The 57671-nt window shown below is 51.6% G+C and carries 48 protein-coding genes, 1 pseudogene, 1 riboswitch and 1 other annotated feature (2 of these 51 cut by a window edge); of the genes and pseudogenes, 9 read left to right on the top strand and 40 right to left on the bottom strand.

Features of this window, described 5'->3' with window-relative positions:
- The 6 genes and pseudogenes from A3849_RS34090 to A3849_RS00475 form a co-directional block, all read right to left on the bottom strand.
- Positions 1–1088: the 5' portion of a sirohydrochlorin chelatase gene (locus tag A3849_RS34090; protein WP_483874368.1), read on the bottom strand. 499 nt of this gene lie to the left of the window's left edge; 1088 of the gene's 1587 nt are visible here — the first part of the coding sequence; the start codon lies at positions 1086–1088; its stop codon lies beyond the left edge, outside the window.
- Positions 1089–1280: 192 nt separating this feature from the next.
- Positions 1281–2108, bottom strand: a pseudogene (gene cobJ, locus A3849_RS34085) (precorrin-3B C(17)-methyltransferase); the annotation flags it as partial.
- Between the two features lie 105 nt (positions 2109–2213).
- A complete protein-coding gene (locus A3849_RS00490) occupies positions 2214–3071 on the bottom strand; it encodes an energy-coupling factor ABC transporter ATP-binding protein (RefSeq protein WP_074109667.1) in 858 nt (285 codons plus the stop codon).
- 51 nt (positions 3072–3122) lie between these two features.
- The gene (gene cbiQ / locus A3849_RS00485) at positions 3123–3911 is read right to left on the bottom strand and encodes a cobalt ECF transporter T component CbiQ (RefSeq protein WP_074109666.1); all 789 of its coding nucleotides are present in this window, start codon (positions 3909–3911) and stop codon (positions 3123–3125) included.
- Positions 3904–4209 carry an energy-coupling factor ABC transporter substrate-binding protein gene (locus A3849_RS00480; protein WP_074109665.1) on the bottom strand — a complete coding sequence of 102 codons (306 nt, stop codon included), beginning with the start codon at positions 4207–4209 and terminating at the stop codon, positions 3904–3906. The genes cbiQ and A3849_RS00480 overlap by 8 nt, the downstream gene beginning before the upstream one ends.
- Complete coding sequence (locus tag A3849_RS00475) at positions 4206–4973, bottom strand: energy-coupling factor ABC transporter permease (protein ID WP_074109664.1); 768 nt, start codon at positions 4971–4973, stop codon at positions 4206–4208. The genes A3849_RS00480 and A3849_RS00475 overlap by 4 nt, the downstream gene beginning before the upstream one ends.
- Before the next feature lie 198 nt (positions 4974–5171).
- A riboswitch (cobalamin riboswitch) is annotated at positions 5172–5363 on the bottom strand.
- Between the two features lie 125 nt (positions 5364–5488).
- On the opposite strand from A3849_RS00475, the gene A3849_RS00470 reads away from it, so the two are divergent.
- Positions 5489–6427 (top strand): ArsR/SmtB family transcription factor, encoded by a 939-nt coding sequence (locus A3849_RS00470; RefSeq protein ID WP_074109663.1) that lies wholly within the window; start codon positions 5489–5491, stop codon positions 6425–6427.
- A 163-nt stretch (positions 6428–6590) separates the two neighbouring features.
- On the opposite strand, the gene A3849_RS00465 is transcribed toward A3849_RS00470, so the two are convergent.
- The 13 genes from A3849_RS00465 to A3849_RS00405 form a co-directional block, all read right to left on the bottom strand.
- Complete coding sequence (locus A3849_RS00465; RefSeq protein ID WP_074109662.1) at positions 6591–6866, bottom strand: DUF6171 family protein; 276 nt, start codon at positions 6864–6866, stop codon at positions 6591–6593.
- 13 nt (positions 6867–6879) lie between these two features.
- Entirely contained in the window at positions 6880–8376 is a 1497-nt protein-coding gene (locus A3849_RS00460; protein ID WP_074109661.1) for an alpha-N-arabinofuranosidase, read from the bottom strand.
- Positions 8377–8567: 191 nt separating this feature from the next.
- Entirely contained in the window at positions 8568–9494 is a 927-nt protein-coding gene (locus A3849_RS00455) for a 5'-3' exonuclease (protein WP_074109660.1), read from the bottom strand.
- A 45-nt stretch (positions 9495–9539) separates the two neighbouring features.
- Positions 9540–9905 (bottom strand): arsenate reductase family protein, encoded by a 366-nt coding sequence (locus tag A3849_RS00450; protein ID WP_074109659.1) that lies wholly within the window; start codon positions 9903–9905, stop codon positions 9540–9542.
- Between the two features lie 262 nt (positions 9906–10167).
- Entirely contained in the window at positions 10168–11235 is a 1068-nt protein-coding gene (locus A3849_RS00445; RefSeq protein ID WP_074109658.1) for an RluA family pseudouridine synthase, read from the bottom strand.
- Position 11236: 1 nt separating this feature from the next.
- On the bottom strand, positions 11237–11800 hold the full coding sequence (locus A3849_RS00440) for a cob(I)yrinic acid a,c-diamide adenosyltransferase (protein WP_074109657.1): 564 nt from the start codon (positions 11798–11800) through the stop codon (positions 11237–11239).
- 286 nt (positions 11801–12086) lie between these two features.
- A complete protein-coding gene (locus A3849_RS00435) occupies positions 12087–13031 on the bottom strand; it encodes a phosphotransferase enzyme family protein (protein WP_074109656.1) in 945 nt (314 codons plus the stop codon).
- The gene (locus A3849_RS00430; RefSeq protein WP_074109655.1) at positions 13031–13246 is read right to left on the bottom strand and encodes an alpha/beta fold hydrolase; all 216 of its coding nucleotides are present in this window, start codon (positions 13244–13246) and stop codon (positions 13031–13033) included. Before A3849_RS00430 ends, A3849_RS00435 begins: the two co-directional genes overlap by 1 nt.
- Positions 13247–13392: 146 nt before the next feature.
- Complete coding sequence (locus A3849_RS00425; protein WP_083613301.1) at positions 13393–13650, bottom strand: aspartyl-phosphate phosphatase Spo0E family protein; 258 nt, start codon at positions 13648–13650, stop codon at positions 13393–13395.
- Between the two features lie 134 nt (positions 13651–13784).
- Positions 13785–15002: an aminotransferase class I/II-fold pyridoxal phosphate-dependent enzyme gene (locus A3849_RS00420; RefSeq protein WP_074109654.1), complete on the bottom strand. Its 1218-nt coding sequence runs from the start codon at positions 15000–15002 to the stop codon at positions 13785–13787.
- A 15-nt stretch (positions 15003–15017) separates the two neighbouring features.
- Positions 15018–15518, bottom strand: a complete 501-nt coding sequence (locus A3849_RS00415) for an Lrp/AsnC family transcriptional regulator (protein WP_074084663.1) — start codon at positions 15516–15518, stop codon at positions 15018–15020.
- A gap of 171 nt (positions 15519–15689) precedes the next feature.
- The gene (locus A3849_RS00410; RefSeq protein WP_074109653.1) at positions 15690–16076 is read right to left on the bottom strand and encodes a spore coat protein; all 387 of its coding nucleotides are present in this window, start codon (positions 16074–16076) and stop codon (positions 15690–15692) included.
- A 46-nt stretch (positions 16077–16122) separates the two neighbouring features.
- Complete coding sequence (locus A3849_RS00405; protein ID WP_054939665.1) at positions 16123–16359, bottom strand: hypothetical protein; 237 nt, start codon at positions 16357–16359, stop codon at positions 16123–16125.
- 176 nt (positions 16360–16535) lie between these two features.
- Between A3849_RS00405 and A3849_RS00400 the strand changes: the two genes are divergently transcribed.
- Positions 16536–17762, top strand: coding sequence for an NAD(P)/FAD-dependent oxidoreductase (locus A3849_RS00400; RefSeq protein WP_074109652.1), 1227 nt, complete (start codon positions 16536–16538; stop codon positions 17760–17762).
- 126 nt (positions 17763–17888) lie between these two features.
- Here the strand turns inward: A3849_RS00400 and A3849_RS00395 are convergent, their stop codons facing one another.
- The 7 genes from A3849_RS00395 to A3849_RS00365 form a co-directional block, all read right to left on the bottom strand.
- Positions 17889–19421 carry a flavocytochrome c gene (locus tag A3849_RS00395; RefSeq protein ID WP_074109651.1) on the bottom strand — a complete coding sequence of 511 codons (1533 nt, stop codon included), beginning with the start codon at positions 19419–19421 and terminating at the stop codon, positions 17889–17891.
- A 323-nt stretch (positions 19422–19744) separates the two neighbouring features.
- A complete protein-coding gene (locus A3849_RS00390; RefSeq protein ID WP_074109650.1) occupies positions 19745–20461 on the bottom strand; it encodes a response regulator in 717 nt (238 codons plus the stop codon).
- Positions 20458–22062, bottom strand: coding sequence for a DcuS/MalK family sensor histidine kinase (gene dcuS, locus A3849_RS00385; RefSeq protein ID WP_074109649.1), 1605 nt, complete (start codon positions 22060–22062; stop codon positions 20458–20460). The genes A3849_RS00390 and dcuS overlap by 4 nt, the downstream gene beginning before the upstream one ends.
- A 33-nt stretch (positions 22063–22095) precedes the next feature.
- Positions 22096–23307: an MFS transporter gene (locus A3849_RS00380; RefSeq protein WP_074109648.1), complete on the bottom strand. Its 1212-nt coding sequence runs from the start codon at positions 23305–23307 to the stop codon at positions 22096–22098.
- Between the two features lie 69 nt (positions 23308–23376).
- Positions 23377–23922, bottom strand: a complete 546-nt coding sequence (locus A3849_RS00375) for a hypothetical protein (protein ID WP_074109647.1) — start codon at positions 23920–23922, stop codon at positions 23377–23379.
- A gap of 129 nt (positions 23923–24051) precedes the next feature.
- Positions 24052–24471, bottom strand: coding sequence for a DUF350 domain-containing protein (locus A3849_RS00370; RefSeq protein WP_074084671.1), 420 nt, complete (start codon positions 24469–24471; stop codon positions 24052–24054).
- Positions 24472–24502: 31 nt separating this feature from the next.
- Positions 24503–26869: an endonuclease MutS2 gene (locus tag A3849_RS00365; protein WP_074109646.1), complete on the bottom strand. Its 2367-nt coding sequence runs from the start codon at positions 26867–26869 to the stop codon at positions 24503–24505.
- Between the two features lie 152 nt (positions 26870–27021).
- Here A3849_RS00365 and A3849_RS00360 point away from each other — a divergent pair, with 152 nt between their 5' ends.
- A complete protein-coding gene (locus A3849_RS00360; protein WP_074084673.1) occupies positions 27022–27369 on the top strand; it encodes a phage holin family protein in 348 nt (115 codons plus the stop codon).
- Between the two features lie 84 nt (positions 27370–27453).
- Here the strand turns inward: A3849_RS00360 and A3849_RS00355 are convergent, their stop codons facing one another.
- Positions 27454–28500 carry a GGDEF domain-containing protein gene (locus A3849_RS00355; RefSeq protein WP_143191697.1) on the bottom strand — a complete coding sequence of 349 codons (1047 nt, stop codon included), beginning with the start codon at positions 28498–28500 and terminating at the stop codon, positions 27454–27456.
- A 290-nt stretch (positions 28501–28790) separates the two neighbouring features.
- Between A3849_RS00355 and A3849_RS00350 the strand changes: the two genes are divergently transcribed.
- Positions 28791–29183 carry a cupredoxin domain-containing protein gene (locus A3849_RS00350; protein ID WP_074109644.1) on the top strand — a complete coding sequence of 131 codons (393 nt, stop codon included), beginning with the start codon at positions 28791–28793 and terminating at the stop codon, positions 29181–29183.
- Between the two features lie 93 nt (positions 29184–29276).
- Here A3849_RS00350 and A3849_RS00345 read toward each other — a convergent pair whose 3' ends face one another.
- From A3849_RS00345 to pheS, 3 genes are all read right to left on the bottom strand, one after another.
- Positions 29277–31448 (bottom strand): cell division protein ZapA, encoded by a 2172-nt coding sequence (locus A3849_RS00345; protein WP_074109643.1) that lies wholly within the window; start codon positions 31446–31448, stop codon positions 29277–29279.
- A 198-nt stretch (positions 31449–31646) separates the two neighbouring features.
- Positions 31647–34091, bottom strand: a complete 2445-nt coding sequence (pheT, locus tag A3849_RS00340; RefSeq protein ID WP_074109642.1) for a phenylalanine--tRNA ligase subunit beta — start codon at positions 34089–34091, stop codon at positions 31647–31649.
- 349 nt (positions 34092–34440) lie between these two features.
- Positions 34441–35475 (bottom strand): phenylalanine--tRNA ligase subunit alpha, encoded by a 1035-nt coding sequence (gene pheS, locus A3849_RS00330; RefSeq protein ID WP_074109640.1) that lies wholly within the window; start codon positions 35473–35475, stop codon positions 34441–34443.
- A 65-nt stretch (positions 35476–35540) separates the two neighbouring features.
- Positions 35541–35827, bottom strand: a binding site (T-box leader).
- 292 nt (positions 35828–36119) lie between these two features.
- On the opposite strand from pheS, the gene A3849_RS00325 reads away from it, so the two are divergent.
- The 5 genes from A3849_RS00325 (at position 36120) to A3849_RS00300 (ending at position 44379) form a co-directional block, all read left to right on the top strand.
- Complete coding sequence (locus tag A3849_RS00325) at positions 36120–38753, top strand: hypothetical protein (RefSeq protein WP_074109639.1); 2634 nt, start codon at positions 36120–36122, stop codon at positions 38751–38753.
- Positions 38754–38815: 62 nt separating this feature from the next.
- Positions 38816–40321, top strand: a complete 1506-nt coding sequence (locus A3849_RS31975; protein ID WP_083613300.1) for an efflux RND transporter periplasmic adaptor subunit — start codon at positions 38816–38818, stop codon at positions 40319–40321.
- Positions 40318–41013 carry an ABC transporter ATP-binding protein gene (locus A3849_RS00310; RefSeq protein ID WP_074109638.1) on the top strand — a complete coding sequence of 232 codons (696 nt, stop codon included), beginning with the start codon at positions 40318–40320 and terminating at the stop codon, positions 41011–41013. The genes A3849_RS31975 and A3849_RS00310 overlap by 4 nt, the downstream gene beginning before the upstream one ends.
- Positions 41014–42186, top strand: coding sequence for an ABC transporter permease (locus A3849_RS00305; RefSeq protein ID WP_074109637.1), 1173 nt, complete (start codon positions 41014–41016; stop codon positions 42184–42186).
- Between the two features lie 588 nt (positions 42187–42774).
- Complete coding sequence (locus A3849_RS00300) at positions 42775–44379, top strand: diguanylate cyclase domain-containing protein (protein ID WP_074109636.1); 1605 nt, start codon at positions 42775–42777, stop codon at positions 44377–44379.
- A gap of 78 nt (positions 44380–44457) precedes the next feature.
- Here the strand turns inward: A3849_RS00300 and pulA are convergent, their stop codons facing one another.
- The 10 genes from pulA to A3849_RS00250 all read right to left on the bottom strand — a co-directional run.
- On the bottom strand, positions 44458–46854 hold the full coding sequence (gene pulA, locus A3849_RS00295) for a type I pullulanase (protein WP_074109635.1): 2397 nt from the start codon (positions 46852–46854) through the stop codon (positions 44458–44460).
- Positions 46855–47411: 557 nt separating this feature from the next.
- A complete protein-coding gene (gene ptsP, locus A3849_RS00290; RefSeq protein ID WP_074109634.1) occupies positions 47412–49124 on the bottom strand; it encodes a phosphoenolpyruvate--protein phosphotransferase in 1713 nt (570 codons plus the stop codon).
- Positions 49117–49392 carry an HPr family phosphocarrier protein gene (locus tag A3849_RS00285; RefSeq protein ID WP_074109815.1) on the bottom strand — a complete coding sequence of 92 codons (276 nt, stop codon included), beginning with the start codon at positions 49390–49392 and terminating at the stop codon, positions 49117–49119. The genes ptsP and A3849_RS00285 overlap by 8 nt, the downstream gene beginning before the upstream one ends.
- A 101-nt stretch (positions 49393–49493) precedes the next feature.
- Entirely contained in the window at positions 49494–51557 is a 2064-nt protein-coding gene (gene ptsG / locus A3849_RS00280) for a glucose-specific PTS transporter subunit IIBC (RefSeq protein ID WP_074109633.1), read from the bottom strand.
- A 268-nt stretch (positions 51558–51825) separates the two neighbouring features.
- Entirely contained in the window at positions 51826–52695 is an 870-nt protein-coding gene (glcT, locus tag A3849_RS00275; protein WP_074109632.1) for a glucose PTS transporter transcription antiterminator GlcT, read from the bottom strand.
- Positions 52696–52845: 150 nt separating this feature from the next.
- Entirely contained in the window at positions 52846–54462 is a 1617-nt protein-coding gene (locus A3849_RS00270; RefSeq protein WP_074109631.1) for a hypothetical protein, read from the bottom strand.
- Positions 54455–55165 (bottom strand): ABC transporter ATP-binding protein, encoded by a 711-nt coding sequence (locus tag A3849_RS00265; RefSeq protein ID WP_074109630.1) that lies wholly within the window; start codon positions 55163–55165, stop codon positions 54455–54457. Before A3849_RS00265 ends, A3849_RS00270 begins: the two co-directional genes overlap by 8 nt.
- 92 nt (positions 55166–55257) lie before the next feature.
- A complete protein-coding gene (locus A3849_RS00260; RefSeq protein ID WP_143191695.1) occupies positions 55258–56808 on the bottom strand; it encodes a flotillin lipid rafts scaffold protein FloT in 1551 nt (516 codons plus the stop codon).
- Positions 56808–57344 carry an NfeD family membrane protein gene (locus tag A3849_RS00255; RefSeq protein WP_074109629.1) on the bottom strand — a complete coding sequence of 179 codons (537 nt, stop codon included), beginning with the start codon at positions 57342–57344 and terminating at the stop codon, positions 56808–56810. The genes A3849_RS00260 and A3849_RS00255 overlap by 1 nt, the downstream gene beginning before the upstream one ends.
- Before the next feature lie 184 nt (positions 57345–57528).
- Positions 57529–57671: the 3' portion of an iron-containing alcohol dehydrogenase gene (locus A3849_RS00250; RefSeq protein ID WP_074109628.1), read on the bottom strand. Its footprint extends 1021 nt past the window's final position; only the last 143 of its 1164 coding nucleotides appear in the window; its start codon lies off the right edge, out of view — the gene reads right to left on this strand; it ends in the stop codon at positions 57529–57531.

The raw sequence follows: 57671 nt of genomic DNA, 5'->3' as shown, positions 1-57671 counted from the left end.
GGCAGCACGATGATTTTACGCGCTCCAAGTGCCAGGCACCGCTCCAATCCTGCGTTTAGCGAAGGCTTGGCCATGGCAATAAAGCAGGCCTCAACGCTTTTATAGGAGGTTCTTTCCCAGAGCATCCGTGTAAGTTTGCAGAGGTCACTGTTCGCATCCGGGTCGCTGCCTCCCCGGCCCATGACCAGCACAATAGTATCTTCATCCGGTACCTTGACCTCTTCCTCTGACAGCCCAGCCGCCGTTACCAGCAGAGACGATGCCGATATCGGCCGCAACAGCGGCATAGCCCCGGCGATCCGGTCCATCAGAATGTCTACCGCTCTCTCCTGCACGCCAAGAGGACGGCCATATATAAATTCCACACCCGGATATTTCAGCTTCGCTTGATCCAGAGCCATCGGAATATCCAGCTTGGAATGTCCTGCCCCGAACAAAATAATCGGCACCACATAGACCTTACCGGCTCCTCCACGCACACATTGATCTATCCCTCCGGAAATGGACGGGGCCGACAGCTCGATAAAGCAGGTTTCAATCGTAAGCTCAGGCCTGCGGGCAGCCAGCAAGCTGGTGAAATTCCGCAGCTCCTCATTCCCCTCTTCCACACGGCTTCCATGTCCTACCAGCAGCACAGCCGTTCTCCCCAGGGGACTTTCCGGGCTCTGCAGATGCATGTGTTCTGCATGCAGTATGCTCATCGAACTTGTGAAGTTCACAGCAATTCCCCGGCCCATCCGTTCAAAAAAAGTATAGAACCGCTCATTCGGATAGCCTTGCGCACAGTATTGTTCCACAACCGCTGTTACGGCGGCTATCGCTTCCTCTTCGTTCATTCCCTCACGGACCCGTGTGCCCGCATGAGCGGCACGTCCGGTTTTTTTGCCGCCAAGGTATAGCTCAAAGCTTCCTTTGGAATAAATAAGGCCGATATCCTCCAGGACTGCCGAGTTGCAGGCCATCCCGCAGCCAGTTACGCTGATCTGCAGCTCTCTAGGCGTAGACCTGCCGTGCAGCTGTTGAAATAACCGTTCTGCCGCTGCCCTGGCACCTTCTTTTCTCAAGTTACAAAAGCCACAGGTTGTCACCTTCACGTAGTTGCCCGGAGGCGAGTCGTTCAGCCCTGTCGTTCCGATCCCCTTCACTTGTGGTGGATACCCGCCGATCTGCACCGCTCCCGCGTTCACTGCATCCGTTTCACGTTCTGCTTGCACTCTCAGTACCGGACCAGCCAAGGTCTGCCCAGTAGTGTAAGCTTCACCGCCTGCCAGTGCCGCCGCCAGCGACCAAGGCTCCGCTGAGGTCCGCAGCCGTTCATGCGGCTTCAATGCCTGAGTATCTGCGCCAAGGCTGTACTTGCGCCCGTAGCCGCGCGGTGTAACCAGGAGGCCTTCATAGACCATTGTGGCGGAATTCCCGACGATCACCGTCGAGAGCATGCCGATTTCATGATTCAGCATATCCTGAAGTGTAGTGACGATGGTCTGCTGCCGGTCACGGTAGGCGCTTTTTACGATCCCGACCGGAGTGGCAGGATCCCGGTAACGGAGCAGAATCTGGCGGGCCTCTTCAATCTGGCGTGTACGCTTCCCGCTGCGCGGATTGTAAAAGGCAATTACGAAGTCCGCGGCTCCCGCCGCTTCTACACGTGCCGCAATGCTCTCCCAAGGCGTAAGATGGTCACTCAGGCTGATTGTACAGGAATCGTGCATAATCGGTGCCCCCAGCAGTGAGGAGCAGGATTGAATGGCCGATATACCCGGGATCACTTCGACCTCTACACCTGTGTCTGGAGTCCAGCCCCGTTCGATCAGCACTTCATAGACCAGCCCCGCCATTCCATATACACCCGCGTCTCCGCTGGAGATAACCGCAATCGTCTGCCCGGCTTCGGCCCGGCGAACCGCTTCCTGGGCCCGGCTGACCTCCTCGGTCATGCCTGTACCTACAACTTCCTGATGCCGCAGCAGCGGCCGGATCAAGTCCACATAAGTGCTGTAGCCGATCACGGCCTCACTTTCTTCCAGCGCTGTTAAAGCGCGGCCCGTAATATGCTCCATAGCACCAGGCCCAAAGCCGATAATCAGCAGCTTTCCTAGCTTGTTCATTCTTGTTCCCCCGTTCGTGTGTAATGCTGTTCAACTGCTTCCTCATTGGCCCGTATCAGCGCAACACCCCGGACCGCAGTTCCTCATCAACTGGCCAGCCCGGCACTACCCGCCCATCCTTTCACCTAGCAGACTGCCAAGCAGCGCCTTGAAATCCCCGGCGTTCCGGGGAGCCGTGACTCCTTGCGTTACGTGCAGTGGCAGGCTGTGCCACAGCTCTGCCAGCAGCGGAAGCTCCAGGCCAATCGCCTGCAGCGTCTCCGGCCCCGCAAAAATATCATCCGGCGTTCCGGCGGCCCGGCAGGAGCCATGATCCAGCACGATGATCCAGTCCGCCCAGCGGTAAGCCAGATTCATATCATGCGTGGCCATAACCACAGTTGTGCCCTTACGGTGGATACTGTCCAGGCCATCTAGAAGCTGCGCCTCGGACAGCGGGTCCAGGTAAGACGTTGGCTCGTCGAGCAAGATCAGCTCCGGCTCCATCGCTATCACGCCTGCAAGCGCTGTGCGCTTTTTCTGACCCAGGCTGAGCTGATGGATGGGTTTATCCTTTAGAGCAGTAAGGTTCAATTGCTCCAGAACGGCAGCACAACGTAATTCAATTTCGGTCTCATCCATACCGGTGCCCCGCAGCCCGAAGGAGATATCCTCAAGTGGTGTACTTAAGATCAGCTGCTGCTCAGGGTCCTGAAAGACCAGACCGACTCTGCGGCGCAGGGCGGCCAGTTCTTTTTTGGCGTAAGATACAGGCTGTCCCGCCTGCAGCAGCGTACCTTTTTGCGGCCGCAGCAGGCCTACCGCATGAAGAAATAACGTTGATTTGCCGGAACCGTTATGTCCAAGCAAGGCTGTTTTACAGCCCTTGGGGACGGCCACGGTCAACCCGCGGAGTGCAGGCTCCATCGTGTCCGGATAATGAAATACAACATCTTCAAAGGCCAAACTGTAATCTATGTTCATGTGGCTCCTCTTCTCCAGGCGGCTTCACTTCATGGATCATCATCTTTTGCATCAAGTCCATAGCAGCCACAGTTGTACAGCCACCAGGAGCGCGATTCCGGCATAGGCTTCAAAGGCAAACCTTCGCGGCACTGTGCGCTTCACATAGGGCGGTAAAAGAATCTCCCCGGTAAATCCCCGGGTTGCCAGCCCCTGCGACAGCCCATAGTACCGGTGCATGGTGTTAGCGAACAGTGAAGCTGCCATACTTGCAACCTCCCGCAGCTTCGCCCTGAAGCCCCTTTGACCGCCGCGCAGGCGCCTGGCCAGAAGCAGTCCATGGGCTGTGTCATCCAGCAGGAACAGGAAGCGGTACATAATCAGCATCAGTTCCAGCACAAGCTGCGGCATCCGCAGCCGGCGGAGTACCTGCAGCAGCTCGCCGAACGGTGTCGTCAGTATAATGAACAGGCAGCAGGCCAGGCAGGCTGACACCCGGGCCAGCAGCAGCACAGCCCGCATTCCCCCTGCCGGGGTCATGTACAGAACCCGGGACATGCCTGGAATCTGCAGATACCAAGAAGCCTCTCCGGCAGCCGGATGACCGAACTCCACCAGCAATGCCGGCAGGCTGAGGCCGAAGAACAACAATGCTGTGCCGACAAGAAGGCCATAAGCGCGCGGAGGGATTTTGGCGTAGAGAAGACACCACCGCATCATCCAGAGTGCAATAAGTATCTGAAGCGCCGGATGCAGCACATAAGCGAGTATGAACATAACGGCCGCAAAAAGGCTCTTCCACATCGGGGACAGCTGCCCCAGGGCATTGCTGCAGGATAACGCATCCACTCTTCTAATCATTCAGCTTCTGCCGGTTCTGCTGGTTCTGCCGGTCCTGTCTTCCTCTCAAGAGACCCAGTGTATAGCCGATCACTCCTGCACCAAGGGCCGCCTGCAGCGCGAACAGCATGCTCTCCGTCTCACCCGGCAGCTCGGCCAGCGGCTTGAACCAGGGCTTGTATGTGGGATCAATCTCCGTGATTGCACTCTCGGCCGCGTCATCGGCTCCGCCGAAATCCCCGTTCACGAACAGAAGCGGCAGGACCACCAGCAGAATCACTGCGAGCAGCATCAACAGGTTTCTCCATTTGTTCTTCACCGTTCGCCGCCTCCCCCGGCTGCACGTTTGAACAGTGACAGCTCCTGCGGACTGTAAGCCTTCAGCCAGTTCCAGAGCAGTACGGTTAAGAGTCCTTCACTGACTGCCAGCGGAATCTGGGTCACGGCAAATATACCGCCAAATTTAGCAAAGGAAGCCAGCACGCCGCCATTTGCCGACGGAAAAGCCACCGCAAGCTGAAAGGAAGTGACGACATAGGTCATCAAATCCGCTACCGCAGCCGCACAGAACACCGCCAGCTTTTCCCGTCCATTCAGTTTCATAATCAGCCTATAGGCCGCATAACCGGCAAAAGGTCCGGCCACCGCCATGGAGAAGGCGTTCGCTCCAAGTGTAGTAATCCCTCCGTGCGCCAGCAGCAGTGCCTGGAACAACAGTACAACCGATCCGATCACACTCATCGGTAGCGGCCCCAGCATCACAGCGCCAAGTCCCGTCCCTGTAGGATGGGAGCTGCTTCCGGTTACCGACGGCATTTTGAGGGCGGACAGTACGAATGTGAAGGCACCCGATAGACCCATCAGCAGCTTCAGCTCGGGATTGTCCCGGGTGATTCGGGTAAGCTTACGGATTCCCAGCAAAAAGAATGGCAGAAAGGCTGCCCACCAGAACAACGCCCAGCCTACCGGTAAAAAACCTTCCATAATGTGCATCGCTTCAGCTGTGCCCGGTTCATTCAGCAACAAATAAACGGCAAATACACAGACCAAAGCTGCAAAACGCCAAAAACTGCGTTTGTGCATTCAAAAACCTCCATCCTTAATTTTCATAGGCATGAAACATATACACTCTTACCTTTCAAACCAAAAACTCCCGCCCGGAGTGGGTGGGAGTTATATGTACGTGTTCAGATCACAAAGAGAAGGCTGCTCCGCCGCCAAAACAAGCAGCGCACCCCCTTCTGATCATCCGTTCGTACACCGCTCCTATCCGCGTAGAGTCGTGTGTGCGCAAACAAGGTAGGTCTCCTGGCTCGGGATCACAGCATGGCTTTCGTCTTCCCCGGAGCTATCACCGAGTGACCTTTTGAAAGCCGGCTCTTCCTTACAGTGGCGGGACCGCTCGGGAGTTGCACCCGATTCCCTGTTATCCCTTGATATACAATCAAAGGCACCTTGTTTCGTCGCTGATTCATCCTGTACATCATAGCGGACATCCCTCACAGATGTCTGTGATAAAAGTGCTGCCGTGGAAAGCTTGTAAGAATGTCACTTGAGTAATATAATTATTAACTATAATCCTGAATCGGAGGCTGTTCATGAAACTTGATCTTACTGAAGAATCCCTGCCGGTGTACGAAGCATTATCCAGCTCTGTGCGCCTGCATATGCTCCGTCTGCTCGCCGTTCAGCCCATGAATGTCAAGGAATTAGCCGGATCGGTCAAACTCAGCAGTGCGATCATGACCATGCATGTGCGTAAGCTGGAAGCCGCCGGGCTGATCCGCACCCATATGGCTCCCGGACGGAGCGGCCTGCAGAAAATCTGTACGATTGACGTGGACCATGCTGAGATTCTTTTCCCGGGCCAAGACAAAATAGAGCGTAAATGCCACCGGAAAGAGATTCCAGTCGGGCATTATTCCAATTTCCAGATCGAACCAACCTGCGGACTGGCTACCACTGAGCAAATCATCGGCAACTTTGACGATCCGCGTTATTTCTGGGATCTGGAGCGGATGAATGCCGGTATTCTCTGGTTTGGCAAGGGGTATGTTGAATATAAAATCCCCAACTTTCTACTGTCCAGCCAGCAGCCGGAGGAACTGGTTATTACGATGGAGATTGCCTCAGAAGCGCCGTCCATCAATAACAATTGGCCTTCGGACATCACCTTTACCCTGAACGGTCACAAACTGGGCTATTGGACCAGTCCCGGCGATTACGGAGACAGACAGGGCAAATATACCCCCTCCTGGTGGCCCGCACTCACCAATCAATACGGATTGCTCAAGCAGCTGAGGGTTACGCCCAAGGGTACTTTTATGGATGGTCATAAACTGTCCGAAGTTACGCTTGACCAGGTGGGCATTCGCAGCAAACAATGGACGTTCATGCTTTCGGTGGAAGAGGACGCCGAGCATATCGGGGGTCTTACCCTGTTCGGCAAAGGATTTGGCAATTATAACGAAGATATGCTGGTTGATCTATACTATACAGATATGCCGGATAGCAGTGAGGCGGCCGGATCTGCTTAAGCCCGCTTATACGTGAGTGAACAAAAACAAGAACAAGAACAAAAACAAGAACCCCCGAATTCCACAGTTTACCAAACTGATGGAATTCGGGGGTTTTGGGTTCAGTCATATTCATGCGATGCTGTATTCTAGACAGCCTGGCCTGACAACCTCTGTACCGTGTCTATTCATTAACAGGCTGCCATAGACCGCCGCCGGGAAGCGGACAGCCGCGTGCTTTCAGCCGGGCCACAACCGGTATGATGCAGCCGCAGGCCGTGCAGGTTACACCATCCTGCAGTTTGGGGCAGGTCCTGCATATGGCGACCCGCTCTGTATATACCTGATCTGAAGCGGTGTTGCCTTCATTGAACATCGATGACGCCAGTATACGGGCGATCTGGGCTTCTGTTACTTTATAATCATCCCGGCAGCCTTTGCAGGCAGTAGTTGTAGCCATAACAGTACTCCTTTTATGCGTTCGGTGTAATTTCCAGTACCGTTACCGACATCGCCGGCAGTTCCACAGTAAGCGTATCCCCTTCCAGCTTGAAGGCAGTGAACGGCTGCGGAGCAACCGCTTCCGGCTCACTGAATGAGTTATGGGCATCGATGGTAGCCCCGGCAAGCGTTGTACCGTTAATCTGTACCGCTTTACCGGCAAGTCCGCGCAACTCCAGCGGAAGTACAGCTGCGGCCGCATGATTCAGGTTGCACAGGCTGACATGAATGACACCTGCAGCTGTTACTGATGCCGAAGCGGATACTTCCGGAATCTCCTTACCGTCATAGCTGTAAGAACCACTGTCCAGCGTCAGATCAAGCAGTTCGGCGTCCTGATGCACCTTGTACATATTAAATACATGATAAGTCGGAGTCAGCAGCATTTTCTCGCCTTCGGTAAGAATGACGGCCTGCAGTACGTTAATCGTCTGGGCAATATTCGCCATCCGCACACGGTCGCTGTGCTTGTGGAAAATATTCAGTGTCAATCCGGCAACCAGCGCATCGCGGATCGAGTTCTGCTGATACAGGAAGCCCGGGTTCGTGCCCGGTTCCACATCATACCAGGTACCCCATTCATCGACGATCAGGTCGACTCTTTTCTCAGGATCGTATTTGTCCATAATCACGCTGTGGCGGGACACCAGTTCTTCCATGTGCAGCGCCTTTTCCAGTGTTGTGAAATATTCCGAAGTTTCAAAGCCGGTAGCCGCACCCTTATGCTCCCAAGTTGCACCGGGAACGGTATAGTAATGCAGTGTGATGGAGTCCATAAACTTGGCAGCTTCGCGCATCAACACTTCCATCCAGTGATAATCGTCCGAGTTCGGCCCGCAAGCGATCCGGTGAATCTTGTTGTCCCCGTAGTTGCGGACGTAGGTCTGGAACTGCCGGTACAGATCAGCATAAAACTCAGGACGCATATTGCCTCCGCAGCCCCAGTTTTCATTGCCTACACCAAAATACTTGACGGCCCAAGCTTCCTCGCGGCCATTCTTCGTACGCAGCTCAGCCATCGGAGATACGCCGTTAAAGGTCAGGTATTCTACCCATTCGGACATTTCCTGTACCGTTCCACTGCCTACATTACCGTTGATATAGGGCTCGCACTCCAGCATAGCGCACAGCTCCATGAACTCATGCGTTCCAAAGTGGTTGTTCTCTACGGTGCCGCCCCAATGAGTGTTGATCATCCGCTTGCGGCCTTCACGTTCCCCAATGCCATCCTTCCAGTGATATTCATCGGCAAAACACCCGCCCGGCCAGCGCAGCACCGGCACCTGGATCTCCTTAAGCGCTTTCACTACATCATTGCGGATACCCTTGGTATTCGGAATCGGTGAATCCTCTCCTACCCAGATCCCCTCATAAATACACCGTCCCAAATGCTCGGAAAAATGTCCATAAATGTTCCGGTTAATCGTTCCCTTGCGGATATCCGTGTTAAGCACTGCACGCTGAGCCATTCCAATGCCGCCTCTCTAAGATTAATATATTAGTTAATCACTTAATAAGTATATTAATATTATAGTAGCTTTGCTTCACATTCGTCAATAACAAAAAGCGCCTCCCTGCCGCTGGCGGCACAAGAAGCGCTATGTTACAAATTAACTATTTGGGCATTGGGTTCGTCCTGCTGAATAGATGGAATAGGAGCTTAACCCAGATCCCCCAGCTCGATCTGCACAATGCCCCGTTCATCCTGTACCGTGCCAACTAAATGCATCAGGCTGCCGAACTCCAGCTCCTGAAATTTGCGGGCCGCATTCTCTCGCTGCAGCTCCCACAGACATTCTGCAAGTGTACAGACAACCGGAACATCGCAGCGGATTTCAGCCAACTCGCGCGAGAGATGGAGCATATCAAGATCAGCTTCGATTTTGGCGCGCACTCCTTTGGGCAGCAGGTGGAGATTCTCGATCACACCTTCTACGGTACCGTATTCCGTCAACAGCTTCAGCGCGGTCTTCTCCCCGATGCCGCGTACGCCGGGATAATTGTCACTGGTATCGCCCATGAAGCCCTTCAGGTCAATCACCTGGGCAGGCGTTAGCCCTCTTTCTTCCAGCAGCTCCGCAGGATCGTACACTTTGTAGTTGGAGCGGCCTTTTTTCATAATCACAACCTTAACACTGTCACTGACCAGCTGCAGCATATCATGATCTCCGGTCAGAATATAGACCTCAGACTCTCCGCTGTAGCAGGACGCAAGCGTGCCGATGCAGTCATCTGCTTCATAGCCCACCAGGCCGATATTCGGCACACCCAGCTCAGCTACTACCTCTTTGACCAGATCGAACTGCGGAATCAGCTCCAGCGGCGCATCAATCCGGTTCGATTTGTAGCCGTCATACTTCTCGGTGCGGAAGGTTCCTTTGCCCATATCCCAGCAGCAGACGACATGGGTAGGCTCAAACGTGCTGACCGCATCGAAAAAATACTGCAAAAATCCGTACACCGCATTCGTCGGCATTCCAGCCTTAGTCTTGCGGATATATCCTCCATAAGCGGTCGCATAAAAAGCCCGGAACAGCAGAGCCATTCCGTCCACGATCATTACCCGGCCCTTTGTTTCTGAACTCATGCGTAACCTCTCCTTGTATCTTCTTATTTTCGGTTGTAAAAGGAATCAGGCCTTGTTCCATGCAGCAGCGTACTGCTCTTCCTTGTAGCCCACAGTAACCTTAGTGCCGTCAGTGACAATCGGACGTTTGATGAGCATGCCATTGCTGGACAGCAGTGCAAGCTGCTCCGCTTCACTGAGACTGGGCAGCTTGTCCTTCAGTCCAAGGTTCTTATACACTTCTCCGCTTGTATTAAAAAACTTCTTCAGTTCCAGCCCGCTGCCCGCCACCAGCACGCGCAGTTCAGCCACTGTAGGCGGCTGCTCGGCTATGTGCTGCAGTTCCAGCTCATGGCCGGCTTCCTTAAGCCATTTTACGGCACTGCGGCAGGTGCTGCATTTTGGATATTGATAGACTTTTAAGTGACTCATCAGTTGCTCCTTCGGTGTACATTGAAAATTTCAAACCTTGTTCCCGTATAGCTCACTTGAGGTGAAATCAAAGGCACTTTTACCTCTGATCTACCCAAATAGCTCACTTGAGGCGAAATCAAAGGCACTTTTACCTCTGATCTACCCAAATAGCTCACTTGAGGTGAAATCAAAGGCACTTTTACCTCTGATCTACCCAAATAGCCTACTCGAGGCGAAATCAGGGGCACTTTTGCCTCTCATTTCCCCTCAGAGCCGTTGGCTACTTCCCGGCTGCGTCCAGCTGCAGTCTCTCCTGCAGCATCGCCAGATCGGGGGGCAGCGGCGCTTCAAAAACCAGGTCTGTGCGCAGCACAGGATGCTGGAAGGACAGCCGAACCGCGTGCAGCGCTTGGCGCGGAATGGACGCATCCAGCTCCATTATACGCTTCAATTGCGCGCGCTCTGCACCATCCAGCTCCTCTGTACGCTCCAGTTGCGCTTGCTCCTCTGTGTCCAGCTCCTCCGCAATCTGCGCCTGAGGCACCCCGGCGGGCACTCCCGCTTTGGCGTATAACGGGTGACGGTACATTCCGTCACCGATCAGCGGGCAGCCGATGGAGCCCATATGCACCCGGATCTGGTGGGTGCGGCCGCTCTCCAGCTTCAGCTCGACCTTGGCTGCGGCGGGGTACACCTCCTTGACCTCGTAACGGGTCAAGGAAGGATAACCATCCGGCGTTACGATCCGCCGGTGCGGCTCTGCCGGGTCGCGGTCGATCGGGCCGTCGATATCGCCGCTCGGCACAGCAGGAACACCATGCACCCAGGCGTTGTAACGCTTGTCCACAGTTCCGGCAATCATCTGCTCGGAAATATGCTGGTGGCTGTATGGATTCTTCGCAATCACTAGCACACCCGATGTCTCCTGATCCAGCCTATGAACGGGGCGGAAGCGGAATTGCTCGCTCTTTTGTGCCCAGTAATAGACAACTCCATTCGCCAGTGTATCGGTATAGTGCCCATGGGTCGGATGCACAATGATCCCAGCTGCTTTGTTAACGACCAGCAGATGCTCATCCTCATACAGGATCTCAAAAGGAATCGGCTGCGGCAAAATATCCTCCGAAGTCTCCTGCTCCATGCGGATCTCCACAGTATCGCCAGCGACTACCCTCACGCTGATATAGACCCGTTCTCCGTTCAGCATAATGCCCTGGTCTGTCATTTTGAGCCGGGACAGCAGCTTGCGGGAGACATCCATCCGCTTTTGCAGAATGGTCTTAAGCAACCAGCCGTCCTCAGACGGCGGCACTTGATATGAAATGGGTGAATAATAACTTGTCGTCATGTTAATTACGGAACACCTTTTTGCTTCGCACATATTCTACGTCAGCAATCCCGAGCCGTGTATTGGCGGTACGGGCCAGCGCAAAAAAGTAATCTGACAGCCGGTTCAGATAGATCACTGCCTCCGGGTTAATATCCGCACTCCGTCCCAGTGTAACTGCGCGGCGCTCCGCGCGGCGGCACACCGTGCGGCAGACATGCAATACGGACGACAACTGGCTTCCTCCCGGCAGGATGAATCGCTCCAGCACCGGATTTTCTGCCTGCAGCTCATCAATCCAGCCTTCGAGGCGCTCAGCCATCTCGCTTTTTACCTTATATTTATTCTCACTAAGCTTCACAAAAGCCAGATCCGAGCCGCAGTCGAACAGCTCATGCTGAATCTCCAGCAGCTGCTCCCGCACATCTGTGAACTTCTCGTCCTCCATCAGACTGCGTGCCTGGCCGACAAAGCTGTTCAGCTCGTCAATCGTGCCATAGGCCTCAACGCGTACATCGTCCTTGCCTACGCGGCCGCCGATGACTGATGTTTCCCCTTTGTCCCCCGTACGTGTATAGATCGCCATTCTTTGTCCCTCCTGCCTCTAAAGTCACATATTCTTAGTTTAAACGCTCCTATGCAGATAAGGCAAACAAAGTTCGGCATTTCTGACATGTAAATAACTCCCTGAACCAGGGTTATCCATTGAATGTTCTGCTTCACTTACGGTTTTCTAAACGTAATGCAGTACATCATGCCTTTGCAGACTTCCCTGTATTCTATCCCCAGCATATTCTCCGGAATCAGGCCCAGAATCCCCGGCATCAGACTGACGCCTGTTCCTGCCCTACGTCCATGGACGTAGTAGAATACTATACCAGAGCAAAACCTAAACAACATGAACCATTCAAGATTGCCGATCTCATCTGGCCCAGAAACTCCATTTGCCCCTGTTTGAGTTGGCTCAAATCTGCATAGGCCGTGTGATAGGTATAGGAGAACAGATGCCGATAATCTATAAAAGCATCAATTTGCGAAATAAAGCCGATATGGCTGTTCTCTTGGGCGTATCCGTTCATAAAGGAATTGAAAAACACTTGTAGGAAAGCATCCCTTTGCGGTCCCGCTGGGACAGCATAGGCCGTGTGATACACCGATATGGCAATATCATATGCATACCAGTGATACTCGCTGTCCCCAAAATCAAGCAGTGTCAGATTTCCCTGATGAAGCAGAACGTTGGAATGGTGCAGATCGCCATGTATTAGGCCATACTCGTCCCGCGTGACAGAAAGCTGCTTAAAAGCTGCTCTATACTGCCGCCACTTTTCTGCTATGAGCGGATCTTTATGCAGGAATTCGTCCTGTAGCAGATTGTGCTGAAACCACTGCGGGCGTATATGGACCGGATCATAGCTTTTGGCCAACGCATGCATCTTTCCCATGACCTTTCCCCATTGTTCAAAAACGTTAGGATTCCAGCTCATGATGTCATTGGGATTCAGTGGGATACCTGGAGCTTTTTCGTAGGCAACACAACAGTACTCCTCCGAAACGGGATGAATGAACTTTCCGGCTTCCAAACGAAGCGGCTTGACTGCACTCAGACCCTTACTGCGCAGATACTCCAGCCATTCCAACTCTGACAAAAGCGCCTCAACATTTATGACAGCATTCTCCAATATTTTAACAACAATTTCTTCACCGCCACGGTTAATCCCGAACACATTGCCGTTGTATCCTCCAAGGAGCTCAGCCTGATCGGGATCACATCCGAGTGCTGCAAAAGCTTGCTTTTTCACCTTTTCCGTAATCATCACTGCACCTCCACCCCGAGCAAAAAGCTCACTATCTCCCGGTTGACAGCCTCCGGCTGTTCATGGTTTATTCCATGCCCGGCATCCGGTATTACTTTATAGTGAAATCCTCCGTCCGTTAGCAACTTGATGAAATCCCGTTTGCGGTTCGGCTTAGAGTGCGGCGAACTGAGCTTCTGCACAACCTTCAGCAGATTATTACTTCCATTGTGCAAGAAGTTCCCCCATCTTCAAAAAATGCAAAATCTGTCATCGATATTAGGAAGTGCGGGCATACCTAACCATTATAAGGATCTATGTGTAAATATAATACAAACAAAAAAGGGACCCGAAGGTCCCCAGTCAAAGAACATTCGCAGCTTCAGCGTCTGCGGAAATGTCCTCTCATGTATTCATTAATTTTCAGGTCCAGCAGGCTGCTGATTTCGATCACATTAGCCGAAGTAAACGAATTCTCCTGTGCAAAAAGCTGTTCCATTCTGTTGCGGAGAATACGGATTTCATCTTCCAAAGAGAGTCTGTGTGCGTTAACATCACCCTTGGGGGGCCTTTTCCCGCTTCCGGTCAAACATTCCCCGCCATAGGAAGGCAAGTAATAATCGGCGCTGAGCACAATCATCCCTCCTAAATGTATGATTCAGAAAAGAAAATCCATGTAAGTACTAACATAGGTGTTTCTTGTCCTCAGAGTAAAATAATACCATACAATAAAGAGATCCGCTATAGTCCGATTATCTTCATCTGGTTGCCCTATTACAGATGTTCACGTTCCAGTTGTGAGACAAATGCCCCTATCCGTTCTACAGCCTCGTTCAGCTGGGAGACAGAAGTGGCGTAGGAGCAGCGGAGATACCCTTCGCCCCCAAGTCCAAAGACGCTCCCGGGAACCGCGGCAACCTTGTACTCCAGCAGCAGGCGCTGGGCAAATTCGTCGGAAGTGAGTCCGGTGCGGCGGATGCTCGGAAATGCGTAAAATGCGCCTTGCGGCTCATGGCATTCCAGTCCGGCATCCCGCAAGCCCTTGACAATTAAGCGGCGGCGCTGATTATAGGAGTCGGTCATCCGGTCTTTCTCTTCCATACCGTTCGTTAATGCCTCCAGCGCAGCCACCTGACCCATGGAAGGCGCACACATGACGGTGTATTGATGGATCTTCAGCATCGCGGAGATTAAGTCTGGATGTCCGCAAGCATAGCCCATCCGCCAGCCGGTCATAGCAAATGCCTTGGAGAAGCCGCTAACCAGAATTGTCCGGTCAATCATGCCCGGCATCGAAGCGAAGCTGACATGATTGCTGCCGTAAGTGAGTTCCGCATAGATTTCATCGGAGATCACGATGAGATCATGCTTTTCCACAACTTTGGCAATGGGCTCCCAGTCCTCACGGCTCATAATCGCCCCCGTCGGGTTGCTGGGATAACAGAGAATCAGAATTTTGGAGCGCGGGGTAATCTTGGCTTCCAGCCCCTCCGCGGTAAGCTTGAAGTTGTTCTCCCCGAACGTTTCAATGCCGACAGGAATCCCGCCGCCGATCGCGGTAATCGGAGAATAGGAAATATAACAAGGCTCAGGAATAAGAATCTCATCTCCGGGCGAGATCAAGGCGCGCAGGGCCAGATCAATGGCTTCACTGCCGCCCACTGTGGCGATAATCTGATTAGCCGGATTATAATCAACGGCGAAACGGTTATGCAGATACTCGGCGATACCTTCCCGAAGCTCAGGCATACCTGCGTTCGAGGTATAGCCCGTAAAACCTCTCTCCAGCGAATATACACAGGCTTCTCTAACATGCCACGGCGTCTTAAAGTCCGGCTCCCCGACCCCAAGTGAAATAATATCTTTGCTGCCTGCCGCCAGATCAAAAAACTTGCGGATGCCCGAAGGCTGAATCTGCTGGACCAGCGGCGCCAAATAGGAATTCATCGATTTGCCTGTATCTCCGGCATGCTGACTGTTATTCGTGATCATAGATGATTACTTCCTTTACGGAGATATCATGAGACGGTTGTCTTCCTCATGCTCTTCAAAGATGATACCGTCCTGTTTGTATTTTTTGAGCGTGAAATTCGTTTTGGTCGAGAGCACCGCATCAATGGGAGACAGCTTCTCAGATACGAAATTAGCGACCTCCCGCAGATTCCGGCCTTCCACTTCTACTAAGAGATCATAAGCTCCCGACATGAGGTAGACTGATTTCACCTGGGGATACAGATATATCCGTTCTGCAATTCCCTCGAAGCCCCGGCCCCGTTCCGGGGTGATCTGTACTTCAATCAGCGCTGTGACCCGCTCATCGTCCACCTTATCCCAATTCACAACAGTGGCGTATTTAACAATGACATGGTCTTTCTCCATTTGCTCAATCACTTGTTTGACGTCGTCTTCTTCCGCTCCAAGCAGCGTTGCCATCAGTGCTGTAGAGCTCCGCGCGTCCTCCTTGAGCAGTTCCAGCACTTTCCTCTTCAGTTCATTCATTTCCTTCATGCCTTCCCTCCTGCGAAAAGAGTTTAATACTAATATGACATGAAAATGGCACTTCTGCAAACAAAATAACCCCGCAGGAGCGGGGTTAACAGATTGCATGATCTGGAGAAGCTTCTCTCCCCGGATGCAGGAAAGAGATCGCTCTGCTGCGTCGGGTAGGAGGTAGCCGGGTTACATATAGTAGGAACTTTGCACGTTAGGCTGATGCTGCGATACATTAGGTGCCTGTCTGTAATCGCTAGTCCCATTTATTTTTTGCTGTACAAATTGCTGGCTTTTTTGCTGGATCTGCTGTGCACTTTGGATCTGCTTGTCCACGGCTTGGCGAAGGGCTTTGTCCGGTGCCTGATAGAATCCCATCTGAGACATCTGGTTATACAGATCCCCTTGAATACGCAGTGTATCCATAGTCAGTTCATTGAAGACCCGGCGCACGGTCTGACAATTCGATTCTGTAGCCGCTGTCGTATATTCGCGTACAGTCCGTTTCAGGTCATCCAGAATCATAGTTAACAGATCTTCATCCGCCATAAATTGAGCTCCGTTTTGTGCGTACACTTAATAACCTCCTTGAAATAATTTTAGATTTCATGCTAAAAAGCACTTATTGCTGCGGTTGTGAGGGCGCATATTGCTGGTGCTGCTGCAGAAGCTGAATGAGCATTCCCATGTGATGGGTATGGCTCTGGATTTGCTGGTTGCAAATCTGGTTCACCGTCGAGTTCTGAGTACTGCCGGCGGTTGCGGCCAGCTGCTTAATCAGCAGATCCTCATTGGAGATGGAGTCCGCAATATATTCCAGTTCTTTTCCGCTAAGTGCCTGCATTTGCGTAGATTGCATATTCTTGTATCCCTCCTTCTATATGGTTCAAGCCGTATTAGTATGCTGCGGATAGAAACTAAATATGTGCCAAAAAGCACAGCTCCCAACATGTAAAGATGACCTCAACGATGTATGAGAGCCTGTACAGCGACCAATAATACCTTATCGGAATCTCATAAAGGGGAGATCAACAGATGAAATTACTCAGCGGGAAGACACCCTGGGAGAGAACCTTGCCCCATTATCCTGTATATCCTGTGCTGGATGGGGATATCACCTGCGATTGTCTGATCGTAGGCGGGGGAATGGGAGGGGCCATGGCTTCATACCGTTTGTCCAGAAGCGGAGCGAGTACCGTATTGATTGATAAAAGAGCAGTGGGTCACGGCAGCACGCACGCCAACACCGGCTTGCTGCAGGTAGCAAATGACAAATCGCTTACCTCCTGCATGAATACTTTTGGAGCAGAGGAAGGCTTATTATTCTATAAGTTATGCCGTGAAGCTGTCGGGAAGATCCTGGAGCTTCCAGGCAAGCTGGATATTGATCCGCACATTATTCCCAGAAGCAGCCTGCTATATGCCAGCTTCCCGGAGGATGTTGCTCCATTAAGGCTGGAGTATGAAAATCTCGCTGCACATGGTTTCGACGCGGAATTCTGGGAGGAAGACAAAATTAAGGCACATTACCCTTTCTCCAAGCCTGCAGCACTCTACTCCAGAGGGGATGCGGACACCAATCCATTCCGTATGGTTCATAGCCTGATTCATAAAGCCCACGCAAGTGGTGTCCGGGTATACGAACATACAAAGGCCCGCCATTGGGAGTTCGGCGCAGACGGGGTCACCTGCTTCACAGAGCATGGCCGGATTTCCGCCAAAAAAGTTATTTTCGCGATGGGTTATGAAACTCAGGAGATGAAAAAGGACCGGGGAGCCGAGCTGATTAACACGTATGCGATCATGACCCCGCCCTTGAAGAAATTCCCCAAATGGCATGAACAGAGCATGATCTGGGAAACGGCCCGGCCTTATTTGTATTTCCGCACGACTATTGATGGACGTATCATTGCAGGAGGCAAGGACGAACAGTTAACAGGTCCCTTGGAGAGGGAAACCAGAGTGCTGTCCCAGAGCCAGAGGCTGCTTGAAGAGCTTGAAGCCCTCTTTCCGGAGATCAAAGGAGTAGAAGCGGAGTTCTCATGGGGCGGTGTATTCGGAACCTCCCGTGACGGGCTGCCTTTTATTGGTCCTCATCCAGAGTATCCCCATTGTTACTTCATCGAAGGATACGGGGGGAATGGAACGGTCTATAGCATGATCGCTGCAGAACTGCTGTCCGACACCCTGGCAGGAACAGCCCGGCCGGAGCTTGAACTATTTTCTCTCACCCGGACAACCAAACCCTCTCCAGTGTCCTAAAGGTCTGGGCTGTATTGTTTCTTACCGTGCGCCAGGCGGTCAACCCTAATCCAGCTCATCAAAAAGGCCGTCCCAGGCAGCCATTTTGCGGCTTCCGGGACGACCCTCAGGTAAAAAGCTGATCTGCTATTGTGCTTGTACGAATTCAGCCGACTTGATTCCCGCTTGACGGCCAAAAATAATAATTTCGGCTACAGAGTTGCCGCCGATCCGGTTTTGACCGTGCAGACCGCCAGTCACTTCACCAGCCGCGAACAGACCTGCGATAGGTTGGCCTTCTTTATTAAGCACTTCTGTGTTCGTATTAATCTTCACACCGCCCATGGTGTAGTGAATCCCAGGGCCGATTTTGATCGCGTAGAAAGGCGCGCCGGACAGGTCGTGATCCATACCGGTAGTTCTGCCGAATTCGGCATCCTTCTTATTCTTTACCGCAGTGTTCCATGTATCGACGGTTGTCTTCAGTTGATCTGCAGGGACACCCATTTCTTTGGCCAGGGCTTCGATAGAATCCCCTTTTAGAACAAATCCCATTTTTTCATACTGTTCAATCGCTTTGACACGGGATTTCACGCCGGAATCAAAGACAAGGATCGCAGCTTTTTCAGGAAGCTTATTAATGGCTGCGGTGACATGATCCCGGGTATCCATTTCGTTAACAAACCGTTTGCCTTCACTGGAAACGAGCAGAGCGCCTTCTCCGCGAACGGCTTCCCCGATCAGATAGGATTTCTCCTGCTGCACTGTCGGGTGAACCTGGATTTGATCCATATCGACGGTTGTACCGCCGAGTTTTTCAATCATCTTAATCCCGTCACCAGTGCTGCCGATCTGGTTGGTCGTTACCAGCCCTTCCAAATCGGGTCTAACCTCTGCAATCATTTCCTTATTGGCTCCAAAACCGCCGGTTGTCACAATTACAGCAGAACCTGTTATTGTTTTTTCATCTGCCTGGTTAAAGAGGACCTTGACCCCATTAACCTTGCCGTCTTTTTCGGTAATTTCCTTGACATCAGCATTCACGAACAGCGGAATACCTTTTTCTTGTACGTTTTTCACCAAACCTTTGACCAGGTATTGTCCTACTGCCGAACCGTCTTCAGGACGGTGTGTACGCTTTTCCTTCATACCGCCGGTAATCGTGATGTTGTTCAGACGGATCCCAATGGAATCCAACCAGTCGATCGCACTTGCGGAATTGTCAACGAAGAAACGAAGCATCTCTTTGTCATTGGTATCATGACCACCCTTTAGGGTCTCTTCATAAAATAAATCATTGCTGTCTTCAATGCCTTGCTCTTTCTGGAACTTCGTCTGCGAAGCATTCATTCCGGAGGAGGATTTGGACGTATTTCCACCCGCTATAGGCATCTTTTCAAGAATAACCGGATTCAAGCCTTTAGCCTTAGCCTCAAGCGCTGCCGACATGCCGGCACCACCCGCACCCACAATGATGATATCGTATTTATCTTTTAATTGATCATACGGTGTATAGCTTGCTTCAGATGCCCCTGAAACTGCTTCTGTTTCTTTTTTGGTCTCAGTGTTCTTACTCTTGCTCTCAGCGTTGTTGCTGTTGCCGTTGTTGTTGTCGCATCCCGCGATCACCAGCATAACAGAAAGAATGAGAATAAGAGCAGCGGCTGCTTTCTTTTTCATTGTAATGTTGCCCCCTTGTGCATATTTTCACAATTATCATAGCGGCAAAGGGGCTGTTCATGGAAGCTTACGTAATTAAAGAAATCATTAAGTAACTAAAGTAAGCAGATTTTGTGGGATGAAGTTTAAAAACTTACCTCAAGGCTTATAAAAAAGTAATCCCCTCGTATATTTACATTATATTTCCACGAACGATGTTTCTCATTGAATTTAATCAATCGTTCATTCAATCATAGGAATCTGAAACAAAGTGGAATAAGTATAACTAAATGGGCTGAATCTTACAAACAGATGGTGAGCTCAATTAGTGATACTTTTTCCACCTAAATATACTTAGCAATAATTCCCCGGCCTTCAGCCGCCACAGTATACATATATACAGGCCTGCCCACCGCTCCATAACTGATCTCCATCTCCAGAATACCCGCCTCTGTGAGAAACGCCAGGTATTTCCGGACGGAGATCCGCGAAATCGGAGCCGCTGCCGTGATATCCTCGGTCGAAAACACCGGTTGCTCCAGCTTATGTATAATGCTCCAAATGCTCTCCAGCGTACCTTCGGTAAGACCCTTGGGCAGCATGCGGCTCTTGTCCTCCTCGGTACCAAGAGAATGACGTAGAAGCTTATCCAGCTGCTCCTGACTGAGGTTCTCTTTATGCTTCATCAGAGCGTATTCCTCACGGTACGCGGACAGCGCCGCCTGAAAGCGGGAGAATTCAAATGGCTTGATCAAATAATCAACGGCCCCCAGCTGAAGGGCTTTGCGGATGCTCGAATTATCGCTGGCTGCAGAGATGACGATAATGTCGACCGTACTCCCCTGCTCCCTCAGAGCGGATAACAGCTGCAGACCACTGGTACGCGGCATGTGGAAATCCAGTAGAATGAGATCAACCGCAAGCTCCTCAAGCATCTGCACGGCCTCACCACCTGAAGCAGCCCAGCCCGCGAACTCAAAGCCCTGAATCTGCTCCAGGTAATGGCGGTTAAACTTGGCTACCATCGGATCATCTTCAACGATCAGCACTTGTATGGTCATCGGTTCTCATCCTCCTTCACCGCATATGGCACATCGGCCATAAATGTAGTTCCCGGCTCCAGGCCGGGTATGATCTGGAGCTGGCCATGCAGCTTCTCCACACTGTTACGGACCAGATAGAGTCCGATTCCCCTGTGTTCTCCCTTGGTGGAGAATCCTTGCACAAATATCTGCTCCCGAAGCGCTTCAGGGATTCCCGGTCCGCTGTCACTCACTGTGGAGATCAGGCGCCCCCGGTCGTAATCAAAAGCAAGCTCAATTTCCTTAACGCTGTGGCCTTCGAGTACTTCCATGGCATTGTCGAGTAAATTACCGGTGATGGTAATCAGTTCATGCATCACTTGCAGATCTGCAGATTCCGGCAGATAGCTGTCCTCTGTCAGCAGCAGCTCTATCCCCGCTTCCCGGGCTCTGCTAAGTTTCCCCAGCAGAAAGCCGGCCATAACCGGGTCCTTGATCTGCCTCGTAATTGTACCAATCTCATTCTGGTAGTTGCTGACGGTCCCCGAAATATATTGTTGCAGTTCATCGTACAGGCCCATATGGGTCATTCCCATGATAACATGGAGCTTATTCATATATTCATGCGCTCCTGCGCGCAGAGCATCCGCATAGACGGAAATACCAGACAGCCGTTCCGCCAGTACTGCAAGCTCGGTCTTGTCCCGGAACGTAGCAATGGCCCCCGCAATCTGACCATTCACCCGGATCGGAACACTATTGGCCAAGATGGAGGTACCATTCAGCTCCAAATTCTGATCCTGCCTTGCCTCACCGCTGACCAGCACCTGCTCCAGGCGCAGCTCCGGCCAATAAACGGTGATATGCCGGGTCATCGCGTTGCCTGTAATACCAGCTGTTCCCAGAAGCCGTTCCGCTTCTACATTAATCATGGTGATCCGGGCTTGATCGTCAACCGCAATAATACCCTCACGTGCAGATTGAAGCATGGCACTGCGCTCTTGCAGCAGCTTAGAGATATCGGATGGCTCCATGCCGAACATCATCTGTTTGATTTTCCGGGCCAATACCATTGCTCCTCCGGCTCCAAGCAAGGCACCGGATAGCAGGATTGCAATAATCGTCCATTCATTTTGCCGGATCAGCTTGTGTACCCGTTCCATGGAAAGGCCCACTACGACCACTCCAACCTGGGAACCCTTGTTACTGTACACGGGGACGAAAGCCCGCAGCGATTTGCCTAGCAGTCCCTCTCCTTCAGAGATACTTTCTTCGCCGCGCAGCGCAAGCTCTTGCCCTCCACCGACGAAGGCCTTCCCAATCCTCGAAGTATCGGGATGTGAATAACGGATACTGTTCATATCGATGACTACGACAAACATAATATCATTGCGGCGGGTGATTTTGGAGGTGTAGGCCTGAATCTCCCTGCTGTTCCCTTCACTGAGTCCCTCTGACACCAGCGGCATCAAAGCAATGGTCCGGGCTATAGCGATTGCCTTATCCTCCAGCGCATGTCTGGTCTGCGGAATAATCTGATTTCTGAAAATAATGTATAGCACTACCATGACCAGCATCACTACGGCGGAGACCATGACCGTAACCTTTGTCCTCAGACCGTAATCCTTTTTCTTGGCCAATGCTGTATTCCCCCTGTTCCAACCTTCTATTGACTATAAGAGGGATTCCTCCGCTTTGCGCTTCAGCAGCCGGTGCAGTGTAAGCCAGCTTCCCAGCGGAGCAGCGCCCAGGAGAAGCATCAGCAAGGTAATCATTCGTGGCGATTCGTTAACCGATAGCATGGCTATGAATACAAAAACGCCCAGAATTTTGCCCGTCATCAAACAAAGCTCCCTCAACACCACCAGTTCTACCCGTTTACCCACACTCTCCTTCGACTCGCCCATCAGGTCAAAGCTGCTGGAGGTCATGGGCAGCATATATAATGGAAGAAAAAGGGATGTTCCAATACCCATAATCAGTAAGGTGCCGTAGCTAACCCTCCAGAGAAGCGGAGTAATGACAGCAATCAGCAGAATGCCTCCGGCGAGCATCCCGCCCGAACGGAGTCTTGGCTTGAACCATTTGCCGGCAGCATAGTAGCTGACCAGTGAAACCGCTGAAGTGATCAGTGCAAATTGTCCCAGCTTGCTTTCTTCTTTAGCGGCTATGTACACAAGAAGACCAATCAGAAAGGAAAATACGCCCTCCCGCAGTCCCTGGAACACCAAGGCTCCCGCTGTCGGTCTCCATGCACTGCCCTTCCGGTGCAGCTCCCTCCATGGTTCTTTCCACAAATAAGCCCCTTCACTCTTACGTTTCTTAAGAAAAAAGCTTAAGCCCACGGCTGCTCCGTATATGGAGAGCGATAAAATAAACACCAGGCGATAACCGCGCTCTCCATGCAGTGAAGTGATGATCCAGCCTGATACCCAAGGCCCGACGATACCAGTGAATGAACCCAGTAATCCCATCCAGCCATTGAAAAAGTCCCGGTTGCCTGCATCCGTTATCTCAAAATAAACAATGTTGAAGGCCAGCCAGAATAATCCGATCGCTATGCCTAAAATCAATCCAAGCGGCCATATATAATTAACCGCCCGATTGCCGAGCCACAGTACGAGCAAATAAAAAAGGCCCGAAACGGCCAGGCCCAGCCGCAGGGCGTTCATCTTGTTATGTTCCTTAACCCATTTCCCGGCCAGCCAGAAGCTTAGACCCACGGCCAATTGCTGAGCTACTGTAAACCAGCCGACCATAGAAAAATCCTGCCTGCTCTTCCACAAGTAGACGTTCAAAAATGTACCTGCCAACACGGTGGCCAAGGAACATAATCCGTTGACCGCGAGCAGCAGTACCTCTTGTTTTTGCGATGAATTCTTCATGCTGTTCCTCCTCGCCAACTGGACGTGTCTGCTTAACATGCCCAGCTCGCGGAGAAACCATAACGTGTATTACTTGGTGCCGGTGCTCAGATTGCGCACAAGCTGAATGCGGTCTTCCTGCGCCAGGCTGTGCTGTACATGAAAGCACGAAGGGCAGACAAAGAGATTCAGCGAGAACGGCGGTTTCAGGACAGGACCACCCAAGGCTTCCGGTGAGGATGGCTCGAAGCCCTCCACGTTCTGGGTTCCGGAGAGCAGCATTAGCTCATGACACTGCGGACACTCAGGCGCTTCCAGCTGTGCCGCCAGTATGGCAGATACGCTTGACTCGTAGCGCTTCAAATCATAATCGTCTCCGAATTGGACGAGTGTATTGAAGATCGGCACTACGCTATCCTTGTCGCTGTCATCCCACAGATCTTCGTCGCTTACATCCTCTGGCTCCGGTTCCACTACATCTTCCGGCTCGTCTTCATCCTCCAGGTCATCTACACCCAGGGTTACCGTACGGTAGCCGCTAAGTTCATTGTTACAATGGGGACAGGTATCCTCCGGCCCGAACTCCTCGTCCCACACAATTTCCGTATGACACCAAGGGCAAACTGTTGTTTCCATCTGAAATATCTCCTTCTTACCTCACATTTGAATTCAATTTATCATTAGATATATTATACCGGCCGCTATAAAAGCCAGGGCAGAAAAGAACAGAACCCGTACCAAAATCTTCATTTTCTACACCCCATTTTAAAAAATAGCGGCACCAATCACATAGGACAGGGACACGGAAATCAGCATGGCAGTTAGACCAACAGCCCGGTTGTCTGCGGCGATCTCATCATCGATGGAAAAGACCGGAGTCAGGAACTCAAAGAGGAAATAGGCGAGCAGCAGCAGTAAAAATCCCACCACCGACCATTTCATCGTTTCGTAGATTGAGGCTCCCGCATCAATACTGAAGCGCAGAATGTTACAGATGCCGAAGATTTTGCCTCCGGTGGCCATGGCTACAGCCACATTCCCTTTGCGGATTTCTTCCCAGCAGTTATATTTGGTGACCATTTCGAAGAAGGACAGAAATACCACAAGGCCAAGTATGGCCACTGTGAAATAGCCGAGCAGCGCACCCAGCGGATGATCCAGCAAAAGATCAATATTTTCTTGCATGCTTCTCCCTCTTTCTGCTGGACTCCAGCCGCTATTCCAGTTCAGCCACGGTTACACCCGCGCCGCCTTCGTTGTAATTCCCCAGCCGGTAGCTCTTCACATGCTTATGCTTACGCAGATATTCCTGAATGCCGGTGCGCAGTACTCCGGTGCCCTTGCCGTGAATAATGGAGATTTGCCCTAAATTGCCGAGAAAAGCCTCGTCAATGAAGCGGTCTGTCTCCATAATCGCCTCTTCCAGATTTGTGCCGCGCAGGTCCAGCTCACTGCGGATATTCTCATCACGGGTGCGCTTGACCGTCGTTGCCCGGCGGAGTGCAGGAGATGGGGAATCCGGTGCGGAGGACAGGAATTCAAGATCCTCCAGGTTGACCTTCATCTTCATAATCCCAAACTGCACAATAGCTTCCTTGGGACCGCTAAGTTCAACAACATAGCCCTTCTGGTTCACATTCTGCACCTTTACTTCATCGCCTGGCTGGATTTTTCTTGGCGCCTTGACGTTGCTGCGGGCTACGGTCTTCTTGCGTGGCGCGGGTTCCGCTTCATCCAGGCGGCGGCGGGCTTCAATCAGCTTATGCTCCTTAACCGAAGCTCCTTCCTCCATAGCGAGCCGGCGCAGATCACCGATGATCTGTTCGGCTTCCTTGCGTGCCTTGTCGAGGATCGCGCTGGCGTCCTTCTCCGCCTTCTCCAGCCGCTTGTCGCGCTGGCTCTCGAGCTTCTCCAGCTCCTGTTGCTGCCGGTTGCGGAATTCCTCAGCTTCACGGCGGATCGCTTCAGCACGTTCACGCTCGTTCTCTGCTCCAAGACGGTTCTCTTCCAGCGAAGCAATCATATGCTCGACGCGCAGGTCCTCTTCCTTAACCTCACCGCGAGCATGCTCAAGTATGGCGTTTGGCATACCGAGGCGCTCAGCAATAGCGAATGCATTGCTTCGTCCCGGTACACCAATTAGCAGCCGGTAAGTAGGACTAAGACTCTGTACATCAAATTCCATGCTGGCATTGATAAGGCCTTTGCGTTCATAAGCATAGGCTTTCAGCTCACTGTAATGCGTAGTGGCCACCATCCGGCATTCGGTCCGGTGAATATTCTCCAGAATGGCAATAGCCAGGGCCGAGCCTTCGGCAGGGTCGGTACCTGCACCCACTTCATCCAGAAGAATCAGACTTTTTGGAGTCATTCTGCGCAAAATGGAAATAATATTGGTCATATGGCTGGAGAAGGTACTGAGGCTCTGCTCAATACTCTGCTCATCGCCAATATCGGCATAAATCGCATCAAATACACACATTTGGCTGCCTTCCTCCGCCGGGATGAACAATCCCGACATCGACATCAGGCTGAGCAGGCCGATGGTCTTCAGTGTGACCGTCTTACCGCCTGTATTGGGGCCGGTCACGATGATCGAGCTATAGTGGTTGCCAAGCTCGACATCCAGCGGGACCACCTGCTCCGCCGGAATCAGCGGGTGCCGTCCCTTGCGCAGCTTAAGATAGCCCCGGTCATTCATACGGGGCTGGGTCGCCTTCATATCACGGGCCAGACGCGCCTTGGCAAAGATGAAGTCCAGCTCGCCCAGAATATCCACATCATAAGCCATTTCCTCGGCAATATCGCCAACGAGCGCGGTTAACCGGTGCAGGATAATCTCAATCTCCCGCTCCTCGCGCAGCCGGGTTTCACGCAGCTTGTTGTTCATGGCCACAATGGATTCCGGCTCGATAAAGAGTGTGGCACCGGAGCCCGACTGGTCATGCACAATGCCGCCGAAATGAGCACGGTATTCCGCTTTGACCGGAATGACAAAACGGTCACCACGAATCGTTACAAGCTGATCCTGCAGCATTTTGGCTACGGAGGAAGAGCGGATCATGGAATCCAGCTTCTCGCGGATTCGGGTCTCACCTCCGCGCAGTTCACGACGGATGGTGGCCAGTTCAGGGCTGGCTGTATCCAGTACATCAGCATTCTCGTCGATGCAGCTGCGGATGGCATCCTCAACATGCTTTTGTTCCGACAGCAGATCACTTTGTGCGAACAAAAGGGCGATGTTCTCATCTTCATGCATCGCCGCCAGAAACCGCTTGACTCTGCGTGCACCGCCGATGGTATTGCCAACAGAAAGGAGCTCGCTGGTTCCCAGCATTCCTCCAATGGAGGCACGTTTCAGGGCCATTTTGATGTCCGTTATACCGCCGAAGGAAGGAATGCCCTTCAGCCGGTCTACATTGGCTGCTTCGTCCGTAGCCTGCAGCAGCTTTATCACAGATTCAAAATCACCGGATGGCTTGAGGCTCTCCGCCAGCAGCCGTCCCATCGGGGTCTGCGTATATTGCGCCAATTTATTTAAAATCTTGCGATATTCAAGCGTATGCAAAATTTTGTCGTCCAATTACAGTCACAGCTCCCTTCATAGATGGTTACATTATACCTAATTCAGCCGGGTTTCGCTATTTGGCTAAGTTTTCAGGAATAGAAAATCAGATGCAGGCCACAATAACAACTGCACATATCCTTATGCGAAGGCCAAAGGAGGTTAGTTCAGTGAGATTTTTAGGTCATGTGGTCCGTTTTATCGTGGCAGCAATCGTGCTGCTGGTGGTTGGCTGGATTGTTCCGCAGTTCACGATTGGCGGTTTCTGGAGTGCGCTTATTCTTGCGCTTGTCATTGCACTGCTCGGCTGGGTCATTGAGGGCATCTTCGGCAAAAAAACAACGCCCTTCGGCCGTGGCATCGTCGGTTTTCTCGTCAGTGCACTGGTCATCTGGATCGCCCAATTCATCGTGAGCGGTGTCAGTGTCACCGTGTTGGGAGCGCTTCTGGCAGCACTGGTCATAGGCATCATCGACTTGTTCCTGCCGGTCTCCACACCGTTTGAAGCTGCAAAATAAAAGAAGAAATCTGCTGGTCTTATTGCAGACACGAAACCCCCTACTCCGGAATTATAGCGGAATCAGGGGGTTTATTGTATTAACTTATGCATATGACAGGATATTATCGTTCATAGCTGCAGTGACTACCGCATTTTTACCGGTGCGCTTGGCGGCATATAAGGCGTGGTCTGTTTTGCGGAAAAGCATTTCTTTCCCGTCCCCGAGCTGGTAGTCACATAACCCGATACTGACTGTAATTGGCTTACCGCCGGCATAAGGATGCTCCATCGCCGCAATGTTCAGCCGAAGCTCTTCAGCCGCAGCGTAGGCCTCGTGAAAGCTTTTATCTGTAAAAATCACCGCAAACTCTTCCCCGCCATAGCGGGCCGCAAAATCATTCAAACCAATCAGGCCGCCGACCTTCGCCGCAACCTCCTTCAGCACAAGATCCCCAACCCAATGACCATAGGTATCATTGACCCGCTTGAAATTATCGATATCGAACAACGCCAGCTGCAGCCTGAGGCCGTTGCTCTCACACTGCTCCAGCAGCGAAACCAGATATTCATGAAAGGTCTTATGGTTGTAAAGTCCAGTCAGAGCGTCAATCTTCAGCAGCTTGTCCGAGATCGCCCGTTCCACCAAAAGCCCCTGTTCAGACTTGGTCAACTGCTCCAGATGCTCACGCACCTCGCGGGCCCGGATAATGACAGCCTGAGTCATGACAACGAAAACGATAAACACACATTCCACCATCAAAAACTCCAGCAACGGCTTCTCCAGCGTTCTCCGCTCCAGCCCGAAGTAAACCCCGCCATAGAACAGCAAGCTGAAGGCCCCCAGTACACCCAGAAGCCTCTGATCAAAATAAATAAGAGCTATCATTATAGGCAGCATAAGCGTCATCTGCGCTCCATCCACGAAGGGCTCAAGGACAAAATACATAAGATAAGAAACAATGAACCCGCATACGACCACCACTTGCTTGTGGTACAGCAAAGTGGACCGGAGCCACATTTCCGCTGTCATCATCGCTATAAGAATCATGAGATTGCAGCCGATGAACAGGTGCCCATTAGCCGGAATTAGGATCGTTCGGACCTCAACCGCAGAATCCGACAAAACAAATAAAAGCTGGGCTACCAGCATGAAAAAGACAATAATCCAATATCCGGTCAATATTTTACGGTGCCATTTCTCCGTATTCAGCGAAATTTGGGCTAAATTAATGTGGATCCCCTACTTCTCAAACGATAATATTATAACATTAAGTATAATGAATTTTAAACTATTTTGCATCATTTTTTTGCAAATTTCGACAAAGTTTGGAGTTGTCTTGCGGGAAGGAAGTTTTCCAATGATTTTCCAAGACTTCTTGGCTCAATTACGCTATGCTAGGGGCAGGCAAGGCTTACCACTTTTCCTGGAGGAGGATGAAGATGATCCGGAGATTTACCCTTCTACTGTCCATCGTTTTGTTGCTGGTACTGTCCGCCTGCGGAGGAACAAGCAGTAACACCAGCGAAAATAATACCCAGAACGAAACGGCCAATGCCGGCATTACGGCAGAAGAAGAACTCATCATTACAGCAGCGAACTACAGTTTTGATCAAAAGACATACCATCTGAAAAAAGGGGTTCCGGTAAAGATTATATTTAAAAATGAGAGCGGTAATCACGGCATTCTGATTCCCGAGCTGAATCTGCGGCTGGATGGCAAAGATTCCTCCCGGGTTATAGTCCCGGATGAAGCCGGAACGTTCGAAATGACCTGCGCGATCATGTGCGGCTCAGGCCACAGCGGGATGAGCGCTAAGGTGATTGTAGAGTAGCAGCCATGTCCATACGATCAATCTAAATCCATAGACAAGGCGGGCCCCAGGCAATCTTTCTGCCTGGGGCCCGCCTTGTCATGCGTCCGCCATTCAACTGTCCTGTTCGATCAGTTGAATCCATTCATTATATTCACGCTGGAGCTTGGCATATTCCGCCTGAAGTTTGCGGTGCTCCTCTGACAGCTTGTCCAGCTCGCCCTGCCGCAGTTCGAACTGAGCCTGAACCAGGCGCAATTGACCCAGAACCAGCTCATAGTTCCCGCCGATCTCAGCAAGCTGCTGCTGCACTTGTGCATGCTCCCGGCTCATGGCGTCCGTTTTCGCTTCGGCCTGGCCGGCTTCCTGCTCCCAAATCTCAATCTCCTCACGCAGCTGTGCTTCTGTATCGTTCCACAACCGCTGATTCTGCTGAAGCTCCTCGTATTTGCGCTTCCATGAGGCTTCCACCTCGCGAATTTCCCGAAGAGCTTCCTGCTGTTCTGCCGCTGCAGCGGCGGCTTCACGCCCAGCCTCATACAGCTCTTCCAGACGGCGGGCATTTTCTTCACCTTCCGCCTCCAGAAGCTCGTATCTCTCTTTCAGCTGTTCACCGTCCTGCAGCACTTCATCATACTGCGCGATGAGCTCCTCATAACGTCCGCGCAGCGCTGCCAGTTCTTTGCGGGAGGCTTCGGCTTCTTCGCGATGCTGACGGCTCTCGGTTTCCGCCTCGGCCCGCAGTCCGGATTCACGGTCAAGCTGCTGCACCATGCCGTCCGCTTGCCCCCGCAGCGTGTCGATCTCACGCTGCAGAGCCAAAGACTTCTCTTCCGCTTCCAGCAGCTTCATCTCCAGCTCCCCGATATCCTCCATATACTTGTCGGCAAGCTCTTTCCAGTCTGCCGCTTCCGCTGTAGACTGGGTGAATTGACCTTCCAGCTGAAGCAGGCTGGCCTTGGCTTCACCAAGGGACTGGCGAAGCGTTGAAGCTTCTTCCTGCTTCGCCTCATAACGCTGACGCAGCTCTCCCAGTTCGTCACTGAGCAGGTCTCCGAGTTCATTAGCAGAACGCAGTTCTTCCTGCACCCGGCTCAGACTATCCGCAGTTTCCTGCAGCGAAGCTCTAAGCCTTGCCGCTTCGTTCTGCGCGGCCTCATGACGTTCACGCAGACTCTCCAGCTCCTCGAGCTGCAGTGTTCCCTGCTGTGCTGCGGTACGAAGCTCTTCTGTCAGCTGCTCTTCGCGCACCAGCACCGCTTCATATTGAGCCAGCAGTGTCATGCGGGAATCACGCTCACCCTTCAGGCCAGCTTCGGCTGCACGCAGCCTGGACTGCAGCTGCCCGGTGCCGCCGCGAAGCTCTCCAAGCTGCTTCTCCAGCTCCAGTACTTGCTGCTTGTGCCGATGTTCCTGCGTGCCTTGCGACTGGCGCAGTTCCTTATTCTTGGCAAGCTCCTTCTGAAGCGCCTCTCGCTCCTCCGTGAGCTCCTTCTCCAGTGCAGACTTGGTGTCTGCCAGCTCCTTGCTGAGTGACGAGCGGATCTCCACGATCTCGCCTCCGAGCGACTCCCGGGTCTGGTTGAGCTCCACTTCAAGCTGGGATAGGGTTTCCGCCTTCTCCCGCTCCAATGTCTCGCGCAGGGTCTGCAGCTCCATGAGATGAGCAGCTTTCAGTTCTTCCAGCTGCTGCAGACGGGTAGCCTCAGCGGCAGCAAGCTCCTGCCGGCGGCTCTCACGGGCTGCCGTCTGCTCCTGCTCATAGCTCTCGCGGAGCGTCAAAAGCTCCGCTTCACGCGCCTTAAGCTCTTCAGCCAGTTGCTCGCGGGCAGCCGTTGCTGCCGTCTCCGCTTCCAGCAGCGCCTCGGCATGCAGCTTCCGCTCCTGCTCCTGTATCTCCAGGTGCCGCCTGCGCTCCTCTTCTGCAGCGGCAATCAGACGGGCGGCCTCCTCCTTGGCAGATGCCTCCATCCGTTCGTACTCTTCCTGCCGCTCCTTCTGCGCTTCCGTAAGGCGTGCGACTTCTACACGCAGCTCCGTACGCTCTCCAGTCAGCATATTCAGCTCATTCTTAAAGTCCTGCACCTGTATGGCCTGCTCCGCCATATGCACGGCAGCAAGCACCGCGATCCGCGGAGTATCCAATTGGGAATGTGATTTGGAAATTGCGCGCATATGCTCGTCTACATAGCGGGCAACCTGTTTCATATATTCAGTGCTGCTTCCCACAAGTTTATAAGATGTTCCATATATCTCCACGGCGACACGAGTCCGGTCCATAGCCACAGTTGTGCCCTCCTTTGTATGTGTGCGGATTCTAAGCTGGTATCCCTGCTCCTATTGTAACGTCATTTATTCTCTTTTGCCAAAAAGCCGTTCATTTCATAGATTCTGCCGGTAACCGCCGTAGCCCCAAGAGTCAGAAAAAAAGCCGCAGCGAACTCCGTTTGTAAATGGATTCGCTGCGGCTTTGCACAATTCCTGCTACTTTCTTAATTCTGCACCAAAAGTTTGCTGAAGTGCAGAGACGACCCTATCATGCACTTCTACAACCTCTTCGTCGGTCAGGGTATGATCGGTATGGCGGTAGAGTAGTGAAATGGCCACGCTCTTCTTGCCGCTCTCCATCTTGCCGCCGGTGTACACATCAAATACCTGAACATTCTGCAGCAGAGTTCCGCCGTTCTCACGGATGGAAGCCAGCAGGTGGCCTGCAGGCACTGCAGAATCCACCACAACGGCGATATCCCGCTCCATGCCCGGGAAGCGCTGTAGCTCAGTGTACTGTATATTGGTACGTGCGTTGCTGTAAAGCGGCTCAAGCAGCAGTTCGGCCACGTAGGTATCTTCCAGATCCAGTCCGCGCTGCAGCTCTGGGTGGAGCTGCCCAAGCGTTCCCAGCTTCACTCGCCCTTCAGTACCCTGCAAGTATATCGATGCTGAACGACCCGGGTGGTAATCCTCAGGAGCATCTCCTTCATAAACCACACTGTCCGCAAGGCCGAAGTGGTTCAATACAGTTTCCAGCGCACCTTTCAGGTCGAAGAAGTCCACAGGCTGTACGGCTACATTCCATTGCTTGGACGCACGGCTTCCACTCAGCAGAAGTCCCAGCACCGGCAGCTCACGGGGCTGGCGGGTGAGCTGCTCTTCATCTGTGAAGAACACATTCCCGATTTCGAACAGCGCCAGATCACTTTGACGGCGGTTCGTGTTGTAGCGGGCGATTTCCAGCAGCTGTGGAATCAGACTGGTGCGCAGCACACTGCGCTCCTCGCTCATTGGCATCGCCAGTTTGACAGAAAGCTTGCCTTCAGCAAGTGCCGGGAAAAGCTTGCTTTGCTCCGGCTGAATGAAGGAATACCCCATAACCTCCTGATAGCCCCCATGTGCCAGCAGACGGCGCAGTTCACGGCGCTGGGACTGCTGGCTGGTCAGTGCTCCAGGTGTAGTCACACCTTCAATCAAAGTTGTAGGGATATTGTCATAGCCGTATAACCGGGCGATTTCTTCAATCAGATCGACATCATAACTGATATCACCGCGTCTTGTCGGAACCTGCACCTCTACGAGCCCCTGCCCCGCATCTCCGCACTTGAAGTGTAAACGGCTGAACAATGTCTTCACTTCGAGCAGTGACAGTTCTGTGCCGAGATAACGGTTAAGCTTCTCCATGGATAAGGTGAGCACCTTCTCTTCGGCAGTCCCTGTCCCAGCCTGCACAATACCCTCGTGCACAGAACCTCCGGCATAACGGGCAATCAGGGAAGCTGCACGGTTCAATGCAGAGATCACGGCATTCGGATCGACTTCTTTCTCGAAGCGCAGGGAAGCTTCGGAGCGCAGACCCAGCTGACGTGAGGTTTTGCGGACCGTCCCGCCATCGAACTTGGCCGATTCCAGTACAATATTGATGGTTTCATCTGTTACTTCAGTCTGCAGTCCGCCCATAACTCCGGCCAGACCCACAGCCTTCACCCCATCGGCAATTACCAGCATTTGCGGCTCCAGCTTGCGCTCCTGCCCGTCAAGCGTGGTCAGAACCTCGCCATCCTTGGCAAACCGCACCCCCAGTATACCGCCTTCTACTTTGTCTCCGTCAAATGCATGCAGCGGCTGTCCGTACTCCATCATCACATAGTTGGTGATGTCCACGATGTTATTAATCGGACGGACCCCCGCAGCCATCAGGCGGTTCTGAATCCAGAGCGGGGATGGGGCAGTCTTCACTCCGGCAATGTAGCGAACCGAATAATTCGTGCAATAATCTTCGTCCTCTATCCGGACGGAGATGGAGTCGGAGGCCGAGCCGCCCGATTCTACCAGATCAGCTGCCGGATCAGGCAGGTTAAGCTCACGTCCGAGAATTGCGCTTACTTCGTAGGCGGCACCAATCATGCTTAGACAGTCTGAACGGTTAGGCGTCAGATCGAAGTCGAGAACTTCATCATTCAGATCGAGCACCTTTAGAATGTCCTGACCGATTTCGGTGTCCTCAGGCAGCACCAGAATGCCCTCCTGCAGTTCCTTGGGCAGCAATTTATCGTTCAGCCCCAGCTCCTTGGCGGAACAGATCATCCCCTGCGACAATACGCCGCGAAGCTTGGCTTTTTTGATATCCAGACCGGGCAGCTTGGCACCCACCAGTGCTACCGGAACCTTTTGTCCAGCAGCCACGTTCTTGGCTCCGCAGACAATCTGCAGATCCTCCTCTTGTCCTGCATCTACAATGCATACATTCAGCTTATCGGCATCAGGATGCTTTTCTTTCGATTTGACATAGCCGACCACTATGCCGGAAAGGCCTTTGTTGCGGCGCTCCACACCATCGATCTCGATGCCGGCGGTCGTAATTTTCTCTGCCAGCTCATCTGCGGTAACGCCCTCAAGCGATATATAATCCGTGAGCCAGGAGGTTGATACTTTCATGTTCGCACACTTCCTTTTGTTTCAGATGTATTTATCTACGTGCCGGATTTACTTGCTGCGCCGAGAGGAGTCTGTTAAGGACTTGGCTCTGCAATTCCTTCTTCTAAAATTCCTATTAATGCAGTCACTGCGATAAACATTTGGACTTCCGATCGCTGTTATCCTCAGATTTCATGATTTGAACCGCTTCTCGCGGTAGAAATCCGAGGATAAGGGCGAACGCTGGCGCTTCTCCAGTTCCAAATTTTCTCTCCGTTCCTTTTCGAATAGTCCTTTTTATGAATCCGAAATCGGAACCCAAATCCAAAACGCCTTCCATTCCCCGCCCAGCCTCTCACCCGCCAAAAGTCTAAATTCCCTTGAACTGCTTCACAAAAGCCATATCATTCGTGTAGAAATGACGGATGTCATCGATTCCGTACTTCAGCATCGCTATCCGTTCAACACCCATACCGAAGGCGAAGCCGCTGTACTCGGCAGGATCATAACCGCCCATCTCCAGCACGTTCGGGTGAACCATGCCGGCGCCGAGGATTTCCAGCCAACCGCTCTGCTTGCACAGACGGCAGCCGTCTCCACCGCATTTGAAGCAGCTCACATCCACCTCAACACTCGGCTCGGTGAACGGGAAGAAGCTTGGACGAAGGCGGATGCCCGCGTGCGGCCCGAACATTTCTTTGGCAAACTGCTGCAGCGTGCCCTTCAGATCGCTCATGCGGATATGGCGGTCAATCACCAGACCTTCAATCTGATGGAACTGGAAGGAGTGGGTTGCATCATCATCATCGCGGCGGAATACCTTGCCGGGACAGATGATTTTGACAGGGGCTTCGCCCTTCATGGCCTGCATGGTGCGGACCTGGACCGGTGAAGTCTGCGTGCGCATGAGGATATCCTCCGTCACATAGAAGGAATCCTGCATATCGCGGGCCGGATGATTCTTCGGCAGGTTGAGCGCTTCAAAGTTATAGTAATCCGTTTCCACCTCTGGCCCTTCCGCTACCTGGTAGCCCATGCCGATGAAAATATCCTCTATCTCCTGAACCACCCGGCTCAGCGGATGAATCCCGCCTTCCGGCAGACTGCGGCCCGGCAGAGTTACATCCACTTTTTCCGCATTCAGGCGGTTTTGCGTCTCCTGCTGCTGGAAGGCCTCCTGTTTGGCTTCGATTATTTCCTCAATGGCGCCCCGAACCAGATTGGCTACCTGGCCGATCACCGGGCGCTCCTCCGCGCTGAGTCCGCCCATACCGCGCAGAACCTCTGTAAGTTCACCTTTTTTACCCAAGTACTTTACACGCACATCATTCAGAATCTGCGGATCGGTAACTTCCTTCAGCTTCGCTAACGCTTCGACCTTTAATGCTTCAAGCTTTTCTTTCATGGCCGTATACTGCCCCCTTATCATGGTGTTGTCCTATTTGCAACAAAAAAAGGCCTTTCCTCCCGGTAAGGGACGAAAAGACCGTGGTACCACCCTTGTTAGACTGTCTGATGAACATCCCTAATCGCATTATCCCTGCTTTCGGCATGACTAAGACCTATCTCACTTTAGCAGAAATAACGGTCTGCGGCCGGTTTCCCCTACGCATTCCATCAAGCATGGCTTGAAAGAAATTCAAGGAACTGCTCCGGAGTGAACTTCGGCAGCTCTGCTTCCTAGAAACGCTCTCAATCAACGGCGTCTCCTCCCTGTAAGCCAGGCACTGCGTACTCTTCTCCATCACTGCATTTATCATGGATGCTGCTGGATCAATCGCATCTTCTGCTTAAGAAGATATGTCTATATATTATATGCAAAATTAGCCGTTTTGACAAGCGGGACAAATTCAGGCCAATTTTTTATCTTCTTTTAAGCTTCCCTTAAGCTTCAAGGCGTATTTCAGGAATCATTTTCAGCGGGCGTTCAGCCGGATTTGATATTTTCCGTTTCAGCGAGAAAGATAAGGAACATTTATTGGGCGAAGGATATCCATTCTTATCTTTTTAGAAAAGGCTGGCAAAGGTTTTATACAAGGAGGTAAATTCATGCACAAACGAAGAAAGTCTTATGTTCTGCTATTGCTCAGCACATTTGCCGTAAGTACAGTTCCTTGGATGGCCGGGACAACGGCTTCTGTCGCTTCTGCAGCTTCAAACACAGCCACAGCAGCAACTGCCGCGACGGAAATTTCCACACTATCCAAGCTAAGCTCCATCAAGCTCGGGACTACACTTAGCGTGAAGCTGAGTGATATCGGTATTTTCAGCCAATCGGGGGGAAATATCCTTACGTATACGCTGACCTACTCCAACTCTGCAAGCAGTAGCGTAAATATGGCCAATTATTTCTCCAAAGTAGTCACTTCAGGTGGAAGCCTCATTAAAGGAGTTGCCGTAAGCGCTGATGCCTCCAAGAAGAAAATCGCCGCTAAGGAGAATACCAGTGTTACATACTACGCAAATGTCGGAACTTCCACATCGGTAAAAGGACTCAAAATCAACCTGTACGGCTGGAATTTTAGTGCAGCCAATTTCGAACAGCGGATAGGCACGTTCACGGTTCCTGCCCATTATTCTCTATCTGCCCTCCTGGGCGAGAGCAAAAAGGTGGAGCTGGGCAACATTCCAGTCATAAGCAAAGCGGAGTCCCTGCAAATCTACAAATATAACGGCAAGGTATATGCCAAGGTTGGAATCAGCCTGACGAATCTGGGAACAAAGGTGCTCACGGATCCGGGTTACAACCTATATCTGAGATCCTCAGGAGGATCTGTGTTCACACTCGCACTGGACGGGAGCAGTTCGGAGTACAAGCTCCAGCCGCAAGAGAAAAAAACACTCTACTATATGGCGGAAATCCCTTCTTACATGAACCTTACCAGTATGACGCTGCAGATCACCAAGATGGATGAAGCACTTAAGCTGCCGCTGCCTGTAGTCTCTTATACTCTTCCTGCCGCGAAAACCGCAGATTTCACTGTGGCCGCAGGGTACACCAGAAAGGTATTGGTCAACAGCAACATTGTAGATATGCAGCTGCTGAAGTCCAGCGTCTATGCAGAGAATGACAACGGAATATGGACTTATCAGTTTCGGGTAAAAAATACCGGCAGCAAGGCGGTCACTTTGCCGGTCTATGAGCTTTCGGTCAAATCTGCGGAGGGCTATGCCTTCCCGATTACAACAACAGCCTTTAACAGCCTGACCCTGAAGCCGCTGGAAGAAAAGCTGATCACGCTTAGTGCAAGCCTCCCGCTTACGCTCGCCCAGGACAAGCTTCAGCTGCAGTTGATCGCACCGGCCAGTGCTGACAATGCGGATAAAGTTATTCTTCCGGTTGCCTATTTCAAAATCCCATACATACTGGAAGGCAACACACATGTTCTCTCGGAGAATGGTATAACGAATAATTACGGCACGTTTGGGGTCACCCTTCAGTCCCTGCAGCGGCTGCCATGGGGTAATGAGGATTTAGTCCTGGCCAGATTGAGCATCCGCAACTCTACGTCCAAAACAATCACTCTGCCAAAACTAAGCGGAATCCTCAAGGCGGATCAAAGTGATCTGACTTCTTCTACCCAGACATTCATTGACAACGATATGACCACTCTGGCACCAGGTGCAAGCACGCAGATCACCTTGCTGGCGCATGTCCCTTACACCCTGGATTACAGACAGACCAAGATCATTCTTCAGGAAACGGATGGACAGGATATATCACAGTTCCTTACCCTCAGTACAACGGACGGAGCGATTACCAGTCTTGCGCCGCTTGCCGCAGGTGAAGCTTACCATATTGCCTCAACCGGTAAAAAAGCCAGCGTGAAGGAACGTATGTCAACGGTCTATAAAGGCAATGCCTACAAGCTTATTTACACTGAGGTAGAAATGAACAGTGAAGAATCACGTCAGGCAGACCTGTCCAGGCTCTACGCTCAGTTTAGGACAGCAGACGGACAATATTTTGAAGCTACCGCCAACCAGTCAGCACTTGCCACCAGTCCCGCAGGCAAAACCCTGATCACCTTCTGGACCAAAGTACCTTCCACCGTTAATACGACCGGACTGCAGCTCTATGTGGGCCAAGGGGTCGCCGGCGGGAAACTGGCTACAGCAGGAACCGCTGCTGCCGGATATGTGAATGTCGCCGCTGTGCCGCTCAACCCTGCAGATGTGACAGCCCAGTCCAATCTGCTTCACATTGCGATGTTCCCATATTCGCTTAGTGTCTCCTCGACTACAGGCAGCATGACGGCAGGCAGCAGCAATATCAGTGTGGCAGTCAATTATCTGCTGTCCCAGGATATTTCCTATCAAATGGGCAGCTATGAGCATAAACTGGTTCTCCGTTTCACAGATCCTTTTGGACAGCAGTTTGATAAGACGCTTGCGGTCGGAACTGACTTGACCGTTGGAAGCCAAGGTACGTACACCACAACCTTCAGCAGCAATCTGTACCAGACTCTGGGAGGAGGCACTTATAGCATCACCTTGTTTGATGAGTTTCAGGGAGAACGGATTCAGCTAGGGAGCCAGAGCTACAGCCTGGAGGTGACGGTTAAAGCGACTGCGACTGCTTCGGCAACTCCAACTGCAACTGCAGCTCCAACTGCAACTGCATCTGCGACCCCTACACCAACACTTTCTCCTTCCCCCACACCCGGGGCTGACGGCAGTTAAGAAGGCTCCTGAAGCAAGCTGGGCCTGAAGCATTATATATTGAACCAAGATGGAGGACCGGAATGAAAAAAAAGAAAACCATTATCATCGCCACAAGTGTCGTAGCCGTCGCCATTGCCGGCATACTCACTTACATGCTATGGCCTGACCAGAACAAGGCTGTCAATGCAGCACCACTGAATACTGCAACTGTCACCAAAGGAAATATCCTGGTTGGTGTATCGGGGTCAGGCTCCGTCTCAGCAATTAACAGCGAAAGCATCCGCACCAAAGAAGCTGGGGAAGTAGATCAGGTTCTGGTGAAGAAAGGCGATGTCATCAAAAAAGGTGATGTGCTGATCACTTTTGTGGCAGCCGATATGGGCGACAAGCTCAAGGAGGCGGACAAGTCCCTGGAGAATCTGAAGACAGAGCTTGAAAACAAGCAAGAAAACTACAAAACGCTCGCGATGAACAACGCGACAGACGAAGAGCTGGATTCTGCAAAAACGGCCATCGACAAAGCGAAAAGCGATATCCAGGACCAGCAGGACTCCATCGCTGACATTCAGGAGGACATGTTGCCTCCCGATCCGTTGACCGCTCCAATTGACGGTACGATTACCGCAGTGAACATTACGGAGGGGGAACAGGCCCAGAATGGTACAGAGCTATTGACCATGAAAGACTATGTAAATCTGAGCGTTACCGTGCAGGTAGATGAGCTTGATATCCCCAAGGTAAAGCTGAATCAGGCGGCTACCATCACGCTGGACGCTCTGGGGGATAAAGAGTTCACCGGGAAGGTGATTGATATTGCCAAGGAAGGTACCTCGTCCAACGGTGTCTCACTCTTTGACGTTACCGTGGGGCTGAGTAAATCGGAGGGCGTGCTTGTCGGCATGTCAGCGGAAGTAGCCGTCACTATCGAAGAGAAAAACGATGTGCTCACTGTTCCCGTTGAAGCGGTCACAGAAATAAACGGCAAATCCTTCGTCAGTGTACCTTCTGATGCAGCAGGCACCGGGGCGGCAGGAAGTAGAGCTGGCGGGCAAGTGCCAAACGGGCAAGCACCAAGCGGCCAAACCGGCGGGGGCCAAGCCGCTGAAGGGCAGTTGCCTGGCGGGAGGCTACCGTCTGGGGGTCAAGTATCAGAAGGGCAAGCGCCTGTGGGCGGTTTCCCTCGAGGCAGCTCGGGCTCCGGCGGACGAGGCGGCATAGGTTCCGGATATGGCCAGGCCGGCACCAGAAACGGCTCAGGCTTCGGTGCTTACGGCCAGGCTGGAGGACGAGGCGGTTCGGGTATAGCCACAGCCTCAGGACAGAAAAGAGTTGCTGTTGAAGTGGGCATCCATGATGAGAGCAGCATTGAGATTGTCAGCGGCTTAAGCGAGGGTGATGAAGTGATCATCCCGACTGTAATTTCAACAGGCTCATCTTCCGCGGCACAGCCGCAAGCCGGAGGTATGACTGGCGGATTTGGCGGCGGTATGTCTGGCGGTATGTCCGGAGGCGGTTTTGGCGGCACTGGCGGCGGATTCAGCGGTGGCGGCATGTCTGGCGGCGGCGGTGGAGGTGGCAGCCGATGAGCTCCGCTGAACCGCTGATCCGGGTTGAAAACATGGTTCACCGATATATTATGGCCGGGGAATCCATGACCATCCTCAAAGGTCTGACCTTCACGATAGATTACGGCGAATTTGTCGCTATTATCGGGCCCTCCGGCTCCGGCAAATCTACGCTGATGAATATGCTTGGCTGTCTGGACGTTGCCGGTGAAGGAGATTACTTCCTGGATGGCAAGGAAATCCGCAAGCTGTCGGATAACAAGCTGGCACAGATCCGTAACGAGAAGATCGGATTTATTTTTCAGAACTTCAATCTGCTGCCGAAACTGTCGGCCATCGAGAATGTGGAGCTTCCGCTAATCTACCGTGGACTGCCACACCGGGAGCGGCGTGAGATTGCCCGGAATTCTCTGGTTCGGGTCGGGCTTGAAGAACGAATTCACCACCGCCCTTCCGAATTATCCGGAGGCCAGCAGCAGCGCGTAGCTATTGCAAGGGCTCTGGCAGGTGCCCCGCCCATTCTGCTTGCCGATGAGCCTACCGGAGCCCTGGATGCCAAAACCGGACAGGAGGTCCTCCAGATGATCCGTGAACTCAACGAACAAGGCCACACCATCATCCTGATTACGCATGATCTGGAGATCGCCCAGCAGGCCAAACGAATCATCCGTATCCAGGACGGTAATCTCGTAGAGGATCGGAGGAATGCCTGAATGATGCTTTTCCAAAGTATGAAAATGGCTATTAAAAGTATCCTCAGCAGTAAAATAAGAGCTTTTCTTACCATGCTTGGGATTATTATCGGCGTATCTTCAGTGATCGCGCTCGTATCCATCGGCCAGGGAACTACTTCCCAGATCACTGAATCGCTGAATTCGCTTGGAACCAATCAATTGACGGTAAATATAACGGGTCGCGGGGCCACAACTTCGCTAACCTATGAGGAAGCACTGGCTCTTGGGGACATCGAGGGTGTGGACGGGGTATCACCAGTGATCAGCGGCAACATTACGGCCAAGAACGCAGCGGAGAATACCACAGTATCCATTGAGGGAATTACCCCGGCTTATGAAGATGTCCAGGACTTCCATGTCCAATCCGGCCGTTTTCTCCTGGATATCGATACGGAGTATCGGCAAAAGGTGGCTCTTATCGGCTCGGACACTGCAGAAACTTTATTCGGCACAGAAGATCCTGTAGGTCAAAAGGTACAACTGAACGGACGAAGCTTCAAGATTGTCGGGCTCTTGGAATCAAAGGGCTCCAGCCTGGGGGGTTCCAATGATGAAAAAATTCTGATCCCCATCTCTACTGCCGAGCGTTTCCTTCAGAGCAAGGGGGTACGATCGATTACTATTACCACGACCTCTGCTGATAATGTAACCGACGTCAAGGCGAAGTTAGAAGCTGCTCTGGACAAAAAATTCAGCTATGCCGACAAATCCTACTCTGTCTTTGATTCACAAGAAATGCTGGAGACCGTTTCGGCAACAAGTGATACGCTGTCGATGGCTCTCGGAGGAATAGCCGGCATCTCTCTCTTTGTCGGGGGCATTGGCATCATGAACATCATGATTGTCTCCGTCAATGAACGGACGCGGGAAATCGGTATCCGCAAAGCGATCGGCGCCAAGAAGCTCAATATTCTGATGCAGTTTATGATCGAGTCTATTGTACTCAGCGGGTTTGGCGGTTTAATTGGCGTCGGATTGGGACTAGGCATCAGCTGGGCGGTTGGACATTACACCACAATGAATGTCGCCACCTCCTGGAATATGGTGATCGTCTCATTTCTGTTCTCTTTGTTTATCGGGGTTGTATTTGGAATGATGCCTGCCAACAAAGCGGCAAGAATGCGCCCCATCTACGCCTTGCGCAATGAATAAACGATAGCTGGTTCTACCCATACATCTGCAAAGACATACAACCGTAAGCCTCTTTTTTGGGAGGTTTGCGGTTTTTTCGCCTGGAATGCTGCGTTATGCCTATGGCCCTGGACCCTTCTCTGCGGATTATTAATCATATAGGGTATCGTTTGCGGTAAAGTTGGGTAATAGGACTCAAGGGCTGGAATATCTAGAAGGATGCAGGCTATACATAATCTTTTTTATAAAAAAATAAGGATTTATGTTTCGCGACCATAAATCTGAGAATTCAAGGCAAATCTCCCCCGGATCACGGATCTGAACCTGAGCCGAAGCATCCGGAGTCTGGAGATTATTAAGTTATACCCACCTATTCCCAGGCAATTGCTCAACATAAGTGCTTCCTTTATACTGATGAGAAGAAACTTCGATCATACCGGGAGATCCCATTCCCGCCACCTTATTCTTCCCCTGCTCTGTATGACTCGTATGGATCACAATCTCTTCATTATCCTGCTCACACAAGCAAAAGGTCCACTTATGGATAGATTTAGCAGTAATTAGACAGTATTAAAGAATACTTAATAGTTTTTGCAGGGGGTGGATGAAGTGGCAGGTTTTCCCGAGATCAAAAACACACGCAGACTAATCCTTTTATTTGCCGCTATCTCCGTTCTTCTGGTGGGTATCAGTATTGCTTCCCTCCTATATTTAAACAACACAATGAATAAATTGTCCGCTTCTTTATATAACGATGTGTATCAGAATTCCGAGCTTATTCTAAATGCTGACCGTGACCTGTACCAGTCTGCCTTGGCCCTCCATACTGCTATAAACGCAAACATAACCAGTGAGGAGCGCAGCAAACTGTCCCAGGATTTCGAAGAAAACAATGCCCAGGCGAAGCAGCGTCTAGGCATGGCCAGCTATAATATCAACTCCGTGGAGAATCCGTTCAGCGGAATGAAGCAAAGTGAACGGCTGCTTACTCAGCTGAAAGAAGTCTTGGAAGACGTCGATGGCCCTTTTCAAACCTGGAAGGATACAGGCAGGGATCTTATCTCACAGCGGGTCCAGAGCAACTGGAACCCCAAATCGTTCTCTCCACTCCAAACCAATGCTCTGCTGGGGCAGGTCCGGGGCCCTCTGGACCAATCCGAGCAATTGATTGACGACTATGCACGGCAGGTAACTCAGGAATTCCGGGATAAAAAAAGCTCACTGTTCGCGTTATACTCCCTATTCCTGTTTTTGCTGGTACTCGTTATTATTTATCTCTGCCGTAAGCTGATTACCCTTCAAAATGAAATGCTTGAGGAGAAATCCCTGTATCATTTGATTGGTGAGACGATGTCCGACTTTATTATTTTGACGGATCCTAACGGGTTGGTCTTGTATGCCTCCCCTTCCCATTCGGGCCTGCTCGGTTATATCCCGTCCAAAGGTGCTCCGCTCTCCAATTATATCCGGGAGGCGGAGATTACCTGGGCGAAGCTCAAAAGTGTGGTACAGGCCGCCCCGCGGATTTCCGAACTGCGCATGCGTTCAGTAGAGGGACACTGGGTATGGCTTGAAACGAAGGTTACTCCAATTAAGGGCAGCGGTGCTTTTCCTGCACAATTTATGCTGGTATCACGTGAAATCACCCAGCGGAAGCAACATGAGGAACGTCTGCACAAGATGGCCTTTTATGACCACCTGACGGCCATTCCTAACAGAGCCCATTTCAAAATGTACATGGAGAATCTGATCAATCAGCCCGAGGAACGCAAACAGAATATTGCGCTGGCCCTGCTCGATTGTGACCGCTTCAAGCAGCTGAATGACACACTTGGCCATCTGGCCGGAGATGAATTCCTGCAATTGCTCTCACGTGAGCTGCAGCAGACCGTCAAGGGATCCGGCCAGGCGTTCCGGATCGGAGGAGACGAGTTCGCCGTGGTGCTGCACCGCTTCACCAGCCCTGAGATGCTCGATGAGATTCTGGACCGGCTGCTGCAGCTTTTCAATAAATCCTGGTCGATCAACCAAGGCTCCAGCTTCCATACTTCAGCCAGCATAGGAGTATCGCTATACCCGCAGCACGGCAGCAGTATTAATGAATTGCTCCGGGCCGCCGACCTGGCAATGTACCGCTCTAAAAATCACGGCGGCAACGAAGCCAATCTGTACAGCGAGCTTGTAGATGAACAATATTCCAACCAGCCCAAATAAACTAATCGTGCAAGTAAAAAGAGCTATTCTGACGGCCCCCTGGCGGGTTGCCGTACAGAATAGCTCTTTTATTGTACCTTAACTGGTGAGCTGCAGCGGATCATCCTTCCCCCCGCTGTTCTCCTGCAATCGTTCGCGGATCGTTACCTTAATCAGCTCCTGGCTGCCGGAGCAATCAATGAAGCGGTCTGCGGACCCATCCTTCTCTTCCCAGTCATTCAATCTTAGAATGTAGCCTACCGACACAGTTTCCGGAAGCACTTCGATCCGCGCTACAGCATGGCCATTTTCCATCTGCCGGAAATCGCACTGTCCGTCCTGGATGCCTGTACCCCACACCCATAGGTTCCAGCCCCGGTAATCACCATCCGGGCGTTCATAATGGATTTCAATGATTTTGGACCTTGGCTCAGGCTGACCATATTTATCATAGAGAACCATCATAGACAACCCTTCAAGCTCTACCTCTGCACCCTGGACAGTACGGAAGGCATCTGTTCCTGCAGAGGTATGATCCACAACGATATTCCAGCAGCCATCTGTTTCGGGTAGCTTATGGCTGATCGGCCCGGGATTTGCATTAAATATCACCACGATATTGTTCCAAACGTCACCACCGGCGTTATTCTTGAGCAGATAGGAGACCACACCGCCGTCACAGCGGAGGAATTCCAGCGAACGCTCGATCTCCTGGCGTCCATGAAGCCGGAAAGCCTGATGGTTGCTCCGCAGCGCAATGAGTCCTTTGTAGTACTCAAAGACGGGAAGGAACTCCGCTTTGTTCTCCCAACGGATGGCATTGATCGCATCGGGGCTCCGGTAGCTGTTGTGGTCACCGTATTTACTGCGCAGGAATTCATCACCAGCTTGCAGAAAGGGAATGCCCTGTGAGGTCAGGATGATCCCGCTTGCCAGCAGAGACCGCCTTACAATCTCATCACTGAGAATATCCTGCCGGTCAACCGCGAAGTAGGGATCAGCATCGGCAACGGCTGCTTCCACCGCACCGCCGTTCTTCAGCCGTCCATTCTCCAGTTCCGGCAGTTTGGCCGCCTGGCGTAGGCCCTGCGTGGCAAGTACCTTATCCCACAGATTCAAATTATCGTGTGCAGTTACATAATTCACCGTTTCCACCGGGGAGTCAGTAAATTCATGAATGGCTCCCTTGATCCCGGAAGCAATCGCACCTTCCTTACCGTATTCCCCGGTTACAAAGCCTTTGCCCCAGCCATCACTGTCGCCTTTGATCGCAGACCGGAAGTTGTCATTGAAGACCGCATATCCTTTGCCCTTTTGCACACCTTTTAGTGTTTTGGTAGCTAGTGGAGAATCCCCGCCGGTCCAAGGCTCACCGTAGAGCAGCAGATTCGGGTTGATCTTGAGACGCAGTTCTTCCGTTAGTTCACGCATGGTTACACTGTCCATCAGTCCCATGAGATCAAAACGGAACCCGTCAATGTGATATTCGGAAGCCCAATAGGCCAACGAATCCTTAATATACTTGCGGACCATCGGCCGCTCCGTGGCTAGCTCATTGCCGACACCGGAACCATTGGAGAGACGGCCGTAATAGTCATGCCGGTAGAAATAATCGGGAACCAGCGGCTGAAAAGGCCCTTTTTCCACAGAATAGGTATGATTGTATACGACATCCATAATCACGGAGATTCCTTTACTATGCAGCGCCTGCACCATTTCCTTCATCTCACGAATGCGGGTTCCCGGATCTGACGGATTGGTGCTATACGAACCTTCCGGCACGTTATAGTGCTGAGGATCATATCCCCAGTTGTATTCGGTGAAATAAGGCTCCGTTCCCTTTCCGCTGTCCGCTCCGAGTTCATCGATGGTCTGAAAATCAAATACCGGAAGCAGATGCACGTGGGTAATGCCCAGCTCCTTCAAATGATCAATGCCCAGTGCATATCCCGCAGAATCTCTTAGCCCGAATTCAGTAAACGCCTTGAATTTACCTTTATGCAGCATACCGGAGTCCTCTGACGAAGAGAAATCCCGTACATGCAGCTCATAGATCACAGCATCAGCAGGATGAAGCAGAGCAGGGGACCGATCTGAGACCCAGTCTTCCGGATCGGTGCTGCGCAAGTCCACGATGGCTGAACGCATACCGTTGGCCGACACTGCCTTTGCATAAGGGTCCGCTGCCTCTTTAAACGTTCCGTCTTCAAAAACGGCACGATACATATAAAACTTGCCTTTCAAATCCCCAGAGAGACCGGCCTGCCAGACCCCGCCCTCTTGACGCTGCATATTCACGATACGGCTGTTGTCCCTGTTAGCGAAGTTCACGGTTTCTGTGCCATTCCCCCCGGTATCATACAAAACTAGTGACACGGTGAAGGCTGTTGGCACCCATACTTTGAAAAGGCTGAAATCCGCAGTATAGGTCAATCCAAGATCATTTCCGGAATAGATCTCTATTTCTTTCTCTGCATTTATATACTTGCTGTTCATTCATGATCACCATCCCAGTGTTCTCCCCAGTTGCGGAAAACGGATCTACTTCTACTATTATCCAACTATTCCCACATCATTTAAAATAGATACTTGCACGGCTTTGCAAGCGGAGCATCCGGAGTACAGTCTTGCTCAGGTTCCACCCATGACTTGGCTTAACATATTATATGTAACACGATGTTCACAAGTTTGGGTCCAACAGCCTATTCTGTTGTCTATACTTCCTATATCGGTAGTAATGACTTCCCAATTAAGCTTATCAAGCGAAAGCCGCTATTCTATCGGAAGTATAACCTGCTATGGATTGGATAGCTACTGTAAATTGATGTTATGTACTAACTCATAGCCTATTATATCCTTCTGACGAAGCTGCACTGAATAATGTTACAACTGCCAATAACAACAGCAGTGGGTTCTTGCTAAGCTGTTAGCAAGAACCATCCAAACCCTGCAAGTATAGTGACAAGCAAAAAAACGGCCCCCAAAAGGAGGCCGGCATAAAGTAGTTGGAAAAGTAGACTTGCTAAAAAACGGAGTAATGCTTAAAGCAACAATTAATTCACACTGCTCTGCACAAGTGCGGCAACTTCCTCGGCGGTACCGAGCTGCAGCGCTTTTGCTGCCATTTCCTTCATGTCTGCAGCAGAGAGCTTGGAAATCTGGCTCCGTGCCGGGAGGATGGAAGTGGCGCTCATGCTGAATTCATCAAGGCCGAGTCCCAGCAGCAGCGGAATCGCCGTGCTGTCGCCAGCCATTTCACCGCACATGCCGGTCCATTTGCCTTCAGCATGCGCAGCATCGATTACAATTTTGACCAGGCGCAGAATGGCTGGATTGTATGGCTGATACAGGTAAGATACCCGTTCGTTCATCCGGTCTGCAGCCATTGTATATTGGATAAGGTCATTGGTTCCGATACTGAAGAAATCCACTTCTTTGGCGAACTGGTCAGCCAGAACAGCGGTCGAAGGAATCTCCACCATAATGCCAAGCTGAATGTTATCAGACACTTCCTTGCCTTCTTCGCGGAGCTTGGCCTTTTCCTCCAGCAGCAGATCACGGGCTGCACGGAATTCGCCGAGTGTAGCAATCATAGGGAACATGATCCGCAGATCACCGTGGGCACTTGCTCTGAGCAGTGCGCGGAGCTGGGTGCGGAAAATGTCCTGACGGTCCAGACACAGGCGGATCGCCCGGAAGCCGAGGAAAGGGTTCATTTCCTTAGGGAGATCCAGGTACGGCAGTTCCTTGTCACCGCCGATATCCAGTGTGCGTACAACAACCGGCTTGCCGTTCATATTCTCCAGCACTGTGCGGTAAGCATTGTACTGGATTTCTTCGGAAGGGAGCTTGTCGCGGCCCATGTACAGGAACTCCGTCCGGTACAGGCCTACGCCTTCGCCGCCGTTCTCGATTACACCGTTCACATCATTTGGTGTACCAATGTTGGCAGCCAGCTCCACATGCTTGCCGTCAGCGGATACGGTCGGCTCGTCGCGGAGCTTTTTCCACTCAGCGATTTGCAGATCATAGGCTGCCTGCTTAGCTTTGTACTCCGCTACTTCAGCATCACTCGGGTTGATCAGAACATCACCATTCAGACCATCCACAATTACCAGATCTCCTGCCTTCACTTCGGACAGTACGTTCTTGGTGCCGACTACCGCCGGAATTTCCAGGGAGCGGGCCATGATGGCCGAGTGCGAGGTGCGTCCACCGATATTCGTCGTGAAGCCCTTGACAAAGTTGCGGTTCAGCTGTGCTGTATCGGAAGGCGTCAGGTCCTGGGCGATAACAATAACTTCCTCACTGATCTCGGCAGGACTGACATAATGGATACCCAGCAGGTGGTTCAGCACCCGTTTGGTCACATCGCGCATATCGGCTGCGCGTTCCTGAAGGTACGCGCTTTTCATATTTTCAAACATCTCAATAAACTGAGTGGCAACTTCATTTAAGGCATAGTCCGCATTAACCAATTCCTCACGGATTTTGTCCATTACAGGGCTGATCAGCTCAGGATCTTCCAGAATCAGCAGATGGGATTCAAAGATCTCCGCTTTCTTCTCGCCCAGTTCAGCGAGGGTGCGTTCCTTGATGCTCTGCAGCTCGGCTTTGGACTTCCCCAGCGCGTCTGTCAGTTTGGCAACCTCCGCCTCCACATCGCTTATAGCTGTTTTCGTAATGGTATAATCCGGATGTTCCAGGATAAAGGCACGGGCTACGGCAATACCTGCTGAAGCCGCGATTCCTGAAATTTTACTCATGCAGCTCTCCCAGCCCTTCTTTAACCATAACTTCCTGAAGTGCGCTCAGCGCTTCGGACTCTTCACTGCCTTCAGTAATCAAAGTCAGAGTATCGCCTGCTTCAAGACCCAGAGACAAAACGCCAAGGATGGACTTAAGGGTTACTTTTTTACCTTTAGCTTCTGCAAAAGCTTCGGTTTCTTTGAATTTTGTTGCCGTATTTACCAGCGCTGTTGCCGGGCGTGCGTGAATTCCGTCTTCGTCGATAATTCTGAATGTTTTTTGCATGATAATATCCAACTCGCTTTCTGTTCATATAGGATTTGTTTTTTTATGGTGAAGGCTGCGCTCCCTTTAAGTATAAAGGAAGCGCTGCCTCATTGCACATTTTACAGGATACTGATGATATCCTTGTCGCCGATAACCACTTTACCCGGCTTCTTCAGCGTAACTGCAGAGCCTTCCGGCAGATTGGAGAAAATGACTGGTGAAATTACGGAAGGCGCATGAGCCTTAACGTACTCCAGATCAACCTCCATAATCGGCTGTCCTGCGGCTACCAGATCGCCTTCTTCGACCAGGATTGTGAAACCCTGACCTTTAAGCTTAACCGTATTTACGCCGATGTGAACCAGTACTTCCTTGCCGCCATCGGACATGATGCCAATCGCGTGCTTGCTTGGGAAGACGTTGAACACTTTACCGTATACCGGTGAAGCAATCTTACCGTCGTCTGACAGGAACGCAAAGCCGTCACCGGTCATCTTCTGGGAGAACACCGCATCCGGCACCTGTGTAATATCGAGCAGCTCCCCGTTGACCGGAGATACGATATCCTCAGGAATAATCGCTGCGCCTTCTTCTCCTGCCTTTTTCTCCAGCTCAGGCTGCGGAGCAGCTGCAGCTGGTGCGGCGGCTGGAGTTCTGCCGTTCATCACATCCTGAATCTGTGATTTGATCGTATCGGAACGGGTTCCGAAGATCGCCTGAACGTTGTTGCCGACTTCGAGCACGCCTGATGCGCCAAGCTTCTTCAGACGGTTCTTATCCACGCCGGCCTTATCTTTAACTTCTACACGAAGACGTGTAATACAAGCGTCCAGATGAGTAATATTTTCTTTACCGCCCAGTGCAGCCAAAATGTTGCGCGGCAGATCATCACCGCTTCTGGATACATTCTCTGTGCTTATTTCCTCTACATCGTCGGAAGGATCTTCACGTCCCGGTGTTTTGAGGTTGAACTTCCGGATTACAAAGCGGAATCCAAAGTAATAAATAACCGCAAGCACAAGACCTACCGGAATAACCAGCCACCATGCTGTACGGTTCGGAATTACACCGAACAACACATAGTCGATGAAACCGCCGGAGAAGGTCATCCCGATTTTAACATTCAGGATGTGCATGGTCATGAAGGACAAGCCGGCAAATATAGCATGTACTGCGAACAGCAGCGGAGCTACGAACAGGAATGAGAATTCCAGTGGCTCAGTAATCCCGGTCAGGAAAGAAGTCAGGGCCGCTGAAACCATCAAACTGCCGACAACCCGCTTATTCTCAGGTCTGGCTTCATGATAGATCGCCAGCGCCGCTGCAGGCAGACCGAACATCATGAACGGATATTTACCGGTTGTAAAGGTACCCGCTGTGAAATCCACGCCGTCACGCAGCTGCTGCATGAATATCCGTTGGTCACCGCGAACGAGATCCCCGGCCTTATCGACATAGCTGCCGAACTCATACCAGAACGGCGAGTAGAAGATGTGATGCAGACCGAATGGAATCAGGGAACGCTCGATGACCCCGAAGATGAAGGCCGACAGCGTCAGGTTCGTGTTGATCATACTCTGCGATACATAGTTCAGACCGTGTTGAATTGGCGGCCAGATGATCGTCAGTGCAAGCCCGAGAAGCAGGGAAGTGACTGCCGTCATAATTGGAACAAAACGTTTACCCGCAAAGAAGCCGAGATAGGACGGGAGCTCTATACGGAAGAACCGCTTGTACATAGCCGCTGCTAGTATCCCGACCAGGATACCGCCGAAGACACCGGTCTGCAGGGTTGGAATCCCAAGTACACTCGCATAGGCGAAGTCCTGCTTGCTCAGCACCCATGCATTAATGCCAAGCACGGTTCCCATGGTCACGTTCATGACGAGGAACCCGATAATAGCCGCAAGTCCGGCTACCCCTTCACCGCCGGCAAGCCCGATGGCTACCCCGACTGCAAAGAGAAGTGACAGGTTACTGAAGACAATTTGTCCCGAATTCATCAAAACATTGGCAATGGCTTGAACTACATTATTCTCCAGTGCCGGAACGTATTGGAGGAAGTCAGGGTTAACCAGCATGTTACCGATCCCAAGGAGCAAGCCTGCCGCAGGCAGAATGGCCACTGGAAGCATAAGCGCCTTACCGACCCTTTGCAACACACCAAACAGTTTTTTGAACATTGAGGTCACTTCCTTAAGTGTTAATTTCGTTCAAACAGAAGCCAAAAAAGGCATGAGCAACACAGCATACAGGTTGTTCCTCTAACACAAGGTTAGATTACCCCGACTTGGGGCTGGACAACCAAAATACTGTAAATCACTCATGCCTGATCGTATCAGTTACACGCTTTGTATTCTGTTTAGTTTAACCAGGAATCATTGTAGCACCGTTCTTTTGAACATGCAAGCACAAAAATAACCCCGAAAACAGGGTTATTTGTTTGGATTCTTACTCCGGAAGTTCCATGTCTGCTTCATCCTCTTTTTTCTGGGCCAGCCGCTGCAGATGAATCGTCAGGTAGCTTACCTCAGCCGCATACACCGGAATGTGCACCCGCTGCTCAATGACCTTAGTCAGCTTCCAGGCCAGCATATACATCTCGGGGTATTCGCGTTTCATTAGTCCATCGAGCGATGAGGTCTCCCGCACAGTCTCCCCCCGGCGCAGCCGCTCCAGGACGAAACGCAGATGGGTCACGAGACGGGAATAATCCAGCGAGTCTCTCGGGATATGATAATCCAGATTGTCTTCCACCAGGTTCACCATATCACCGATCAGCAGGGAATGCTGCTTGACCTCGGAGATATGCCGGTTGCTAAGTGCGCTGACAATATGCAAGGCAACAAAACCAACTTCATCCGGCGGCAGCTTTACCCCCATCGCCGCGTTAATCCGTTCCACCGCATACTCCGCCAGGTTGTATTCTTCCGGATAGATTTCTTTGGTTTCGTACAGAAACGGATTATGAATGGCTATATTCTGCTCGTTTCGGCGGATGGCGAACGAGATATGGTCAGTAAGCGCTATATGGATATGCTCATTCAGCGGCTGGCGGCTGCTCTGCATAATGTGCAAAACAATCTCCTGCATGACCTCTATGAGCTTCTCTTCGACCTGGGGAACTAGCTGCTTATATTGTTCCTGTTCCTCCTGGTTGCGGAGAATAAACATCTTCTCCACAGAGGACAGATTAATCCGGTCGCGTGTTTTACGGTTAAACCCGATGCCCTTGCCAATGACAACCACTTCGGCATATTGGGGATGCTGGGCGATTATCACATTATTATTGAGTACTTTCGCTACTGTTATGCTGCTCACTACGTACACCTCTTCGAATTACGGATTTCGAACTTAAGCAGCAAATATCTTAAAATAAGACTAAACACCATTATACTTAATATTCATTCTAAACATCAAGCTATAATACATGTTTTTTAGTCCAGAATCAGTAAACAACAGCGAAAGTAATTATTTCACCCGGAAGGTCTTTGCCGCATATCTGTAGACCAGGAACAAGGCAATCAGCACATAGGCAACAGAAACAAACAGCACCGTCACCGCAAAATGGGCCGGGGTACTCTGAAACTGCATGCATATAATGCCCACACCTAGAACAATACTGTTCATGATACTGAAGAACGGATTCTTCACGTTCAACTCTGTGCTGTAGGGCTGAAAGATGTAGTACATAAACAAATGATGCACGGAAAAAAACAGCGACAGGCCAAGAATTGCACCGCTGAAAATCAGCGTGTCCGTCATTCCCCAATTTTCCCCCGATAAGAGAATGAGCACATTTACTACCACACAGATCGCTGCGGCTGGAATCAGATTAAGACCACTGATGCGAAGCAGTCGAACGCGGAAATTGCTCAGGACTGCAGACCGCTCACGGTAAAAGCCATACCGCAGCAGACTAAGGTCGCAGTTGAAGAACATCGCCTTGCATACCCGCTCCCCAATAGAGGTGAAACTCATGACAATGACAAGCATAGGCAGAGCGCTCATTATATACTGAACCAGATTCGAGAATGTATCCGGCGCAGTTAGCAGAATCAGCAGACCGGCTGCAAACAGTGCGCCAATAATCAACAGACGCCGCTGGATGGGTTGAATCAGGAAGCGTCTGTGCCGGGAGAAAAAGATCGCGTTCAGGTAGGCATAGCCGGTTTTGTCCGCAAATTGTCCGGGCCGCAGCTGATTGGATGTAAAATCCTTCTCTTGGGTCTCGACCTGCTTCCTATTTGCCTCTTTCATCATCCGTCCCATATCCAGCAGCGGATCATCAATCTTGGTGACCGCGTCCACTGCGTTACGGTAGCCGGGATACCTGCCGATATACAATGCAGACAACGCTCCTAGGACCACAAGCGCCACACTCAGGGAAAGGTTGAACAACACTCCATCCATATCCATCAGCGCGTTTCCCCTGTACAGAGGCACAAATGCCAGCAGGTACCCCACTCCAATGGCGGACCAGACCAGACCGTTTTTTTTGACCAGTACTATTTCTCTCGTATCAAATATCCACAGATGGAGTGCTTCACCGGCAATACGCCATAGTGAGAGCAGTAAGGACAGAAGCACTCCTTGCCAGAGCGGTGCGCTATATACATGAGCAAATACCATCATCGCAGGCACAAAATAAATAAAAAAAGTCAGGGCTCTGAGCGTCAGGACAGCATGCATGTACTTGTCGGCGGGCAGCCTCATCAGCTTGACACAAATATATTTATCCCGCTTCGGTTCCAAAATAATGGCGTTGGACACAGTGCCCACCCCAAAACTCAGCAATACAAGCACTTGCAGGTACAGATCGTATTGCTCAGGAAGCGTAAGCTCCTTGGCAGCGAGAACGACAGGCAGATACACAATAAGCCCCAGGTAGGCAAACTTGGTCAGGAAACCCCAGATGATTTTCAGAATAAGGGCCACTATGGTAAAAATCTTCTTCAGGGAGGTCCGGGAATACACGCTGTCATTTACCAGTTTGCCGACCAGAGGTAATCTCCCAAAATAATACAGCAGACGGTTCGCACCCGAGGCCCCCCGGATCTGCATAATGGTGTTCAGCGTGCTAATCATGTTCGCCGCCATCCTTCAGCAATGCAATAATCCGTTCCTCAAACTCAGGACTATGCAGGATGTCTGCAGGGATCTCTTGAAGCACGCCATTGTTCAGCACCACAAGCTCATCGCACAGATCGGCGGCAAGCTGCAGAATATGGGTGGAGAAAATAATAATATGATCCTGCTTCATCTCACGGAGCAGCTTCTTGATCTCCAGCGCCACCACTACATCGAACGAAGTAAGCGGCTCGTCCAGCAGAATCAGAGGCGGGCGGGTGATGATGAAGCACAGCATCTGGATTTTGTTCTTCATGCCGTGAGAATAGCCTTTGATCAACCGGTGGCGGTCCTCTTCTTCGAAACGGATGATATCAAAATAGTCCCCGATGGTTTTGCCCGGCTGGATTTTATCCCGGTTGATGTCCATATAGAATTTCACAAACTCATAACCTGTCAGAAACTCCGGGAGAATGGGCAGCGAAAATACATATCCGATCTCCTCTTCGAGCAGCGGCAGGCTGACTTCATCTCTTCGCAGAAAAGCGCCTCCGCTGTCCATGCGTGTTTCTCCGCTCAGGCAGTTGAACAGTGAAGTTTTGCCGGCACCGTTGCGCCCCAGCAAGCCGTAAATTTTACCTTTTTCAAATGTAAAATCGATGCCTTTAAGTACAGATTTGTCATCAAAGCTTTTGCGGATATTATCCAGAATCAGCTGCATATGGCCTCCCTACACTTTCTCATTAAGTCGAGTACTAAAAAATAAAGGGATGACAGGCTGAGCTGCCGGTCATCCCCAGATTCATGGTCCTGTTATTCTGCGGGCTTCTCAGCTAACGCAACAGGCGCGGGAGCCGTAAGAGCTGAAGGCTGGCTGACAGGTGAAGCCGCCGGCGCTTTGGTGCCTGCCTTTCCTGCCGTCAATCCCTTGATTAAGGCTTCCACATCGATCCCGGAGACACTTTTGAGCATTTCAGGAGCCGTAGCCATTAACTGGGTCACATAGTTGCTGACACGGGCAGCCCCCTCTCCGTTGCCGGTATCCACCACAGTCAGCTTATCAATGGAAGCCAGCGGCTCGGCGATGCGTCCAGCCAGCTCAGGCAGCATTTTCACGATAATATCGAGGACTGCGGCCTCGCCGAATTTCTGGAACGCTTCCGCCAACTTCTCTTTAGCTTCTGCTTCCGCAAGACCACGCAGCCGGATAACCTCGGATTCTGCTTTACCTTTAGCCAGTTCGGCATCTGCCACCGCCTGACCCTCCAGCCTTTTCTGCTCGGAAGTAGCTCTGGCCTGGGTTTCTATACTGTATTGCAGGGCATCCGCCTCACGCATTCTTTTGGCCTTGTCGGCTTCTGCCGCCTGCTCTACCGCATAGCGGTCAGCCTCGGCTTTCTTTTTCACTTCAGCATCATACTGTTTCTCACGCACTTGTATTTCTTTGGCCTGCAGATCAATCTCCCGTTCCTTACGCACCAGTTCGACCTTCATCTGCTCTTCAACCACCGTCTGCTTGGCACGCGCCTCCTGAATGTGGTAAGCCTGGTCGGCTTCCGCCTTCGCGGTATCCTGATCCCGCTTAAAAGCAGCAACCTTCAGCTGATTCTCCTTGGACGCTTCGGCTATATTCGTATCACGCAGCAGTTCGGCCTTCTGCCCCTGCTCTTCCGCATTAGCCTTCTGAATTCGCGCATCCCGCAGCGCTTCGGCTTCGGCAATTTCTGCATCGCGCTTCACGGCCGCTATCCGGGGCTTCCCGAGCGCTTCCAGATATCCGTGCTTGTCGCGCACATCCTTAATGGTGAAGGAAACGATCTGCAGCCCCATCTTCTTCAGATCACGCGCCGCTACCCCCTGAACCTCCTGGGCAAAGCGGTCCCGGTTGCGGTAAACCTCCTCCACAGTCATGGAGCCTAGAATCGCCCGCAGATGGCCCTCCAGCACTTCCTGTGCTTCGCTCTTCAGGGCTTCAATCGGCTTGCCCATGAACTGCTCAGCTGCCGTGGCCACATCCTCGGTGGAGCTGCCCACCTTGATAATCGCCACCCCGTCGGCAATCACAGGTACACCCTGCTCGGTGTACACCTCCGGCGTCGTCACATCCAGCTTGTGGGACAGCAGCGACATGAATTCAGCCTTCTGAAAAACCGGCAGAATAAACGCTCCGCCCCCGCGGACAATCTTAATCTTGCGGCCGGAGCCGTCATCGGAAATATGATTGTTACCCAGGAATGAACCGGTGACAATCATCCCTTCATCGGGGCCAACCGTTTTATACCGTGCCCAAAATGCAATGCCGAACACAAAGAGCACCGCAACAACCACGACAGGTATAAATAAGTATTCAGGCAAACCGTACATTACGCGTCCTCTCCTTTTCGCTTTTCGAATTCAGACACAACCGCAACACCTTCTTTGACTTCAACCACTACAACCTTAATTCCGGCAGGAAGCGGAAGGTGATCAAAGCTTGCCGCTGTATGCAGACTATTGCTTGCACCGAACTTCACCATAATCTCGCCATAGCCTTGTGCCGGAACAGGAACCGTTACTTCACCGATTCTGCCGGGCAGCTCGCTCATAGAAAACCCGCTGGACATCTCGCTCTTGTCCATAGGCTTTACCACCCCCAAATACATGACAACAGCCATGAACGCCGCAGACAGCAGGGACAGGGCCAGAATGGGGCCGTTCTCCAGACTGCTGTACCGGGTCAGCAGAATGCCTGCTCCCCCGAATACAGTGATACCTCCTGCCAGAACAGCAGGGCTGATGAAATGAAAGGACACCACATCAAAAATGCCATGAAGGGCACTGCCGATCAGATCTCCCACAATTACGCTGACCACGGCAAAGATGACGCCAAGCGCCAAACAGCCCAAATACAGCGTCTCCATATCGTTCTCCTCCCGTCTTTACTTCCGGACTGTCATACTAGGTTAAACGCACAAACCATGTCCTCGGTTTCACAATCTTGGTTAAATATCTCAGTATTGTAGGATGAAAAGAAAAAAACCGTCCCCCGAAAGGGACGGTTCATAGCTCATTTAAGGATTGACTGGCAGAAGGCTGCCGTTCCGCTTACAGTGCCATTGTATAAATTTCCACAACGTCTTCACGCTGCAGCTTGCGGAAATTCCCAAACGGTCCAAAGCGGACAGCTTTGTCGGCCATGTTGCCAATCTCGCTGTTATCGATATCATAGTCGCCCAGTGTCTTCGGCG

This window comes from Paenibacillus sp. P46E, from assembly GCF_001909095.1.
Lineage (GTDB): Bacteria > Bacillota > Bacilli > Paenibacillales > Paenibacillaceae > Paenibacillus_AQ > Paenibacillus_AQ helianthi.
This window is presented reverse-complemented; position numbering and strand designations above follow the sequence as displayed.

Coding starts and splice junctions, on each gene's coding strand:
- A3849_RS00425 (WP_083613301.1), bottom strand. CDS start 13,650: ATGATTGTGCTCAGCGCCGATTATTACTTGCCTTCCTATGGCGGGGAA.
- cbiQ (WP_074109666.1), bottom strand. CDS start 3,911: ATGATTAGAAGAGTGGATGCGTTATCCTGCAGCAATGCCCTGGGGCAG.
- A3849_RS00260 (WP_143191695.1), bottom strand. CDS start 56,808: ATGTACGGTTTGCCTGAATACTTATTTATACCTGTCGTGGTTGTTGCG.
- A3849_RS00490 (WP_074109667.1), bottom strand. CDS start 3,071: ATGAACATAGATTACAGTTTGGCCTTTGAAGATGTTGTATTTCATTAT.
- A3849_RS00390 (WP_074109650.1), bottom strand. CDS start 20,461: ATGACCATACAAGTGCTGATCGTTGAAGATGATCCGATGGTAGCCAAG.
- A3849_RS00465 (WP_074109662.1), bottom strand. CDS start 6,866: ATGGCTACAACTACTGCCTGCAAAGGCTGCCGGGATGATTATAAAGTA.
- A3849_RS00400 (WP_074109652.1), top strand. CDS start 16,536: ATGAAATTACTCAGCGGGAAGACACCCTGGGAGAGAACCTTGCCCCAT.
- A3849_RS00405 (WP_054939665.1), bottom strand. CDS start 16,359: ATGCAATCTACGCAAATGCAGGCACTTAGCGGAAAAGAACTGGAATAT.
- A3849_RS00460 (WP_074109661.1), bottom strand. CDS start 8,376: ATGGCTCAGCGTGCAGTGCTTAACACGGATATCCGCAAGGGAACGATT.
- A3849_RS00355 (WP_143191697.1), bottom strand. CDS start 28,500: ATGCTGGTAGCCCAGCTTTTATTTGTTTTGTCGGATTCTGCGGTTGAG.
- A3849_RS00470 (WP_074109663.1), top strand. CDS start 5,489: ATGAAACTTGATCTTACTGAAGAATCCCTGCCGGTGTACGAAGCATTA.
- pheT (WP_074109642.1), bottom strand. CDS start 34,091: ATGAAAGTATCAACCTCCTGGCTCACGGATTATATATCGCTTGAGGGC.
- A3849_RS00415 (WP_074084663.1), bottom strand. CDS start 15,518: ATGAAGGAAATGAATGAACTGAAGAGGAAAGTGCTGGAACTGCTCAAG.
- A3849_RS00265 (WP_074109630.1), bottom strand. CDS start 55,165: ATGCAGCTGATTCTGGATAATATCCGCAAAAGCTTTGATGACAAATCT.
- A3849_RS00475 (WP_074109664.1), bottom strand. CDS start 4,973: ATGCACAAACGCAGTTTTTGGCGTTTTGCAGCTTTGGTCTGTGTATTT.
- A3849_RS00395 (WP_074109651.1), bottom strand. CDS start 19,421: ATGAAAAAGAAAGCAGCCGCTGCTCTTATTCTCATTCTTTCTGTTATG.
- A3849_RS00445 (WP_074109658.1), bottom strand. CDS start 11,235: ATGACGACAAGTTATTATTCACCCATTTCATATCAAGTGCCGCCGTCT.
- A3849_RS00255 (WP_074109629.1), bottom strand. CDS start 57,344: ATGGAGACGCTGTATTTGGGCTGTTTGGCGCTTGGCGTCATCTTTGCC.
- A3849_RS00380 (WP_074109648.1), bottom strand. CDS start 23,307: ATGAAGAATTCATCGCAAAAACAAGAGGTACTGCTGCTCGCGGTCAAC.
- A3849_RS00375 (WP_074109647.1), bottom strand. CDS start 23,922: ATGGAAACAACAGTTTGCCCTTGGTGTCATACGGAAATTGTGTGGGAC.
- A3849_RS00450 (WP_074109659.1), bottom strand. CDS start 9,905: ATGAGTCACTTAAAAGTCTATCAATATCCAAAATGCAGCACCTGCCGC.
- A3849_RS31975 (WP_083613300.1), top strand. CDS start 38,816: ATGAAAAAAAAGAAAACCATTATCATCGCCACAAGTGTCGTAGCCGTC.
- A3849_RS00435 (WP_074109656.1), bottom strand. CDS start 13,031: ATGATTACGGAAAAGGTGAAAAAGCAAGCTTTTGCAGCACTCGGATGT.
- pheS (WP_074109640.1), bottom strand. CDS start 35,475: ATGAAAGAAAAGCTTGAAGCATTAAAGGTCGAAGCGTTAGCGAAGCTG.
- A3849_RS00305 (WP_074109637.1), top strand. CDS start 41,014: ATGATGCTTTTCCAAAGTATGAAAATGGCTATTAAAAGTATCCTCAGC.
- A3849_RS00420 (WP_074109654.1), bottom strand. CDS start 15,002: ATGATCACGAATAACAGTCAGCATGCCGGAGATACAGGCAAATCGATG.
- ptsG (WP_074109633.1), bottom strand. CDS start 51,557: ATGTTCAAAAAACTGTTTGGTGTGTTGCAAAGGGTCGGTAAGGCGCTT.
- pulA (WP_074109635.1), bottom strand. CDS start 46,854: ATGAACAGCAAGTATATAAATGCAGAGAAAGAAATAGAGATCTATTCC.
- A3849_RS00270 (WP_074109631.1), bottom strand. CDS start 54,462: ATGATTAGCACGCTGAACACCATTATGCAGATCCGGGGGGCCTCGGGT.
- A3849_RS00350 (WP_074109644.1), top strand. CDS start 28,791: ATGATCCGGAGATTTACCCTTCTACTGTCCATCGTTTTGTTGCTGGTA.
- ptsP (WP_074109634.1), bottom strand. CDS start 49,124: ATGAGTAAAATTTCAGGAATCGCGGCTTCAGCAGGTATTGCCGTAGCC.
- A3849_RS00310 (WP_074109638.1), top strand. CDS start 40,318: ATGAGCTCCGCTGAACCGCTGATCCGGGTTGAAAACATGGTTCACCGA.
- A3849_RS00455 (WP_074109660.1), bottom strand. CDS start 9,494: ATGAGTTCAGAAACAAAGGGCCGGGTAATGATCGTGGACGGAATGGCT.
- A3849_RS00370 (WP_074084671.1), bottom strand. CDS start 24,471: ATGCAAGAAAATATTGATCTTTTGCTGGATCATCCGCTGGGTGCGCTG.
- A3849_RS00325 (WP_074109639.1), top strand. CDS start 36,120: ATGCACAAACGAAGAAAGTCTTATGTTCTGCTATTGCTCAGCACATTT.
- A3849_RS00440 (WP_074109657.1), bottom strand. CDS start 11,800: ATGGCGATCTATACACGTACGGGGGACAAAGGGGAAACATCAGTCATC.
- A3849_RS00285 (WP_074109815.1), bottom strand. CDS start 49,392: ATGCAAAAAACATTCAGAATTATCGACGAAGACGGAATTCACGCACGC.